Genomic DNA, 57,671 nt, shown 5'->3' with positions numbered 1-57,671 from the left:
CGCCTCCAGCGCGGCGCGGTCGCGGCGCGCGCCGGGCGGCAGCAGGCCGAGCCCGTTCCACCAGGCCAGCAGGCGCCGGCGCGACAGGGCTTCGAGCGCCGCGTATTCGTCCCAGGCGCCCTGCATGCCGGCGGCCTCGCCGGCGACCACGGCCTGCATCCGGGCTTCCAGCGTGTCGGCCAAGGGCGCCACCACGCCGAGCGCCGCGCGCAGCCGCGCCTCACCCTTCAGCACCGCGACCTGCACCGGGCCCGGCGCGGCGAGGAGGGCATCCAGCGCCGCCAGCCCCTCGGCGGTGGCGATGGGTTCGACCCCGCGGCGGGCGAGGCGGGCGGCGGTGGCCGCATCGGCGACGCGGCCGACCTCGCCCCAGAAGCCCCAGTTGATCACCCGCGCCGGCACGCCGGCCGCCGCCAGACGCAGCCCCAGCGCGTCCTTGAAGGCGCAGCCGGCGACGTAATTGGCCTGGCCGGCATTGGCGGCGAAGGTATTGACCGAGGAGAACAGCAGGAAGTGGTCGAGCGGATCCTCGGCCACCGCCGCCGCCAGGGCCAGGCTGCCCTCGGCCTTGACCGCCAGCGCCGCCTCGAAATCCTCGGGCGCCATGCGCTCCAGGCTGGCGTCGCGCATGTCGATCGCCGAATGGATGGCGATGCGGACCGGGCCGAAGCAGTGGCGGCCGGCGGCGATGGCGGCGGCCAGCGCGCCGGGGGCGGCGGCATCGGCAGCCTGGTAGAACAGCTCGGCGCCGGCGGCCCGCAGCGCGGCCAGGGCCTCGGCCACCGCAGGATGGTCGGCCGGGCGGCGGCCGATCAGCGTCAGCCGCGCGCCATGCCGCGTCGCCAGCCGCTGCGCCAGGGCGCGGCCGATGCCGCCGGCGCCGCCCAGGATCACCGCATGGGCGCCCTGCGGCCAGGCATGCGCGGTCGCGGGAAACGCCAGCGGATGCAGCGCGCGCGCCTGCCGCCGGCCCTCCCGCCACAGGATGTCGCGGGCCAGGGCATCGCCGGGCTCGGCCAGGGCGGCGGGGGCATCCGACCAGGCGCCCAGCCAGGCGCTGGCCAGCGACCATTCCGGCCATTCCCGCGCCGCCGTCCGCAGCAGGCCGAAGGCCGCGGCGCACCAGGGGGTGGGGGCGCCGCCGGGCCCACCCAGCGCCAGCAGCAGCAGCCGGCGCGGCGGGCCGCCGGCCCGGCGCAGCGCCTGCAGCAGGCGGAACAGGGCGCGCGGCGTCTCGGGCGCCTCGGCGCAGGCCAGCACCAACGGCGCGCCGTCCCGCGGGGGCTGCCACTCGGCGGGGCCGGCGAGGCGGGCGCCGGGCAGGGCAGCGGCGGCCTCGGGCGTCGCTGCCAGGATTGTCGCGGGCAGGCCACCGGGCAGCGGCGCGCCGGCAGCGGGGGCGTCGATCCAGCCGGGGGTCAGCAGCCAGTCGCCGAGCGGCGGCGCCTCCGCAACCATGGCCTCAGGCTGGCGGTCCATGCGCCCGGCCAGCCCACGCAGCCGCAGCACCACGCGGCCGGCCTCGTCGCGCAGCAGCGCGTCGAAGACGGCGGCGTCGCGCTGGGAGGCCGGGGTCAGCCGCCGCGCCTCCATCACACCGCGGCGCGGCAGCGGGCCGAGGATGTCGACCGCTTCCAGGGCCATGGGCAGCAGGCGGCGGGCGTCGGCATGGCGGAAGACCAGCATGGCCGCGCCCTGCAGCACCGCGTCCAGCAGCCCGGCCGGCGGATCGCTGCCGGGGATCGCCTCGGCCAGCGTCAGGGTGCCGCGCACCCGGTCCTCGCCGAGCTCCAGCGCCTCGATGGCGCGGAAGGCCGGGCCATACGCCAGGCCGAGCGCCGCGAGCCGCGCATAGACCGCCGCGCCGTCCAGGGTTTCGGCCTCGTCCAGCACCAGCGGCGCGTCGTCGGCCAGATCGGTGGTCGTGACGACGCGGCCGCGCGACAGCACGCGGCCCGTCGCCGCCAGCGTGAAGGCCACCGCGCCCTCGGAGTCCGGGCGCAGGCAGAGCTCGGCCTGCAGCCGGCCCTCCTCGGCCGCGGCGGGGGCCAGCCAGGCGAGGTCGCGCAGATGCAGCGCCGTCGTGTCGCGGCCGAGCTGGCGCAGCGCCGCGGCGACCAGCGGCAGGCTGCCGACGCCGGGCAGGATCGCCCGGCCGCCGACCCGGTGCTGGCCCAGCAGCGGATGCGTCTCGGGCAGGTCAATGCGCCAGCGCGCCTCGGCATCGAGCGTCGGCAGGCTGGGGCCGAGCAGGCCGCTGGCGGCGGGCGGGCGCGGCGCGACCTCCGGCAGCCAGCAGCGCTCGCGGGCGAAGGGATAGCGCGGCAGGCGCAGCCGCTGGCGGCGTTGCCCGGCGAAATGCCGGGCCCAGTCGACCCGGCCGCCGGCGATCCAGTGGCGGGCGAGCGCGTCGGGCGCCGTGCTGGCACTTTCCTCCTCGCGCGCGAAGCCGGCCGTGCCCTGCAGGACTCTTTCCGAATTCCGCGCCGCCAGGAAATCCCGCAGACCCGCGCGCAGTCCAGCGAGGTCAGCGGCCGGGATGGCCAGGCGATGCTCCAGCGCCTCGCGCCCCTGGGCCAGGGTCCAGGCGAGGTCGGCGAGATCCGGGCTGGCCTGTTCCAGGAAAGCCGCGAGCCCGGCAGCGATCTCGCGCAGCGCCTCGGCGGTGCGGCCGGAGAGGACGACCAGGAATGGCCCGGTGGCCGGCGTGGTCGCGGCGGCGGCGGGCGCTTCCTCCGCCAGCAGATGCGCATTGGCACCGCCGGCACCGAAGCTGCTGACGCCGCCGCGGCGCGGTGCGGCGCCCGGCCAGGGCCGCAACGATTGCGCGACCTCGAAGGGACCGGCAGCAAAGTCGATCGCCGGATTGGCCGGGCTGGCCTTCAGCGAGGGCGCCACCTGCCCATGCCGCAGCTGCAGCAGCAGCTTGGCCAGTCCGGCGATGCCGGCCGCCGATTCCAGATGGCCAATATTCGACTTGGCCGAGCCCAGCAGCAGGATTCCGGAGCCGCGTCCGGCGGCGCGCAGCCCATCGGCCAGGCCGGCGATCTCCACTGGATCGCCCAGTGCCGTCGCCGTGCCATGGCATTCGACATAGCCGAGGCTGTCGGCGGCGATCCCGGCGCGGGCAATGGCGCGCTGCACCACCGCCGCCTGGGCGCGCGGATTGGGCACGGTATAGCCGGCCGTCCTGCCGCCGGCATTGATCGCCGAGCCCAGGATGACGCCATGGATGGCATCGCCGTCGCGCAGCGCCGCGGCCAGCGGCTTCAGCACGGCGACGCCGACGCCCTCGCCCTGGACGAAGCCGTCCGCCGCGGCGCCGAAAACATGGCAGTCCGGGCCACCGGCGAGGACGCCGGTGCGCGCCAGCTCCCTCGGCTGCACCGGATGCAGCACCAGGTTGACGCCGCCGGCGAGCGCCACGCCGCATTCGCCACGGCGCAGGCTCTCGCAGGCCAGGTGCAGCGCGGTCAGGCTGGCCGAGCAGCCGGTGTCCACGGCGAGGCTCGGCCCGCCGAAATCGAAGGCATGGCTGACGCGGTTGGCGACCGACCAGTGGTTGCCCTGCACCACCATCCCCGCCTCGGCGGCGGCGAGGCCCAGCAGGCGCCAGGGCATGTTCATCACGCCCATGAAGACGCCGACATCGCGGCCATCGGCCGAGGCCTTCAGGCTGGCGCGGTGGTGTCCGGCATCCTCCAGCGCATGCCAGGCGGCCTGCAGCACCAGCCGCGCCTGCGGGTCGATCATCCGCGCCTCGCGTGGGGCGATGCCGAACAGCAGCGGGTCGAAGCGGTCGGCACCTTCGATGAAGCCGCCCCAGCGCGAGGCCTTCTCGTCGGGATTGTCGCGCCAGTCCCAGCGCTCGGCGGGGATTTCCGAGATCCCGCTGCGGCCCTCGCGCAGCAGGTCCCAGAAGGAGTCGAGATCCGGCGCGCCAGGCAGCCGCACCGACAGGCCGATCACCGCGATGCGCGGATCCTCCACGGCAGGCGCAGCAGGCGTAGGGGTGGGGGTCGCGGCCGGCGCCAGGCTTTGCAGATGCGCCGCCAGCTGGCGCAGCGAGCCATGCTCGAACAGCGCCGTGCTGCGCAGCCCGGGATATCTCTGGCGCAGCCCGGCGGTCAGCGTGCCGACCAGCAGGGAGTCGATGCCGAAGCGGTCCCAGCCGGCATCGGGATCGAGTTTTTCCGCCTTCTCCTGCAGGGCTTCGGCGAAATAGGCGCGCAGCGTGTCCAGCATCGAGGCGCCGGTCGGCGGCGCGACGGCGGCGGCGGCCACGGGCGCGTCCAGCCAATGGCGCTCGGGCGCGAAAGGATAGGAGGGCAGCGGCACGCGGCGGCGCGGCGTCGGGAACACCCCGCGCCAGTCGATGGTCTCGCCGGCGCACCAGCGGCGGAGCGTGTCGTCGCCGGGCAGGGCGGCCGGCGCGCGCAGCAGGCGCGCGGCCTCGGCGTGGTGTTCCGCCATGATGGCGCGGCGATGGGGAAAAGCCTGGCGGCCGGTCGCCAGGGTCCAGGCGATATCGGCCAGAGGCGGGGCGTCGGGGGCTTCCAGCGCCGTGGCCAGGGCCTGCGCCGCGCGGTCCAGCGCGGCCTCGTCGCGGGCGCTGAGCAGGATCGGCCAGGAGCCGCCCGAGGGCGCGGCCGGCGCGGCCGCCGGCGCCTGTTCCAGCACCATGTGCACATTGGTGCCGCCGAAGCCGAAGGCGCTGACACCAGCGCGGCGCGGCCCGGGGATGGCGGGCCAGTCGCAGGCCTCGGCGGCCACGGCGAAGCCCGGGCCCTGCAGATCGATCTCGGGGTTCGGGGTGGTGAAGAACAGGCTGGGCGGGATGCGGCCGTGCTGGACAGACAGGATGGTTTTGATCAGCCCGGCGATGCCGCCGGCGGCGTTCAGATGGCCGATATTGCCCTTCACCGAGCCGATGCGGCAGGGCGGCGCCGCGTCGCGCCCGCCGGCGGCGGCATGCGCCTGGGACAGCGCGCGGATCTCCACCGGATCGCCCAGCGCCGTGCCGGTGCCATGGCATTCGACCAGGCCGAGGCTGGCGGGCGCGACCTCGGCCATGGCCAGGGCCTCGAGGATGGCGCGGCGCTGCCCGGCGACCGAGGGCGCCAGGTAGTCGGCCTTCTGCGCGCCGTCATTGTTGGCGGCGCTGCCGCGGATCACCGCGAGGATGCTGTCGCCATCGGCCATCGCCCGCGACAGCAGCTTCAGCACCACCAGCCCCAGCCCGTTGCCCGGCACCGCGCCATCGGCCGCGGCGTCGAAGGCGCGCAGCCGGCCGGTCGCCGAGAGCATCAGGCCCGAAGCCTGGCGATACCCCCCCTGCGGCAGGGTGATCGAGCAGCCGCCGGCCAGCGCCATGTCGCATTGGCCGGAGAGCAGCGCCTCGGCCGCCTGGTGCACCGCCAGCAGCGCGCCGGAGCAGGCGCTCTGCACCATCATCGCCGGGCCGGTCAGGTCCAGCCGCCAGGCGATGCGGCTGGCGGCATAATCCTTGTCGCGGCTGGTCAGGTCGAAGAAGCCGTCGCCCAGGTCGCCGGACGCCGCGCCATCGGCATAGGTGCTGGCGGTCATGGAGAGATAGGTGCCGACCACCGCGTCATGGCTGCCGGGGCCGTAGCCGGCATGGTCCAGCGCCTGCCAGGCGCATTCCAGCAGCAGCCGCTGCTGCGGGTCGAGCCGCGCGGCCCGCCGCGCCGGGAAGCCGAAGAAGCCGGCATCGAAGCGGTCGATGTTGTCCAGCACGCCAAAGGCCGGCACCAGCCGCGGATCGGCCGGATCGAAGCCGGCGGCGCGCAGGGAGGCAGGATCGGCGCGGCGGATGCTCTCCCGCCCGTCCAGCAGGTTGCGCCAATAGACGGAAAGATCGGGCGCGCCGGGGAAGCGGCCGGCCATGCCGATGATGGCGATGCTGTCGGGCGGCGGGCTCATGCGCGGTCTCCGACAAGCGCCAGGGCGCGGGCGGCGCGGCGGCGGGCGGCGCGGGCCGCCAGGGGGTCGGTCTGCGGTTCGGTCTCCGGTTCCGGCGCCGGTGCGGCGGGCATCCTGCCGGCCAGCTGCCGCGCCAGGGCGGCGACCGAGGGGAATTCGAACAGGTCGGTGACCGCGCAGGGTCCGATCTCGCGGCTGATGCGCGCCGCCGCGCGGACCGCCGAGAAGGAGGTGACGCCGTGCTCGAACAGGTTGGCCTCCTCCGGCAGGGTCGGGTCGTCCAGCTCGGCCCGCCAGATCGCCAGCAGCCGCGACGCCAGACTGGCGGTATTCCGTTGCACTTCCAAGCCCTGCTGCGACGCGGCTTTGCCTGAAGCCGGCCCCGGCGCGGCGGGGGCATCGCCCGCCGCGGCCAGCCGTTCCAGCGCGGCGCGGTCGACCTTGTCATTGGCGTTGCGCGGCAGGGCCGGCAGCAGGCGCAGGCTGGCCGGGACCATGTAGGCCGGCAGCCGCGCCGCCAGCGCCGCCCGCAGCGCGGCCGGGTCGGCGGGCGCGGCCGCGACGCAGAAGGCGTGCAGCCGGCGCTGCCCGGCGGCATCGGCTGGCGCGACGGCGACCGCCTGCAGGATGCCGGGCAGGGCGGCCAGCGCCGCCTCGACCTCGCCCAGCTCGACGCGATGGCCGCCGAGCTTCACCTGGCCGTCGCGCCGGCCGAGGAACTCGATCAGCCCCTCCTCGCGCCAGCGGCCGAGATCGCCGGTGCGGTAGAGCCGCTCGCCGCTGGCGGGGTCGGTGACGAAGCGCTCGGCGGTGCGGGCCGGGTCGCGCCAGTAGCCCTGGGCCAGGCCGGCGCCGCCGATGAACAGCTCGCCGGGGACACCGTCGGGGCAGTCGCGCAGGGCCTCGTCGAGGATGCGGAAGGACTGGCCGCGCAGCGCCCGGCCATAGGGGATCGAGCCCCAGCCAGGGCGCAGGGCCGGCTCGATCGGGTGCTGGATCGACCAGATGGCGGCCTCCGTGGCGCCGCCCAGGCTGATCAGCGAGGCATGGGAGTTCAGCGCGCGGAAGCGCGGCGGCAGGGCGGGCGGGATCCAGTCGCCGCTGAGCATCACCAGCCGCAGGCTGGCGAGGCTGTCGGCCGTCGGCGCCCCCTCCAGCAGCAGCTGGAGAAACATCGGCACCGAGTTCCAGACGGTGACGCCATGCCGCTGCACCATCATCGCCAGATGCGCCGGATCGGCAACCGAGCGTGGCGCCGGCAGCACCAGCGCGGCGCCGGCGCCGAGTGTGCCGAAGATGTCCCAGACGGAGAGGTCGAAGCTGAGCGCCGACAGCCCCAGCACGCGGTCGGCCGGCGTCAGGGCAAAGCGCTGGTTGATGTCGCGCAGCGTCACCCCGGCGGCGGCATGGTCGAGCATCACCCCCTTCGGCTCGCCGGTGGAGCCGGAGGTGAAGATCACATAGGCCAGCGCGTCGGGTGCCACCCGTGGCGGCGGCGCGGCGGCCGGCAGTGGCGCCAGGCGGTCGAGCAGGAGGCGCGCGCTGCCCGCCGGCCATTCGGCCAGCAGCGCCGCCTCGGTCGCGCTGTCGGTCAGCAGGGTGGTGGCCTCGCCGCGTGCCAGCAGCTGGCGCAGCCGGGCCGGCGGCAGCGCTGGGTCGAGCGGCAGATAGGCCCGCCCGGCCAGCGAGGCGCCCAGCACCGCCGCCACCTGCGCCGCCCCTTTCGGCAGGATGACGGCGACCAGCCGGTCCTGCGGCTCGGGCGGCAGGGCCGCGGCCACCGCCAGCGCCTGGCCGAGCAGCGCGCCATAGCTCAGCGCGGCCTCGGGCGTGATGACGGCGATGGCCTCCGGCCGGGCCAGGGCCTGGCGCAGGAAGGGCTCGTGCAGCAGCTCGGGCGGCGCGGTGTCGGCCGGCAGCAGCGGCGGCGGGACTCTGCGCGCAGCCTCCTCGCCGGCGATCCAGCCGCGCAGCTCCTGGCTCCAGGCCGCGGCATCGCCGGCCAGCCGCTCCAGCGCGGCGGCGAAGGCGGAAAACATCGTGGCGATCAGCCCGTCCGGGAACAGCCCGTCCAGCGCGTCCCAGCAGGCGACCAGCCCGGCCTCGGCATCCTCATGGATGTGGCAATCCAGCCAGACCTGCGGCGTGCGGGTGATGCCATGGCTGAGCCGCCCCAGCGCCGCCAGCCCGTTCTCCCGGTGCTGCAGCATCGAGGTGAAGACCACCGGCATCAGCCGCGGTTTTTTGTCGGTTCGCGCCAGGTCGCGCAGCACGGCCAGCCCGCTCTGTCCGGCATGCGCCAGCAGCAGCGCCAGCCGGTCGCGTACGGCGCGCTGTGCCCGGGCGGCGAAGCCCTCGGCGGCGGTGAGGTCGAGGTCGAGCAGCAGCGTCGTGGTGAAGTCGCCCAGCACTGCCTGGATGCCGGGCAGCGCATCGCCGCGCTGCATCAGCGTCAGGTTCAGCGTGAAGCTCTTTTCAACGGCCCAATGGGAAAGAACCTCGGCGAAAGCGGCAAGGACGGCATTGGCGGGCGTCACCCCCGCGGCCGCGGCCTGGGCGCGGAAGCGGGCCCAGGCGGCGGGCGACAGGCGGGTCGCGTGGCGATGCGCGGCGGGGACGGCGCCGGCTTCGGGCATCCGCGCGCCGGGCAGCGCCGGGGCGGGCGGCAGGGCGGGGCCGGCCTGCCGCCAGAATTCCAGCGCCGCCGCGTCGGGCACCGGCTGCGCCTGCAGCACCCAGTCGCGGAAGCTGGCCGGTGGCGGCGCCGGCAGCGCCTCGCCGCGCAGCAGCGCCGACCATTCGGACAGCAGCAGGAACAGGCTGGGCACGTCGACGATCAGCAGGTCGACCGCCAGATGCAGCCGCTGGCCCTCGGGCCCTTCGCTGAGCGCCACGCGGAACAGCGGCCAGCGCGCCGGATCGAAGCGCAGCGCAGCGAACTCCGCGCGCAGGGCGGCGAGCGGCCGCGTCGCGCCCGGCCGCTCGAGGCGGCAGGGCGGCACCTCGGGCAGCACGCGCTGGCGGCCATCGGGCAGGAAGACGGCGCGCAGCATCGGGTGGCGGGCGACCAGCGTGTTGAGCGCCGCCTCCAGCGCGGCGGGATCCCAGGGGCGGGTGGCCTCGATCTCCCAATAGCCATGGCAGGGGCCGCCGAGCGGCATGCTGTCGCTGCGCCCGACCCAATAGGCCTGTTGCAGCGCGGTCAGCGGGAAGGGGTCGTGCTGGCCGGCGGGGTCCGGCCGCAGCGTCGCGGCGGGGCCGGCGGCAGCCAGGGCGGCTTCCAGCGTGGCGAGATCGGCGCCGCCCAGCAGCAGCGGCAGCGGCAGCCCAGCGCCGAGCTCGCGTGCCAGGCGCTGGCGCAGCTCCAGCGCCAGCAGGCTGTCGAGGCCGAGCGCCACCGGCAGGCTGTCGTCGCGCAGCGTCCCGGGCGGCAGGCGCAGCACCTCGGCCAGCAGGCGGCGCAGCGGGCGGTCGCCATCTGGCGCCGGGGTTGCGCGATCCTGGAGACCGGCGCGGTCGAAGACCTGGCCGGGCAGCAGCAGCGGCGCGGCCCGTGCCGTGGGCAGGGCCAGCGGCACGCCGATGGAAAACAGCTCGGCGGCGGCGAGCAGGGCGTCGCGGCCGGGCCGGCCCTGCAGCAGCCCGGCGGCGGTCGCGGCCAGCAGGGCCTGCGTCCCGGCCTCGCGCCGCAGGGCCTGGCCGCGGCGCAGCAGTGGCGAGGCGCGGCCGGCCGCGGCGGCCTCGAGCTGGGCGAGCGCGGCGTCCCGGCTCTCGGCCAGCAGCGCGGCGCGCCAGGGCAGCGGCGCGGCGGCGCCGGCCAGGGCAGCGGCGAAGGCGGGCAGGCTGACCGCCGGGTGCCGGCGCAGCCAGGCGGCCAGGCTGGCCAGGCGCTGCTGCAGCGCTGGCTCGCTGCCGGCGGTGACCAGCAGCAGAAGCGGCCCGTCGCTGTCGAGGGCGGGCCGTGGCGGCGCCTCCTCGACCAGCAGCATGCCATTGGCGCCATTCAGGGCGAAGACATTGACCAGGGCGCGGCGCGGCTGGCCCGCGGCAGCCTCCCAGGGCCGCGCGGCGCCGCCGGCCAGGAAGCCGGCCCCGGCGAGCTCCGGCATCGGCGCGGCGCCCTGCAGCCCGGCGGTGGGGGCCAGCCGGCCGTGGCGCAGCTGCAGCACCGCCTTCAGCAGCCCGGCCATGCCGGCCGCGGCCAGGCCATGGCCGATCGCCGGCTTCAGCGAGCCGAGCGCCGGCCGCGCGGCGCGGTCGGCGAAGACCGCGGCGGCGGCGGCGATCTCGGTGCCGTCGCCGGCGGCGGTGCCGGTGCCATGCGCCTCCAGCCAGCCGATGGCGGCGGGCGGCAGCGCCGCCTCCGCCAGCACGGCGCGGGCGAGGCGCGCCTGGCCCTCGGCGCTTGGCGTGCTGATGCCGAGCCCGCCGCCGCCATCATGCCCCATCCGCGCCGCGCGCAGCAGCGCATGCGGCGGCTGGCCCTCCGCCAGCGCGTCCGGCAGGCGGCGCAGCACGACGACGCCGACGCCCTCGCCCAGCAGCATGCCGTCGGCGCCCTCCGCCAGCGCGGCGCAGCGCCCGCCGGCCGAGAGCAGCCCGGCGGCCTCGGCCAGCGCCGCCATCTGCGGTGTCGTCATCACCGCGACGGCGCCGACCACCGCCAGATCGACCTCGCCGTTGCGCAGCGCCGCCAGCGCCGCCGCCAGCGCCGCGACCGCCGAGGCGCAGGCGGCATCCACCGTCACCGCCGGTCCCTGCAGGCGGAAGACATGCGCCAGCCGCGCTGCCAGGCTGGCGCCGAGCTGGCCGACCAGCGAGACGCGGTCCGGCGGCGTGCCGGCCAGCGCCTGCTTCAGCGGCCAGTCGCCGGTGCCGGCGCCGATCCAGACGCCGGCGCGGGCGCGCAGCGCGGCCGGCGCGTCGGCCAGGCCGGCATCGGCCAGCGCCTGCCAGGCGGTCTCCAGCAGCAGGCGCTGCTGCGGGTCCATCGCCGCCGCCTCGCGCGGCGAGAGGCCGAAGAGCGCGGCGTCGAACGCCTCGATATCGGCCAGGAAGCCGCCGAGGCCGAGCCGGGCCGGATCCAGCCCCGGCGCCAGGGCGGCGAGCTCGGCCCTGGTCCAGCGGCCGGGCGGCACCGGGCCGATGGCGCTGCGGCCGGATTCCAGCAGCGCCCAGAAGGCGTCCAAATCGTCGGCGCCCGGAAAGCGCCCGGCCATGCCGATGATGGCGACGTCCTCCGCCGCGCGGCGCCCGGACGGGGCGGCGGCGGGTGGCACGGCGGCGGGCAGCGTGGCGATGGGCGGCGGGGCGACGGGTGCCGGACGGGCCTCCGGGGCGCCCAGGTGGCGGGCCAGGGCGGCGGGTGTCGGGCAGTCGCCGAAGAGGTACAGCGGCAGGCGGCGGCCGAGCGCGGCGCCGGCGATGTCGGCGACGCGCAGCGCGGTGACGGAATCGATGCCGAGCTCGGCGAAGCCGGCCTCGGCGCCGATCTCCTCCGCTGGCAGGCCGAGCACCTCCGCCACCGCCTGGCGCAGGATGGCCAGCGGTTCGCCCGCCTCCGACGCCGGCCGCGGGTCGGGCATCGGCGTCGCAACCAATGGCCCTGCCGCCGGGACGGCGGGCGCGGCCGGGGCTGGCGGCGTGGCGCTGGCGGCCAGATGCGCGGCCAGTGCCGCCGGCGTCGGATGGTCGCCGAAGAGATGCACCGGCAGCCGCCGGCCCAGCCGCCGCCGCAGCCCCTCGGCGACACCGGCGGCGACGATGGAATCCACCCCCATCTCGATGAAGCGCCCGGCCGGGTCGATCTCGGCCTCGGGCAGCTCCACCGCCTCGGCGACCGCGGCGATCACGGCGGGCAGCAGCGGGTCCGGCGCGGGGGCGGCCTCGGCGGCGGGGACGGGCATCGGAAGCTCCGTGAGAAGCGGGGCGGGGGGACGCTCGGCGGAGGGAAGCGCGGCGGCACCGCGGCGGGCCAGCAGGGCGCCGCCGGGTCGGGCCAGGCGGTCGAAGCCGGCCTGGCGCCAGGCCTCGGCCGCACCGGAGTGGGGGGGCTGCCAGGCGGCCGGATGCAGGCCCAGCACCGCCTGCTGCCAGTCGCGCAGCGCGCCGGGCGGATCGGCCAGCAGCAGCCCGCCGGGGGCCAGCAGGCGGGCGGCCTCGGCCGGGTCGGGCAGGCCGTCCAGCGCCAGCAGCAGGTCGAAGCCCTCGACCGGCGCCGCCTCGGGCGGCAGCAGCGGCAGCCCCGGAAGCTGCGCGGCCAGGGCCGCGCGCATGGCCGGGCTGCGATCGCCGGCGGCGAGCTCGACGGGCAGCCCCTCCAGGGCGGCCGCCAGCGCCGCCGTGGCCGGGCCGTCGCCCGCCTGCCAGTGCAGCAGCCGCAGCGGCCGCCCGGCCTGCCGGACCAGGTCGCGCAGCAGGTCGAACAGCGCGGCGCGGCGGGCGCGGGCGGCCGGCAGGCCGAGGCGCAGGGCGGCCAGCCGGGCCGGGTCGCCGCCCGGCACCAGGATTTCTTCGCCCGTCAGCTGCCCGGCCAGCACGGCGGGCCAGGCGGCCAGGCAGGGGGCGGCGGCCTCGGCCCAGTCCCGCGCGGCGGCGGGGATGGGCGCGGGGCTGTCCTCGACGGCGTGCAGCAGGCCGTCGGCATCGCGCCGCAGCACGCCTTGGCGCAGCAGCAGACCGGGCAGGGCGGCGGTGGCGGCGGCCAGGCTGGGCAGCACCGGCCCCAGGCGGCGGCGCCAGTCGGCCTCCGCCTCGCCGGCGGCGCCCGGCAGCAGCCCGGCGGCGGCCAGGCCGCGGCCCAGCCCGGCGGCGGCATGGCGGTCGGCCCAGGTCTCCAGCGGGTCCGCCTCGGTCGGCGCCAGCCGGCCGGTCCAGTCGGTCCAGGGATCGGCGGTCGTGGCCAGGCTGGCCTCCCAGCGCGGGTCCAGCCGGGCGGCGACCAGCCGCGGCACCGCCTGGGCCGGCAGACGGCTCCAGGCCTGCAGCCCGGCCTCGGCGGGGAAGGGCAGCAGGCCGGTGGCCTCGGTGATGCGGGCCAGCCGGCCGGGCTGCGCCACCCGCCCGGCATCGCCCCACAGCCCCCATTGCACCACGCAAGCCGGAATGCCCTGCGCCGCCATCCATTCGCAGAGCGCCTCCTGCGCGGCGCAGCCGGCGAGGTAGCCGGCCTGGCCGGCATTGCCGCGCAGCGTCAGCGCCGAGGAGAACAGCTGGAAGCGCCGCGGCGCATCGGCCCGGGTGGCGGCGAACAGCGCCAGGGTGCCGGCCAGCTTCGGCGCCAGGGCGCGGGCGAAGCTCTCCGGCGTGGTCTCCGCCAGCCGCTGGTCGGCCAGCTGCATCGCCGCCTGGATGACGCCGCGCACCGGGCCCCACGCGCGGAACCCCGCCAGGGCCTGGCAGAGCGCTGCCTCGTCGGTGATGTCGACCGCCAGATAAGCCGCCTGCGGCGCCCCCGCCTGGCGCAGCGACTGCAGGAAGGCCTCGATCCCCGGCGGCACGGCGCGGCGGCCGAGCAGCAGCAGCGAGGCCCGCTCGGTGGCCGCCAGCCGCAGCGCCAGCCGCCGGCCGAGCCCGCCGGCGCCGCCGGCGATCACCTGCACCCCGCCGGCGCCGGGATCGGCGGCGGGCACGGCCTCCGCCAGGGGCAGCAGCCGCGGCACGAAGACGGCGCCGGCCCGCAGCGCCGCCTCGCCCAGCGGGTCCTCCACCGGGGCGGCGGCCAGGCCAGCGAGATCCGCCTCGGCGACCTGCTCCGGCAGGTCGATGGTGACGACCTGCAGCCGGTCCGGCGCCTCCTGCCGTGCCACCTTGCCGAGCGCCGCCACCAGCGCGGCGATCGGCTGCGCCACCCGCTCGCCGGGCAGCACGGCGTGGCGGCCGCGGGTCACCAGCCGCAGCCGGCAGGGCGGCGCGTCGCCGGCGGTCAGGCGCCGCAGCAGGCCGAGCAAAGGCAGCAGGGCGCCGGCCACAAAGTCGCCGGCCGCCTCCGGCGTCGCGGCATGGTCGAGCGCGCCCAGCCAGACGATCTCCGCGGCCGACGGCAGAATCTCCGGGATCTGCGGCAGGAACCGCGCGGCGGGCAGCCGGGCGGCCAGGGCCTCACCCCGGGCGCCGCCGCCCAGCACCAGCACGGGGCCCGGCGGCAGCGGCGCCAGATCGGCGGCCTGCCAGGCCAGCTGCCGCAGCGGCAGCGCCTCGGCGGCGGGTGGCGCCGTCTCGGGCAGGAAGCGCAGCCCCTCGGCGACCGCCCAGGCGGCGCCCGCGGCATCGAGCAGGGTGAGATCGGCGACGAAGCCGCGCGGCCCGGCGCGCAGCCGGTCGCGCGGCACCAGGGCGGTCAGGCGCGGCGGACAGCTTTCCGCCAGCGGATCGCGCAGCCAGAGCCGGTCGGCCGCCGCCGGCAGCAGCGGCCGGTCGCCGCTGGCCAGCCCGGCCGACAGCGCCGCCAGCAGGCAGGCCTGCAGCCCGCCATCCAGCATCGCTTCCGTCTGGGCCTCCGGCTGGTCGCCGGCGAGCTCGGCGAGCCAGCCGCCGGGACCCTGGCGCAGCGCGGCGACCGGCCGCAGCGCCGGGCCATAGGCATGGCCGAGCCCGGCCAGGGCGGCATAGGCGGCTTCCGCCTCGAAGCAGAGCGAGGGCGCGGCGAAGGGTGCCGTGGCGGCGGGCGGGGCGGCGGCGGGCTCGGCCAGGGCCAGCAGCGCACCCTCGGCATCGCGCAGCGCCAGCCCCGCTGAACCGGCATCGAGGCGCAGCGCCAGCGCCGCCTCCGGCGGGGCGGGACGGCGGAATTCCAGCGCCGCCAGGCCGGCGGGCGCCGCCTCGGCCAGGCGCCGGGCCATGGCGGCGGCGGGCAGCAGGGCGCGGCCGCCGATCACATGCGCGGCGGCCAGCGGCAGGGTGCCGCGCGCTGGCGGCAATGGCGGCAGGGCCAGCGGGTGGCGGTGCGGCTCGAAGGGATAGGCGGGCAGTCCGGCCGGCGCCGGCACCGCCGGCAGCACGCCGCGCCAGTCCACTGCCGCGCCCGCCTGCCACAGCCGGCCGAGCAGCGCCGGCAGATCGGCCGTCGGATCGACGACCAGGGTCAGCGCCTCCCCGGGCAGCGGCGGCGCGACACCCGGCGGCGGGGCGGCGCTGTCCTGCAGCCGTGGCAGCGGCGGATCCCCGTCGCCGCGGCGCGCCTCGGCGCTGGCGGCCAGGGCGTCCAGGCCGGAGGCCGGCGCGGCCAGCCACGCCGCTGCCGCGGCCTCGGGCAGCAACCCGGCGGCGACCAGGCTGGCGGCCTCGAACCAGGCGGCGCCGAGCCCGGCATGCCGCTCCGGCAGCTGCCATTTCTGGTGCAGCCGGCGCAGCGCGACGATGCCGGCCAGCAGCGCCAGCCGCCGCGCCGGCGTGCCCGGCGCCGCCTCGCGATCGGGCGCCGCGCCGGCCTGGCGCCAGGCGGCCAGATAGGTCTGGAAGGTCAGGTTGCTGCCGGCCAGTTCGCGCGCCCGGGAGAGCAGCGCCTCGGCCTCGGCGGAATCCTCTTCGACCAGGGCGTCGCGCAGCGCGGCGAGATAGCCGGCCGAGATCGGCGGCGGCGGCTGCCAGGCGCCGCTCTCCAGCGCCAGCACCCCGGTCAGCCCGGCGGCGAGGCGCTGCGCCAGCGGCAGGCAGGCGGCATCGGCCTCGAGGCGCAGCGGCCGCCGCGGCGCGACCGCCTGCAGCAGCGCCCGCGCCAGGGGTTCGACCGCCCCGGCCGGCCCGCCGCCCGCCACCAGGCGCAGCACGAAGCCGGGCGGCGCCGTCGCTGCCTGCGGGGCCGGCTCGGCGGCCAGGGCCTGGCGCAGCGCCGCCGGGTCGCCGGCCGGCAGCGCCTGGCGCCAGCGCAGCGCCGCGCGGCCCCGGGCGAGATGCGCGGCGACCTGCGGCAGCAGCGGCAATTCTCCGGCCGCGGCGTCGCGCCAGCGCTGCCACAGCGCCGCGAAGGCGGCGCGGCTCTGCGCCGAGAGCAGCAGCGGCGCGGCCGGGGCGGCCGGCGGCGCGGCCGGCGGCGGCGCCTCCTCCAGGATGGCATGCGCCATGGCGCCGCCGAAGCCGAAGGCGCTGACGCCGGCGCGTCGCGGCCGGCCCTCCGCGGCTTCCCAGGGCGCCGCCGCCAGCACCGGGCGGAACGGGCCGCGCGCGAAATCGATCAGCGGATTGACGCGGGTCAGGTTCAGCGTCGGCGCCAACCGCCGCGCCTGCAGCATCAGCAGGACCTTGGCCACCCCTGCGAGGCCGGCGACCGGCTCGAGATGGCCGATATTGGTCTTGGCCGAGCCGATGCCGCAGCCGCCCTCCGGCGCGCCGTCATCGCAGAAGGCCTGGCGCAGCGCCTCGACCTCGATCGGGTCGCCGAGCGCGGTGCCGGTGCCATGCGCCTCGAGGTAGGAGAGGCTGGCGAGGCTGACCCCGGCGCTGGCCGCCGCCGCCGCGACCAGCCGGCGCTGCGCCGCGACGGAGGGCGCCGTGACGCTGTGACCGCCGCCGACATGGCCGGTGGCGCTGCCGCGCAGCACCGCCTGGATGCGGGCGCCGCTGCCCTCCGCCTCGGCCAGCCGCCGCAGCACCAGGACCACGACGCCCTCGCCCGGGACATACCCGTCGGCCTCGGCGTCGAAGGTGGCGCAGCGGCCGCGCGGGCTGAGCATGCGCGCCTGGGAGAAGCCGATATGCCGCCAGGGCGTCAGCAGCAGCGAGACGGCGCCGACCACCGCCACGTCGCATTCTCTGGCGACCAGCGCCCGCCGCGCCAGGTGCAGCGCCACCAGCCCGGAGGCGCAGGCGGCATCCAGCGTGACGCTCTCGCCCGAGAAGCCCAGCTGGTGCGACACCCGGTTGGCCAGCAGCGCCGCGCTGCTGCCCAGGCTGGACTGCCCGTCCGGCGCGACGCCGCCGGCGCCGAGGCCACGGGCGAAATCCTGCGCCATGACGCCGGCATAGAAGGCGGTGCGGCAGGCCGGCGCGCGCAGCGCGGCGGGGTCGAGCCCGGCATCCTCCAGCGCATGCACCGTCGCCTGCAGCAGCAGCCGCTGCTGCGGGTCCATCAGCCGCGCCTCCTTCGGCGACAGGCCGAAATAGCCATGGTCGAAGGCATCGACCGGCCCGTCCAGGAAGCCGCCCCAGCGGCTGTGGCTGGCGAAGTCGGGCAGAGCGGCGGCGCCGTCCGGCCCGCGCCCGCCATGGTGGCGGCGCCAGTCCCAGCGGTCGGCGGGGATTTCCGTGATGGCGCTGCGGCCGGCGAAGAGCAGCTCGGCGAAGCCGGCGCGGTCGTCAGCGCCCGGCAGGCGGCAGGCCATGCCGAGGATGGCGGCGGCGCCCTCCGTCACGGCGTGGCGCCCTGCCAGCCGAAGGCGCTGCGGAAGGCATTGGCCTCGACGCCACGCGCCGTGGCCTCGTCCAGCCGATAGGTGTCGCGCAGCAGGCCCAGCTCGCCGGGCAGGGTATTGCCGACCAGCGCCGGGTCGTCGGTCGAGAGGCTGACGCGGATCCCGGCGGCGACCAGGGCGGCGACCGGCACCGCCGCCAGGCTGCGCACCGCGCCGAAGGCCAGGTTGGAGCGCGGCGCGACATCGACGCCGATGCCGCTGGCGGCGATCTGCCGCAGCAGCGCCGGATCGGCCGCCGCGGCGATGCCGTGATGCAGCCGGTCGGGGGCCAGCGCCTCCAGGGTCTGCGCCACCCGCTCGGGGCCGCCGAACTCGCCGGCATGGGCGGCGGTGCGCAGGCCGAGCCGCCGCGCCTCGGCGAAGACCGGCGCGAAGGGCAGGATGGTGTCGGCGCGCTCCTCGCCGGCCAGGTCGATGCCGACCACCGCCGGATGCGCCGCCGCCTGCAGGCAGTCCAGCGTGGCATAGCCGGCCGCCGCCCCGGCATTGCGCGGGATGGCGAAGAGCAGCCGCAACTGCCGCCCCGTCGCCGCCTCGCCGGCCTCCAGCGCGTCGCGCAGCGCCGGCCAGAGCGCGGCGAAGGGCAGGCCGAGCTCGGCATGCACCACCGGCATGATCGAGGCCTCGGCATAGGCGATGTCCTCCGCCACCAGCCGGTCGAACAAAGCGAGGGTGGCGTCGAACCAGTCCTGCGGGCCGCGCAGCCGCGCCAGGACATGCTCGAAGGCGCGCTGGCTGTCGGCCCAGCAGGCGATGTGCAGGTCGGCCTCGGCCAGCGGCGGCAGGCCGTGCCGCGCGCCCAGCCGGTTCAGCGTGGCGCGGCCGATCGCGCCTTCCAGGTGCAGATGCAGCTCGGCCCGCGACGATGCGCCGGGGCTGGCGAGGCTCTCAGGCCCGGTGGCGTCCGCGACAGCCATCTGCACCCCATGCAATCCCCGGGTCATGCCACGGGCGGTATCCCGGCCCTCCTGGCTGCGGCGACTATGGCGGAGCTTCCAGCCGGGCGCCAGCACCGCCGCAAGCGGAATGGTTGCAGATCGCCCGTCATGGCTTCCGCCAGTTGCAGGAAGACGTTGCGCCCCGGGAAAGCCCTCTGTAGCGTCGCGCCCCATCCGACCGATCCGCCGGGGCCCATGTCGTCACGCCGTCTGCTGGGGCTGCTGGCCCTTCTCTTTTGCCTGGCCGGCGGCATCGCCATCGGCCATTTCGTGCCGCTGCCCTGGCTGGGCCGGCTGGCGGGGGCCGTCGCGCCCGGCGCCGTGACGCCCGATGCCGGCACCGCGCCGCCGCCGGTGGTGGCGCCGGTCGCCGACCGCGCCGAGCAATCCCCCGCCGCGGTGGAGACCACGCGGGTGCGCCGCGGTCCGGTGGAGACGGCGCTGACCGCCATCGGCACCTTGCGCGCCCGGCAGAGCGTGCCGATCGCCTCGCTGACCGGTGGCACCATCATCGCCTCGAATTTCACCGAGGGGACCGAGGTCGCCGCCGGCGTGCCGCTGGTCGAGTTCGACAAGCGCATCGCCCAGGCGCAGCTCGACGCCGCCAATGGCCAGCTCGCCATCGCCCAGGTGCGCTTCTCGCGCGGGCAGCAGCTCTCGGTCGCCGGGGTCCGCTCGCGCCAGGCGCAGGATGACGACCAGGCCTCGCTGGAGCAGGCGCAGAGCGAGCTGGCGGTGCGCCGCACCACGCTCGACCAGCTGACGCTCCGCGCGCCCTTCCGCGGTGTCGTTGGCCAGAAGCTCTTCGGCATCGGCGAATACGCGCCGGCCGGGAAGACGCTGCTCTGGCTGGAGGATCGCAGCGTGCTGCGGCTCGACTTCCGCCTGCCCGAGCGCTTCCTGCCGGCGGTCGCCGTCGGGCAGGGCTTCCAGCTCTCGGTCGATGCGGTGCCGGGGCGGCAGTTCCAGGGCCGCATCGTGCTGATCGACACCCGCCCCGACCTGAACGAGCGCAACATCCAGCTGCGCGGCGAGATCGACAATGCCGCGCGGCAGCTGACCTCCGGCCTGTTCGGCCGCGTCCGGCTGGTGATCGCGCAGCGCCCGGCGGCGATCATCGTGCCGCCCGCCGCGGTGCAGTACACCCTGACCGGCGCCTCGGTCTTCCGCATCGCCGAGGGCCGCGCCCGCCGCGTGCCGGTCACCGTCGGCGTGCAGATGGCCGACCGGGTGGAAATCCTGGACGGCCTGGCCGAGGGCGACGAGGTGGTCACCATCGGCCAGTTCAACCTCGACGAGGGCCGCCGCGTCATCGTCAGCGCGCCTTCCGCCACCCCCCCGGCCGGGACCGCCAAGTGAAGTCCGTCTCCGACCTCTTCATCCGGCGGCCGGTCTTCACCATCGTCGTCAACCTGGTGATCGCGCTGATCGGCCTGCTCGGCCTGTCGCGCCTGCCGATCCGCGAGCTGCCGCGCTTCGACCTGCCCTATGTCTCGATCGCCACCGTCTATGCCGGCGCCACGCCGGACCTGGTGGAGCGCACCATCACCGCGCCGATCGAGCAGGCGGTCGCCGCCATCGGCGGCATCGACACCGTGGTCTCCACCAGCCGGGAGGGGCTGAGCGAGATCCAGATCGGCTTCAAGATCGGCACCAACCCGCTGGATGCGGTGACCCAGGTGCGCGACAAGGTCGGCACGCTGCGCGCCATCCTGCCACGCGAGGCGCTGTCGCCGACGGTCGCGCAGCTCAGCCTCGACGCCGTGCCGGTGATCTACCTGTCGCTGGCCGATCCGCGGCGCAGCGCGACCGAGATCACCGAGGTGGTCGGCCGCGTGGTGCGCCCGGCCCTGGCCTCGGTCGATGGCGTCGCCGCGGTGCAGGTGCTGGGCGAGCGGCGCTATGCCGTCCGCGTCTGGCTCGATCCCTATCTGCTGGCGGCGCATGGCGTCACCGCCTCCGAGGTGAACGACGCCATCCTGGCGCAGAACCTCGCCGTCCCCTCCGGCACGCTGGAGCAGGACGGCCGCCGCAGCCTGGTCTATGCCGATACCTCGCTGGTCCGCCCCGAGCAGTTCGAGGAGGTGGTGGTCCGCCGCGGCGATGCCGATGCCCTGGTGCGGCTGCGCGACGTGGCCCGCGTCGAGGTCGGCCCCGAGAGCGAGAACAACTCGATCTGGATCGACGGCCGCACCGCCCTGGCGGTCGGCGTGCTGCCGCAATCCTCGGCCAATCCGCTGGAGGTGGCGCGCGCCACCGAGGCGCTGCTGCCGGCGCTGCGCCGGCTGGTGCCGGCGGGGATGGAGGTGAATGTCGTCTTCGACAGCTCGCAGACCATCCGCATCGCGGTGGCCGAGGTGGCGGAGACCATCCTGGTCGCCGTCGTGCTGGTCACCCTGGTGATCCTGCTGTTCCTCGGCTCGCTGCGCTCTTCCTTCATCGTGCTGGTGACCATCCCGCTGTCGCTGATCGGCATGCTCGGCTTCATGTATGTCATGGGCTACAGCATCAACACCTTCACCCTGCTGGCGATGGTGCTGTCGATCGGCCTGGTGGTGGACGATGCCATCGTCGATGTCGAAAATGTCCAGCGCCATATCGACGAGGGGCGCGACGCCGTCTCGGCCGCCTTCATCGGCTCGCGCGAGATCGGCTTCGCCATCGTCGCGACGACCCTGACGCTCGCCGCCGTCTACCTGCCGATCGGGCTGGTGCCGGGGATGCTGGGCAGCCTGTTCCGCGAATTCGCCTTCACCCTCGCTGCCGGCGTGATCCTCTCCGGCTTCGTCTCGCGCACCCTCTCGCCGATGATGTGCTCCCGCCTGCTGCGCGCCAAGCGGCCGGGCGGCTGGGCGCAGCGGCTGGACCGCGGCTTCGCCCATGCCTCCGGCCTCTATGGCCGGCTGCTGCGGCGGCTGATCCGCTGGCGGCTGCTGGTGGTGCTGCTGGCCTTCGGCGGCTTCGTGCTCGGCATCGGCGCCATGACGAAGCTGCCCGGCGAATTCGCCCCCGCCGACGATGCCGGCTACCTGCTGGTCAAGTACACCGCGCCGCAGGACGCCACCAACGACTACATGGCCAGGCTCGCCGCGCGGGTGCAGGCGGTGTTCGAGACGGTGCCCGAGCGCCGCGGCAGCATGATCATGAACGGGCTGACCGCGCCGAACGAGGCCATCGCCCTGCTGCTGCTGCGGCCCTGGGCGGAGCGCGAGGCGACGGCGCAGGCGATCGGCGCCCGCATCCTGCCCGCCCTGACGCAGATCGCCGGCGGCCGCTTCAACATCCTCGACCCCAATCCGCTGGCCGGCGGCAGCGTGCCGCCGGTGCAGGTGGTGGTGAAGAGCACCGGCAGCTACGAGGATCTCTCCCGCGCCATGGCGCCGCTGGCCGCCTATGCCCGCGCCCATCCCGGGCTGGTGGCGCCGACCGTCGATCTCGACCTCAACACGCGGCGCATCGATGTCGCCATGGACCGGCCGCTGGCCGCCTCGCTCGGCATCGACATCGCCCGCATCGGCCAGTCGATCAACGTCTTCCTGGGCGGCCAGCAGGCCGGCTTCCTCGGCTATGGCGGCGAGCAGTACAAGGTGATGCTGCAGGTCGAGGAGGCGCTGCGCCGCGACGCCGACATCCTGGGCAACATCTATGTCCGCGCCGCCGACAACAGCCTGGTGCCGCTGGCCCAGGTGGCGCGCCCGCGCGAGACGGTCGGCGCCAGCGCCCTGCCGCGCTTCCAGCAGCTGCGCTCGGCGCGGATCAGCGCCTCGATCGCGCCCGGCGCCTCGCTCGGCCCGGTGCTGGCTGATCTTGAGGCCGAGGCGGCGCGCGTGCTGCCGCCCGGCACCCAGCTGGATTTCGACGGACCCTCGCGCGCGCTGAAGCAGGCGGATGCCACCGTGCTGCTGGTCATGCTGCTGGCGCTGGTCTTCATCTACCTGGTGCTCTCGGCGCAGTTCGAGAGCTTCCGCGACCCGGTCATCGTCCTCTCGGTGGTGCCGGTCGCCATCGTCGGCGCCGGGCTCGGGCTGATCGCCGTCGGCGGCTCGCTCAACGCCTACAGCTTCATCGGCCTGGTGACGCTGGTCGGGCTGGTCGCCAAGAACGGCATCCTGATCACCGAATTCGCCAACCAGCTGCGCGACGAGGGCCGCAGCATCGAGGAGGCGGTGGTCGAGGCCGCTGCCACCCGGCTGCGGCCGATCCTGATGACCACGGTGGCCACCATGCTGGGCGCCGTGCCGCTGCTGCTGACCGTGGGGCCCGGCGCCCGCTCGCGCGAGGATCTGGGCGCGGTGATGGTGGGCGGCATGGGGCTCGGCCTGGTCGTCTCGCTGCTGCTGGTGCCGGCCTGCTACCTGCTGCTGTCGAAGCGCGAGCGGCATCGGCTGGTGGAGACGCCGGAAACCGCCGTGGAAGGCGCCGGCTGAGCGGAACGTGAGCCCGGCGGGGCATGGACTTGTTCGCCGGGCGACCTCATCTCCGTCTCTCGACCGCCACCACGATCAGGGACCGCGCGATATGGCCTTCTTCTCGGGACTGCTGGGCAATGCCGGCGACTACGACCGGGACCAGGCCGCGGCGGAGTTCGCGCGGCTGCTCGGCCCCGGCGAGGCGGTCGAGCAGGCCTTCAAGCTGATTCGCGACGTCATCCTGCTGACCAGCCGCCGCATCATCCTGGTCGACAAGCAGGGGCTGACCGGGCGCAAGACCGAATACCTCTCGATCCCCTATCGCAGCATCACCCGCTTCTCGGTGGAGAGCGCCGGCCATCTCGACCTCGATGCCGAGCTGAAGATCTGGGTCAGCGGCGCCGCCGAGCCGATCCAGCGCACCTTCAACGCCAAGGTCGATGTCTATGCCCTGCAGGCGATCATCGCCGCGAAGATCCCTTAACGCTTCACCAGCCCGTGCATCGCCCGGCAGAAGGCCTCCATCGCCGCCGGGTGCGACAGGCTGAGGCGGAGGTGGTTCGGGTAGCGGAAGCCGGTCATGGCGCGCACCATCACGCCCTGGGCCAGCAGGCGGCGATGCGCGATGGTGTCGCTCATCGGCAGGCGGACCATCAGGAAATTGCCGGCATTGGCCAGGACCGGCAGGCCGAGGCCGCGCATCTCGGCGGCCACATGGCGGCGGGCCTCGTCCATCAGCGCATTGGTGGCGGCGCGGTGCGCCTGGTCGCCGGCGGCGGCGAGGGCCGCGATCTGCGCCGCGCCGCCGACCGAATAGACCACCGCGGTGCGGCGGACGATGTCGGTCATCTCGGGTGCGCCGATCATGTAGCCGATGCGCAGCCCGGCCAGCCCCCACATCTTCGAGAAGGTGCGGAACACCACCAGGTTCGGGTGCCGGCGCATCAGCGCCACCGCATCCGGGAAGGCCGGGTCGTCGACGAATTCGGCATAGGCCTCGTCGACCACGACCACCTGCCGCCCGGCGACCGCGTCGAGGAAGCGCGCCAGCCGCGCGCCATCCCACCATGTCCCGGTCGGATTGTTCGGGTTGCACAGGAAGAGAATCTTGCTGCGGTCGTCGGCACGGGCGGCGGCCAGCATGGCCGCGTCGTCGAATTCGTGGTCGCGCAGCGGCACCAGCCGCGCCTCGATGCCGGAGAATTCGGCGACCCATTCATAGACGGCGAAGGTGCGGTCGGCGGTGACGATGGCGTCGCCCGGCTGGCAGAAAGCCTTGATGACGAAGGCGATCACCTCGTTGGCGCCATTGCCGATCAGGACCTGCGCCGGCTCGACGCCATGCAGCTCGGCCAGCCGGCGCCTGAGAAAGAAACCGTCGCCGCTGGGATAGAGGGCGTGCTGCGCCGGCGCCATGCCGGCCAGCGCCGCCACCGCCGCCGGCGGCGGGCCCAGCGGGTTCTCGTTGTTGTTCAGCCGGTGCAGCTGGTCGATGCGGTAGAGGCGCTTCAGCTCCTCGTCCGGCGGGCTGGGCACATAGGCGGTGAAGCGCCGCACATGCTCCGGCACCAGCCGGGTCAGCGGCGGGGGGGCGGGCTGGCTCACCGCCGGTCCCTCGGATGCTGCAGCACCAGCACGTCGCCGCGCCCGGCCGCCGGCACCAGGTAGCGCGGCTGGAAGCCGGCGCCGAGCAGGGCCGGGATGAAGCAGGCGTCGAGCGGCCGGCCGAGATCGAGCCGCGCGGTCAGCCGGGCGATGCCGTCGCCGGCCAGCAGCGCCACATGCGCCGCCACATTGGCCGCCGCATCGGCGCCGGCCAGCACCGGCCGCAGCACCGCCTCGCCGGCGGCGCGGTCGAAGCCGGCCGCCAGCACCGAGGCGCCGGGCGGCGGCGGCGGCGCCTCGCGGATCTCGCGCGCCAGGGCGAGCCGGTCATAGCCCTCCTCCAGGAAGGGGCGCAGCGCCGGATCGGCCCAGGCGATGGCGCCGCTATCCTCCTCCAGGCTGCGGAACACCGCCGCCGGCCCGCCGAGCAGGCCGCCCAGCGGCTCGAACCAGCCATCGGGCAGCATGGCGCTGTCCAGGCCGAAGACGCCGGTGGTCTGCCGGCTGCGCGCCAGCTCGCCCAGGAAGGCCTCGACCAGCGCCTCGGCCACCGGCGCGGCGGGGCCGGCGGAGAAGATCCAGGGGCCGTGGAACTCGGCGATGCGGCCCTCGCCCTGCTGCCAGAGCAGCCCGCCGGCCAGCCGCCCGTCCGGCGCCAGCGCCAGGATGCCGGCTGCCGCGCCCTCGCGCGCCATCTCGGCCAGGCGGTCCGGCCGGCGGGCCAGCGGCGGCAGGCTGGCTTCGGGGTGCAGCGCCGTCAGCAGCCGCGCCAGGTGGCGCAGCTCGGCCGGGCTGCCGGGGCGGGCGGCCAGCGCGGTGCCGGGCTCGGGCGGCACCGGGATTGGCGCCAGCGGCGGCAGGGGCGGGTAGGGGCGGTCCTTCTCCAGCCGGATGCGCACCGGCTCGCCGGGTTCCAGCGACAGGTCGAAGCGGTCGACCGAGCGCGAGGCGATCAGCAGCGCCAGCTCCTCGAGCTCGCCGCCCTCGAGGTCGAGCCCATGCGTCAGGTTGAAGGCGGCGGGGTCGAAGCCGGGCTCGGCGAAGGCGATGTCCAGCCGCGCCGCATGCGGCAGGCGGTGCAGCGCGAAATCCACCTGGGTGCCGGGCGCCCGGGCGACGACATGGGCGAAGGTCTCCTCCGCCGCGCGGGCCAGGGCGCGGGCGCCGGCGGCATCCAGCCGCGCGCCGGTCAGCGCCGCCTGCTCGATGGTGGTGGCCACCAGCTCGGCCTGCTCGGGCTGCGCCTCGATGCCCAGGGTGAGGGTGGTCATGGCCGCCTCCTGCCGTCTGCCATCTGCCGTCTGTGGGCGCGAAGCTAGAGCCGCCGCAGCGCCAGCGCCAGCCAATGCCCCGGCAGCGGCTGCCATTGCGCGATCCGCCAGGCGGCGAGCGGCCCGGCCTCGGGCGGGACGAAGCGCAGCCGCGGCGGATCGAGCGCGAAGGCGAAGCGCTCCAGCCCCAGCCCGATGCCATGGCCCGTGGCCTTCACGAAGCTTTCTTTCAATGTCCAGATCTGCAGGAAGGCCGAGGGCTGCTCGGGCGGCGGCAGGGCGCGCAGCATCGCCGCCTCCTCGGGCGCGAAGAAACGGTCGGCGAGGCCCGGCGTCAGGGCCGGGCGCGACAGCGCCTCGACATCCAGGCCGACATCATCGGTCGCGGCGACGGCGCAGGCCACCAGGCTGCGGCAATGCGACAGCGAGAAGCGCAGCCAGGCACGGTCCAGCGCCGGCTCGACCTCCGGCTTGCCGGCGGGGCCGGTGACGAAGCGCCAGGCCGCCGGCGGCAGCCCGCCCTGATCGGCCAGCATCTGCCGCTTCAGCGCATGGGCGGCGGTATAGGCGCGACGGTCGGACTCGAAGTGGAAACGCGCCGCGCGGTCCCGCTCCTCTGGCGACAGCAGCGCCTGCCAGCGCGCCAGCGTCGCCGCATCGGCGATGTCGGGCCGCAGCCAGCCCAGCCGCACCGCGCCAAGGCTCAGCATGGCGCCGGGCACCGGGGCAGGGCCTTTTGGGCGCCGCGGCTTTCCGATAGCCTGGAGACGACGGCGCGCAGCGGGGTGACGGGCATGGGGGCGACTATCATGGCCGCGGGGCAGACGGCAAACCCGCAGGAGGCGGCGCGCACCGTCATGCTCTTCGCCGGCCAGGGCTCGCAATACTACCAGATGGGCCGCGAGCTGTACGCTGCCGACGCGGTGTTCCGCGCCAGCCTGGCGCGCTGCGACCAGGCCGCCGGCCCGGTCGAGGGCCGCAGCCTCAGCGAGATCATCTATGGCCGGCCGATGGCCAAGAGCGCCGGGTTCGACCGCCAGATCGAGAGTGCGCCGGCGCTGCTGGCGATCGGCTGGAGCCTGGCGCAGAGCCTCTTCGCCCGCGGCATCAGCCCCGACCTGCTGCTGGGCTATAGCCTGGGCGAGACCATCGCCGCCACGGTGGCCGGCGTGCTCACCCTGGAAGAAGCCTTCTCCCTGATCTTCGAGAATGCCCGCAGCTTCGAGGCGCTGCTGGCCCCGGCTTCGATGCTGGCGGTCCTCGCCCCGGCGGCGCGGGTCATGGCGCTGCCCGCCGTCGCTTCGGCGCGCGCCGAGCTCGCCGCCGTCAACAGCCCGCAGCATTGCGTGCTGACCCTGCCGCAGGCGGGGCTGCCGGCGCTGATGGCGGCGCTGGAGGAAGAAGGGCTGGTGATCGCGCCGCTGCCGGTGCGCTACGGCTTCCATGCCTCGCTGCTCGACCCTGCGGAGGGCGCGGTGCGCGCGGCGGCGGCGCGGCGGCCGTTCCGCGCGCCGGCCTTCCCGCTGTTCTCCTGCGCCACCGCGGCGCCGCTGGCGGTGCCGGATGCCGATCACCTCTGGCAGGTGGCGCGCGGCCCGATCCGCTTCGAGGCGGCAATCCGCGCGCTGGCGTCCGAGGGCCGGCCGCTGCGCTTCGTCGAGGCCGGGCCCACCGGGACGCTGGCCGCCTTCGCCCGCCAGGTGCTGGGGCCGCAGACCCTGGCGCTGCCGGCCATCAACCAGTTCGGCCATGACCTGCGCAGCATGGCCCTCGTCGAGGAGCGCTTCCGGTGAGCACGCTGATCCATCTCTTCCCCGGCCAGGGCTCGCAGCAGCGCGGCATGGGGCGCGAGCTCTTCCCCCGCTTCCCGCGGCTGGTCGAGGAAGCCTCGGCGATCCTGGGCTACGACCTCGCCGCGCTCTGCCTGGAGGATGACGGCCAGCGGCTGGGCCGCACCGAATTCACCCAGCCGGCGCTCTACACGGTGGAGGCGCTGGGCCATCTGGCGCGGGTCGAGGACAGCGGCCGCGCCCCGGATTTCGTCGCCGGCCACAGCCTGGGCGAATATGCCGCGCTGTTCGCCGCCGAGGCCTTCGACTTTGCCACCGGCCTGCGCCTGGTGCAGCAGCGCGGCGCGCTGATGGGGGCGGTCAGCGGCGGCGGCATGATGGCGGCGCTCGGCCTGCCGCTGGCGCGGCTGCGCGACTTGCTGGCCGCCGATCCCGCCCTGGCGGAGATCGACCTGGCCAACCAGAACGCGCCGCTGCAGACCGTGCTGGCCGGACCGGTCGCGGCGCTGGAGGCGGCGGGACGCGCCATCGAGGCGGCCGGCGGCCGTGCCATCCCGCTGAATGTGCGCACCGCCTTCCATTCGCGCCACATGGCCCCGGTGCGCGCCGCCTTCTCGGCCTGGCTGGACGGCATCGCCTTCACCCCGCTGATGCTGCCGGTGATCGCCAATGCCACCGCCCTGCCGCATCGTGACGGCGAGGTGGCGCTGCGCCTGGCGGCGCAGATCGACCAGCCGGTGCGCTGGGTGGAATCCATCCAGTACCTGCTGGACGAGCCCGATCCCGACTTCCTCGAGATCGGCCCCGGCCAGGTGCTGACGCGACTGCTGGCGGAGATCCGCAAGGCGCCGGTGCCGGCGAATATCGCCCGGCGGTTCTGAGGGGGCCGGCCGCGCGCCACCGGCCTTGTCAGCCGGTCGCCTGGCTGCGCAGATGGCGGGCGTCACCGGCCCCGAGGAGCCCGCCATGAAGCTGCCGCCTTTGCCTTTCACCGCCGTCCACTGGGACGCCCTGCCGGCCACCGAGCACAAGGGCGAGACCGGCACGGCGCTGTGGCGCACGCTGAACAATGGCGATGTGCGGATGCGGGTGGTGGAGTATTCGCCCGGCTACCTGGCCGACCACTGGTGCGACCGCGGCCATGTCATCTACGTGCTGGAAGGCGAGCTGCAGACCGAGCTGAAGGACGGCCGCCGCTTCACCTTCCCGGCCGGCCATGGCTACACCGTCTCGGATTTCGGCGATCCGGCGCACCGCTCCTCGACCGTGACGGGGGCGAAGCTGTTCATCGTCGACTGAGCCGCCCGGCGGTCAGCCTGGGCGGAAGCCGAAGCTGGCCAGGTGGCAGGCCGTGCCGCCCGGCGGCAGCAGGCGCATCGACGGCTTCTCGGTGATCTCGCCCTCGAAGCCGACCGGGTCGCCATGCCCGGTCCAGGCTTCCAGGCAGAGGAAGCTTGCGCCGGGCGGCGACCACAGCGCCAGATGCGGCATGCCGCGCATCCGCAGGCTGATGGTGCCCCCGTCGCCATTGTCGAAGCGCAGGCTGCGGCTGGCGAGGTCGAGGAAGCAGACCGCCTCCTGCGCCAGCAGCGCCGGTGTCACCGGCAGCACCCGCCCCGCCAGCGGGACCACCCGGCGCTGGTCGGAGAACAGGCCGCCCGGCGCGATCACCGGCACCTCCGGCGCTTCCGCCCGGTCGAAGCGGATCCGCCGCCCGGCCGCCCCGGGCTCCGAGCGGAAGCCGGGATGCAGGCCCAGCGCATAGGGCAGCGGCACCTCGCCCGGATTGTGCAGGCGGAAGCGGGCCGAGAAGCCGCGCGGCCGCAGCCGGTAGCGGATCGCCAGGTCGAAGGCGAAGGGGAACTGCGCCCGGCTGGCGGCGCTGTCCCGCAGCCGCAGCGTCGCGCTGGCCGCATCCTGCTGCTGCAGCTCGAAGCGGGCGGCGGCGGCGAAGCCGTGCACCCCCATCGGGTAGTCGCGCCCGTCATGCCGGATCCGCGCCCCCCGGCACCAGCCCACCACCGGGAAGAGCACCGGCGAGACCTGCGGCCAATAAGCGGGATCGCCATCCCACAGCAGCTCCTGCCCGCCGACGCGCCAGCGCCGCGGCTCGGCGCCGAGCGGCGCGATCTCCAGCAGCGCCGCGTCGCGGCGCAGGGTGATGGTGCTGTCCGGCATGGTCTGGCCTCCCGCCGCGGTTGAAGCCGGGAGGGCGACGCCTGGCAAGGCCGGCCGGCACCGCGCCGGCTCAATCGGCCCGCACACTGGCCTCCCGGATGACGCGCTCCCAGCGTGCCGTCTCGCTGGCCATCAGCGTGCTGAGCGCCGGGCCGGTCATCTCGGGCGCGACCTGCATCCCCTGGCTCTCGAGGAAGCGTCGGGTCTCGGGCTGGTCGACGGCGCTGGCGAAGGCCGCGCGGAGCCTGTCGCGCAGCGGTTCCGGGGTGGCCGCGGCCACGGCCAGGCCGAAGAACACCGAGGCGTCGTAGCCGGGCAGGCCCTGCTCGGCGACGGTCGGCAGATCCGGCAGCACCGCCGAGCGTTCCAGCGTCGTCACGCCGATCCCGCGCGCCCGCCCGGCCTGGAGATGCGGCAGGGCGGTGAGGACATCGGTGAAGACCATCCCGATATGCCCGGCCAGCAGGTCGTTCAGCGCCGGCCCGGTGCCGCGATAGGGGATGTGCTCGATGCTGGTGCCGGCCATGCGGTTGAACAGCGCCCCGGCCAGATGCGAGGAGGCGCCATTGCCGGAGGAGCCGAAGGACAGCTTCTCCTGCCGCGCCAGGGCGATCAGCTCGGGCACGCTGCGGGCCGGGATCTGCGCGTTCACCGCCAGCACGTTGGGAATCCGCCCCAGCGGCGCGATCGGCGCGAAGTCCCTGACCGGGTCATAGGCTTGGCCCGGATAGAGCATCCGGTTGATGGCCAGCGGCCCCGAGGTGCCGAACAGGATGGTCTGCCCGTCCGGCGCGCTGCGGGCGACGAATTCGGCGCCGATATTGCCGCCCGCGCCGGGGCGGTTCTCGACCAGCACCATCTGGCCCAGCGGCTCGCCCAGCCCGAGCGCCAGGCGGCGGGCGATCAGGTCGGTCGGGCCGCCCGGCGCGAAGGGGACGATCAGCAGCACCGGCTTGCCCCCCGGCTGCGCCAGGGCAGGGCGGGCGAGCAGCCCGGTGGCCACGAGGCCGAGGGCGGTGCGACGGGTTGCGTTCATGACAGGGCTCCTTCCTCGGCGCCGGGATCGTCGAGCAGGCTGCGCAGCTCGGCCGGTTCCGCCTGCAGCGGGTCGCGCGGCAGGACCCGGTGCTGCAGCACCAGCCGCGCCAGGATCAGCCGCCGCGGCGTGCCGAGCTGCGCCGCCTCCCAGGCCAGCGCCGCCGCCGAGGTCAGGTGATACAGCGCCGAGGCCGCCTGGCGGGCCAGCGCGGGGTCGCCCTGTGCCGCCTCGGCCAGGGCGATGGCGCGGTCGAGCGCGGGCAGCGCCTCCGGCAGGGCGGCGCCATTGCCGAGCAGGCCATGCAGATGCGCCCGCAGCACCGGCAGCGAGCCTTCCCGCGCGGCGGCGCGCAGCACGTCCAGCGCCACGATGTTGCTGGTGCCTTCCCAGATGCTGCCGAGATGGCTGTCGCGCAGCAGCCGCGCGTCGGACCATTCCTCGATGTAGCCGCAGCCGCCGCGCACCTCCATGGCGTCGCCGGTGACGCGCCGCGCGTCGCGGCAGGCGCGGAACTTCAGCAGCGGCGTCAGGATGCGCAGCAGCGCATAGGCGCCCTCCTCGCCGGCATCGGCGCGGCGCAGCGCCTCGGCGGTCTGCAGCACCATGCTGCGCGCCTGCTCGGTGGGCACCAGCATTTTCGCCAGCTGCCGCTGCATCAAGGGCATCTCGACCAGGCGCCTGCCGAAGGCGGTGCGGCGATGCGCGATGAACAGCGCCTCGGTGGTGGCGCGCCGCATCATCCCCGCGGCGCGCACGCCGTTCGACAGGCGGGAATTGTTCACCATGTCGGCCATCTGGCGGAAGCCGGCCTCGGGCGCGCCGACCAGCCAGGCGAGGGCGCCGTTCATCGTCACCTCGCCCGAGGCCATCGACCGCGTGCCCAGCTTCTCTTTCAGCCGCACGATGCGGTGGTGGTTCGGCGTACCGTCCGGCAGGACGCGCGGCAGCAGGAAGAGGGAGACACCCTTCAGCCCGGGCGGGCCGCCCTCGCGCCGCGCCAGCACCATGGCCAGCCCGGCATCGGGGTTGGAGCAGAACCACTTGTCGCCCTGCAGGGACCAGGTGCCGTCCTCGCGCGGCGTCGCCGTCACCACCGTCGCCGCGATGTCGGAGCCCGCCCCCTGCTCGGTCATGAACATCGCGCCCTGGTGCAGCGCGTCCAGGTCCTGGCTGGCCAGCGCCGGCAGGTAGCGCGCCACCAGCGCCGGATCGCCGAATTTCCGCAGCGTCCGGGTCAGGCTGTCGGTCATGCTGACCGGGCAGCACAGGCCGAACTCGGCCTGTACGAAGAGATAGGTCAGCAGGTACTTGGCCGCCGGCGGCATCGGCGCCGCCCAGCCCAGCACGCCGCCGCGATGCGACAGCGCGGCCAGCCCGAACTCGCCGAAGGCCAGCCGCTCCATGCTGCGATAGGCCGGATGGTAGTCGATCGACTGCCGGTCCTCGCCGCGGCGGCTGCGGGGCCGCAGGACGGGCGGGTTGCGGTCGGCCTGTGCCGCCAGGGCGTCGAGCTCGCCGCCCGCCAGGGCACCCAGCCGGTCGAGATGCGGCGCCAGATGCGCGGCCAGTCCGGCGGGAAGGTAGAGGCGGGCCAGGCGGGCCAGCTCGGGGTCGGCGCGCCAGAGGTTCAGTCCCTGGCTGTCGGGGATCGCGGCCGCGCCCGAGGGCGGGCCGGGCGGTCGGACATGCATCGGCGGTTCCTCCTGGAGCGTTTTTTCGACCCGGAAGCTCCGCGCCGGCGGCCCGTCTGCCAATCGATTTGTTTGCCGGGGGTGTTGAGCTAGGCTCAAGGCGATGAGCTACCGACGTCTCCCCTCCCTCGCATCCCTGCGCAGCTTCGAGGCCGCCGCCCGGCACCTCAGCGTCACCCGCGCGGCGGCCGAGCTGGCGGTGACGCCGGGCGCCGTCAGCCGCGGCGTCCGCCAGCTGGAGGCGGAACTCGGCCTCGCGCTGTTCCTGCGCGGCGCCACCGGCCTGACGCTGACGCCGGCCGGGGCGGCGCTCGCCGCCGCCGCCCGCGAGGGCTTCGACCGCATTGCCGCCGGGGTCGGCAGCCTGCGCCTGCTGGCGCCGCGCCGCCTGACGCTTGGGGTCTATGCCCTCTTCGCCAGCCGCTGGCTGATCCCGCGCTGGCACCGGCTGCGCGAGCGCCATCCGGCGCTGGACATCGAGCTGCAGACCAGCACCGATCCGCTGGCCCTGGTGCCGGGCGCCTTCGATGCGGTCATCGCGGTCAGCGATGCCAGGCCCCGTCCGGGCCTGGCGTTGCAGCCGCTGGTGCCGATCGCGATGATGCCGGTCTGCTCGCCGGCGATGGCCCGCGGCTTCGACTGGCGGCGCGCGACGCTGCTGCATTCGCGCCAGCGCCCGGACGACTGGGCCCGCTGGCTGGCCGCGGCCGGTGTGGCGGGCGTCGATCCCCGCGCCGGCCTGTCCTTCGAGAGCATCGCCCTGGCCGTCGATGCCGCCGCCGAGGGGCTGGGCGTGGCGCTGGCGATCCAGGCGCTGGTCCGCGCCGATCTCGCCGCCGGCCGGGTGGTCGCCCTGCATCCCTTCATCCGACCGACCAGCCGGGCCTTCACGCTGCTGCACGCGCCCGGCCGCCAGGCCGATGCCGGCCTCGCCGCGCTGCGCGACTGGCTGGTCGAGGAGGCGCGGGCGGAGGCAGGCTGAGCCGGCGCGATGCCCTGCCTGCGCGCCGGCCCGGCCGCGCTCACGGCCAGACGGGCAGGCCTTCCAGCCCGGCGGTCTCCGTCAGGCCGCAGATCAGGTTGGCATTCTGCACCGCCTGGCCGGCCGCGCCCTTGCCGAGATTGTCGACCACGCCCATCGCGATCACCAGGTTGCGTGCCGGATCGGCCGCATAGCTGACGAAGGCGAGGTTCGAGCCGCTCGCCCATTTGGTCTGCGGCGGCCGGTCGGTCACGCGGACGAAGGCCCGCCCGGCGTAGAAGCGCCGCGCGGCGTCGAGGCATTGTTCCGTGCTGGCGCGGCCGCGGGCGTAGATGGTGGCCAGCACGCCACGCGTCATCGGCACCAGATGCGGCGTGAACACCAGCCCGGCCGCGCTGCCGCCGCTCAGCCGCTCGATCGTCCGGGCCATCTCCGGCATGTGGACATGCGTGAGCAGGCCGTAGGGCACCAGGTTCTCGTTGCTCTCGGCATAGCCGAAGCGGCTGTCGCCGCCGCCCCGGCCGGCGCCGGAGATGCCGGTCTTGGCGTCAACGATGATGTCGCCCGGCACGATCAGCCGCTCGGCCAGGAGGGGCGCCAAGGCGGTCAGCACCGCCGCGGGGAAGCAGCCCGGATTGGCGACGCGGCTCTGGCCCTCGATGCGGTCCGGCCAGACATCGGCCAGGCCATAGGTCCAGCCCTCGGCGTCGCGATGGTCGCCGCCGATATCGACGATCTTCACCGCGCGCGGCACCCGCGCCAGCGCCGCCGCCGAACTGCCGGTGGGCAGCGAGGCGAACAGCAGATCGAGCTGCGGCAGTTGCGCGGGGTCCCATTTCTCGATCACCAGCCCGGCCAGCCGGGCGGGCAGGCCGGGGAAGCGGTCGCCCAGCCGGCTGCCGGCGCTGCCCTCGCCGGCGGCATAGACCAGATCGAAAGACGGGTGGCCGGCGATCAGGCGCAACGCCTCGCCGCCGCCAAAGCCACTGATTCCGACGATGCCGACGCGCATGCTCATGGCGAATTCCTTCCAGGGGATCGGGCAAAGAAAAACCCCCGGAGCCGGGGGCTGCGGGGGTTCGGGGATACGGGCTGATGCCGCCTCGGGGAGGGACCGCTAGGGCGCGGATCTCACCGGTCGAGGAGCGGGTCTGCACGCAGCCATGGAAGCCGCCGCCGGGAAGCAGCGACGGCGTCGGTCGGCGGTGCGGAGACCAAGGTTGCCCATGTGGCGCAGGCTACGGGCGGGTCTGAACCTCTGTCAACGAGGGTTTGGGGCAGCGGGCGGCCGGCCCTGTGTCATGCCGGATGCCGAGCGCAACCGATTTCCGGCTCGCCAGAAGCCAGGCCGGGTCCAAGCTGGCGCCGGAGGCGGCGATCCGCCGCGTATGACCCCCGCTCACCAGGAGTCCGACATGGCAGACAGCCAGAACTTCGATCCCCGTGCGCATCGCCTGGTGGCCGAGCAACGCTGGTTCGAGGATTTCCGCATCGGCGAGCGCTTCTGCCTGCCCAGCCGGACGATGACCGAGGCCGTCTTCCTCGCCTTCCAGGCAGCCAGCGGCGACAATCATCCGGTCCACTACAACCGCGAATACTGCCGGGCACGCGGCATGCCGGACCTGCTGGCGCACGGCTACCAGGTGGCGATCCAGACGGCGGCGGGGGCGGGGCTGTTCCCGCACCTGGTCGAGGAGTCGCTGAAGGCCTTCCTGGAGCAGTCCAGCCGCTTCCTGCATCCGGTCTTCGCCGGCGACACGCTCTATCCAGTGCTGGAGGTCGACGAGCTGACGCCGAACCGCAGCACGGGCGTGCTGGGTCTTCGCAGCACGGTGCACAATGGCGCCGGCGTGCTGGTCCTGGACGGCCGTCACCGCTACCTGCTGCGCCGCCGCCAGGCGGCAGGGGAGGGCGCACCGGTCCTCACGCCGTAGCGCAGGCCGCTGAGCACCTCGCGCAGGCGGTGCCCGCGCGGCCCCGCGACATCGGGCAGCGGCGCCTGGGGCGTCAATGAGCCCTTTGGCACCGCCGAGGGCGGGGTTGCCGGCCTTGCCGGTCGAGCGCGGCAGCGAACGCGCGCGACCCAGGCCCGGCAAAGGGGCCAGCAACAACCGAGAAACGTCATGGCTGAGAAAGGACACCGCCATCGGCGGCCGATTGGGTCCCTGCTGGCTCTCCCTGTCCCGGCGGTCGCCAGTACGGTGGGCTCAAAGACGTGATGGCCACCGCGAGCCGGTCCTGCGCATCCCCCCGGCGACCAGAAGCCATAACATTTGGTCATCAAGTCAATGCCAGCGGTCAGTTCCCAGGAAGGGTCGGCCTGCGCCACGGTCGGGCAACCGCATCCCCTGCAGGAACCCGCCCATGCTCAGGACCATGTTGTCGTGTCTGGCTGCCACGCTGCTCGCCACGGGCGCCTGGGCGCAGGGCTCGGGCTCGCCCACGCTGGACGCCATCCGGGCGCGGGGCACGCTGGCCTGCGGCGTGTCCGGCACCAATCCGGGCTTCGCCTTCGCCGACAGCCGCGGCGAGATCCAGGGCAGCGAGGCGGATTTCTGCCGCGCCGTGGCCGCCGCCACGCTGGGCGACGCCAGGAAGGTCAGGTTCGTCACGCTGACCTCCACCAACCGCTTCACCGCCCTGCAATCGGGCGAGATCGACCTGCTGGTGCGCACGGCGACCTGGTCCCTGGGGCGCGAGGCCAGCCTCGGCCTGCTCTTCGCGGGCATCACCTTCTACGACGGCACCGCCTTCATGGTGCACAGCGCGTCGGGCGTCCGCTCCGCCAGCGATCTGAACGGCGCGACCATCTGCATCCTGCCGGGGACGACGACCGAGCTCGCCGTCACCGACTACTTCCGGCGCAACAACATGCGCTTCACCCCCGTCCTGATCGACAACGTGACCGAGCTGCGCGCCGTCTTCCGCAACGGGCGCTGCGACAGCTATTCCACCGACGCCTCCGCGCTGGCCTCCTTCCGCTTCGGCGAGGGCCAGGCGGCGGAGAGCTACACGCTGCTGCCCGAGGTGATCAGCAAGGAGCCGCTCGGCCCGCTGGTGCGCAAGGGCGACGACAAGTGGTTCGACATCGTCCGCTGGACGCATTTCGCGATGCTGGCCGCGGAGGAGCTGGAACTGACCCGTGCGAATGTCGAGGCCTCCCTGGCCAGCGCGAACCCCGACATCCGGCGCCTGCTCGGCGTGGATGGCGATCTCGGGCGCAGCATGGGGCTGGACAACCGCTGGGCCTTCCACGTGATCCTGCAGGTCGGCAGCTACGCCGAGGTGTGGGACCGCACCATCGCCCCGCTGGGGGTGCCCCGTGGCCACAACCGCCTCTGGACCCAGGGCGGGCTGCACTACGCGCCGCCTGTCCGCTGACCTCGCCCGCCGCCTCGTGGCCCTCTTCACGCGCTGATCCGAGAGAACCCATGCACGACCTGACCCGCTGCGTTCAGCACCCCGAGGTGTCCCAGGAGGGTTTCCGCAGCCTGGCGGTGCCGACCTACCGCGCCTCCACCATCATCTACCAGGACGGGGAAAGCTTCGCGGCGCGCAGCCAGCGCGGTTTCGACGGCTACACCTACGGGCTGCACGGCACGCCGACCACGCGCACCCTGGAAGCGCAGCTGACGGCGCTGCACAATGGTGTCCGCACTGTGCTGGTGCCGTCCGGCCAGATGGCGGTGGCCCTGGTGTTCCTGACCTTCCTGCTGCCCGGCGACCACGTCCTGGTGCCGGACAGCGCCTATGGCCCGGTCCGCAACGTCTGCCGCGACTACCTGGCGCCGCGCGGCATCGACTACACCCTCTACGACCCGCTGATCGGCGCCGGGATCGCCGGGCTGATCCAGGACCGCACCCGGCTGGTCTGGGTCGAATCCCCCGGCTCCGGCACCATGGAGGTGCAGGATATCCCCGCCATCGTCGGCGCGGCCAAGGCCCGTGGCGTTCTGGTCGGCTGCGACAACACCTGGTGCACGCCGCTGCTGTTCAAGCCGCTGGACCATGGCTGCGACTTCGCGGCGGAAGCGCTGACCAAATATGTCGGCGGCCATTCCGACCTGCTGCTCGGCTCCATCACCGTCAAGGACATGGATCTGCGCCAGCGCATGAAGGAGGTGCTGCGCAGCCTCGGCATCGGCGTCTCCCCGGACGAGGTGGCGCTGGCGCTGCGGGGCATCGAGACCATGGGCCTCCGCCTGGCACATGTCGGCCGGGTCTCCGAATCCTTCGCCCGGCGCCTGCAGCAGCATCCGCTGGTCGACCGGGTGCTGCATCCCTGCCTGCCATCCTGCCCGGGCCACGCCTTCTGGGCGCGCGACATCAAGGGTTCGGGCGGGGTGTTCAGCATCGTGCTGAAGCCGGGCGCCGAGACCGGGCTCAACCCGGCGCTGACGGCGATGCAGGTCTTCGCCATCGGCGCCTCCTGGGGCGGCACGCGCAGCCTGATCGCGCCCATGTTGGTGAAGGGCGAGCGGACGGTGAATCCCTGGACCCATGCCGGGACGGTCCTGCGCATCAGTATCGGCCTGGAGCAGGAGGACGACCTCTGGGCCGATCTGGAAGGCCTGCTCGCCGCGCTCGTTCCCCTGGGCGCCGAAATCCCCGCCTGAGCCCGCTGCCGGCCGTGGCAGGGTGACCGGCGGACCTAGCGCGCCCGCCCGGCCAGCGGGCGCGGCTGCGGCCCGGCCTGGCCGGGCCCGCGGTCGCGCGCCGCCAGCAGGGCGGCGACGAAATCCTTGACCAGCATCGACTTCTGCGTGTCCGGGCGGAACAACAGGTAGGTCTTGAAGTAGACCTCGGGTTCGAAGGGCCGCATCACCAGGCCGCGTTCGGCGAAGCCCTCCGCGGCAACGGCCTGGGCCAGGCCGATGCCGATGCCCTCCAGGGCGAGGGCGCAGACGGTCGCGGCGAAGGGCGTCTCCACGACGATCTTCGGCCGCGAACCGGCCGCGTCGAGCACCGCGTTGAAGCGCGCCCGGGCGCGGTCCTCGGCCGAGAGGGCGATGAACGGCACGCCGTCCAGGTCGGCCGGGCGGATCACCGGCTTGGCCGCCAGCGGATGGCCCGGCGGCATGACGCAGCAGGCGCGGCCGCTGGAGAAGACCCGATGCTCCACGCCGGCAAGGTCGACCTCGTCCGCGGCCAGCCCGATGCTGAAGTTGCCGTTCACCACCAGCTCGCGCACCTGCGCCGACATGGCGATCTGGAAGGTGATGGCGATGTCGGGATGCCGGTCGCGGAAGATCCGGATGGCGCGCGGCACCACCGTGTTGCCGTAGGCGGCGAGGCTGGCGATGCGGATGGTGCCGGAGCCGAAGTCGCGGATGCGGGCCGCCGCGGTGCGCAGTCGGTCGAGGCCGATAAAGCTGGAGCGGACATCGGCGAAGAACAGCTGGCCTTCCGGCGTGGGAACCAGGCGGTTGCGCACCCGGTCGAACAGGGAGAAGCCGACCGCCGTCTCGAGGTCCGCAATGGCGCGGCTGACGGCGGGCTGGGTGACCTGCAGCAGCTCCGCCGCCCGCGACGCTGATCCGCTGATCATGACAGCGTTGAAGACCTCGAGCTGGCGATGGTTCACCCGTTCAACTCCGCTCCGCCCTGTCCGGCTGGGCCGCGTCCGTGGCGAGAAGGGGCGCGACCGTGGACGCTGGCGCACCCTCCGGCCTGGCAGCTTACGGGATCGCCGTCCGCCATGCACGACCACGGCTTGCGAAGCCTCGGCCGGCAGGGCGGCAGGCGCTTCGGCCCCGGCGACTGCGCCGTTCCAGCCCGACGCTCGCCATGCAGCACGCCGGCGATCACCCGTTGCTCGCCACGGCAGGCTGGAACAGGGGCAACCATGACCCGCCGAGGCACCAAGGGCGCCGAAGACACCGACCTGTTCGCGGAGGTCCGAGCGAGCGAGCCTGCGGCTCGTTACGTGCCGTTGGCAGGCCGGCCAGATCGCTCGCCATCATCCTGCCGGTGCCCGCCGCCGTCGGAACCACTCCGCGCTGCCTTCCTCTGCGCCCTCGAGACGGTCACGGAGATCCGCTTCGACCGTGACAGAATCCGCACAGCCCGCGCCGCTTGGTCCCGTCCGGCCGTCTACGAGTATCCCGGCGCGGATCCAAGGAAGCCAGCATGCCGCGGCCGTGCCTGTCCTCCGCCAGCCTGACGGCCCGCTCGCTGTCGTGCGAGGCGGCGCGGCCGGCCTATGACCGCGCGGCGCTGCGGCCGGCGATCCTGCATCTCGGTCTCGGCGCCTTCTTTCGCGCGCATGGCGCGCTCTTCACCGAGGATGTGCTGAACCGGCAGGGCGGCGACTGGGGCATTTTCGGCGTCTCGCTGCAACGGCCGGAGCAGCGCGACCGGCTGGCGCCGCAGGACGGCCTCTACACCGCGCTGGAACGCGGCCCGGGGGCGAGCGGGCGCGCCTCGTCGGCGTCTTGCTGGGCGTGCTGGTGGCGCCAGAGGATCCGGCCGCGGTGCTCGACCGGCGGGCGGCCGGCCTGCCGATCCCGGCCCATGCCCTGGCCATCGCCGCCTGGGCGCGCCATCTGGACGGCGTCGACGAGGCCGGCGCGCCGATCGCGCTGCGTGACCCGATGGCGGCCGCGCTGCGCGCCAGGCTCGATGCCGCCGGCGACGACCCGGCCGACCGCATCGCGGCGCTGCTGACGCTGACAGCGATCTTCGGCGAGGATCTGGCGGACACGCTACGCTTCGCCGCCGCCGTGACCGGGACCTATCGCCCGCCGCTTCGCGCATCGCGTCAAATTCGCCCATCTGCGCAATGTGGCCAAGGAGCCGGATGGTTCCTTCATGGAAGCCGACCATCTCGGCGGCGATGTCGACATGGTCGCCGTGGTCGAGGCGCTGCTGGTCGAGCAGCAGCGCCGCCGGGAGGCCGGCCAGGCCGAGTGGCGCATTCCCTTCCGGCCCGACCATGGTCACGAATTGCTCGATGATGTTGGCAAGCCGACCTTCCCGGGCTATCCCGCGATCGGCCGCATGCGCGGCCTGGCGGAGCTGCGCGGGGTGATGGCGGCGCTGGCCTCGGTGAAGGGCCTGCCGCTCTGACGCGCTGAGGGCGGCGTCCCCGCCGGCCCCTCGAGGTTCCCCGCGTGCCGCGATGAGGGTGACGTGCGGCGCAGGGCCGGACGAGAGCGGGACAGTAGCGGCGTGACGACAAGGCCATGCTGACGGTGATGGGCGGCTTCGTGCTGCTCGGGATGGTCGCGCTGATCGGCGGGATCTCCGGCGGTGTGGTGCCGGCGCTGCGCGTCTTCATCCTGCTCTGGGGCGTCATGCTCACCGCCAACACCTGGCTCAGCGTGACCCAGGCCGATCGCGGCCTCGCCGTGCCGTGGCAGGAACGCGCCCTCGGCTTCGCGGTGCCGGCGCTGATCGCCTGGCTGCTGATGCTGTGGATCGGCCGCCCGCCGCGCCCGCCGCCGCCGCCGGCCGAGGAGGATGATTATGACGGCTATCACCGCTGACCGCCCGGCTTCCCAGCCGCGGCATTGACGCGCAGGATGGCCGCCCGGCCCGCCTGGCGGGCAGCGACACAGGAAGAGACCCGATGCAGAAGCGACCCCTCGGCCGCACCGGCCTGGAGATTGCCCCCCTGGTCTTCGGCGGCAATGTCTTCGGCTGGACGGTCGACGAGAAGACCAGCTTCGATCTGCTGGACGGCTTCGTCGATGCCGGCTTCGACGCCATCGACACCGCCGATGTCTATTCCGCCTGGGCGCCCGGCAACAAGGGCGGCGAGTCGGAGACCATCATCGGCAACTGGCTGAAGAAGAATCCCGGCAAGCGCGAGAAGGTGCTGATCCTGACCAAGGTCGGCTCCGACATGGGGCAGGGGCATCGCGACCTCTCGGCCGGCTGGATCACCCGTGCCGTCGAGGATTCGCTGCGGCGCCTGCAGGTCGAGGTGATCGACCTCTACCAGTCGCACTGGCCCGATCCGCGCACCGGCTACGAGGAGACGCTGCGCGCCTATGAGGGCCTGCTGAAGGCCGGCAAGGTGCGCGCCATCGGCTGCTCCAACCTGGACGCGGTGCAGCTTGAGGAATCCCTCAAGGTGGCGGCTGACAAGAAGCTGCCGCGCTACGAGACGCTGCAGCCGCACTACAACCTCTATGACCGCGGCAGCTTCGACGGCCCGCTGCGCGACCTGGCGATCCGCGAGGGGCTTGGCGTCATCACCTATTTCAGCCTGGCCTCCGGCTTCCTGTCGGGCAAGTACCGCTCGGCCGCCGACTTCTCCAAGAGCAAGCGTGGCAGCGGCATGGAGAAGTACATGAACCCGCGCGGCGAGCGGATCCTGGCGGCGCTCGACGCGGTGGCCGGGCGGACCTCCGCCACCCCGGCCGAGGTCGCGCTGGCCTGGCTGATCGCGCGCGAGGGCGTCACCGCGCCGATCGCCAGCGCCACCAGCCTGGCGCAGCTCGACAGCCTGGCGAAGGCGGCGCGGCTGTCGCTCGCGGCGGCGGACATCGCTGAGCTGGACGCCGCCAGCGCCTGAGGCGACACTCGCTTCTGTCACCCCAGCACGAAAAAGGGCGCCAGGCTGAACCAGCCTGGCGCCCCGCATTGTCGTCGGCGGGCGTCAGTCGCCCTGCCGCCTGCTGTCGTTCAGCGCGCCGGCCCCGTGGAGAGGCCAGCGACCCAGCGATCGGCAACGGACGCCGACGTCGAGCAATGAGACACTGGATCACCTCCTTTCAGTTTGTTTCGGATGCCCGGGAGGTGGGAGGCCGATAGCGCCTTCACAAGGGGGTTCCGGCCGCCGGGAGCTGGCTGGCGGCGAAACGCCGCTTGCCGCCCTGCACATGCGCCTCGGCCGCCGCCCGGGCCGCCACCGGGTCACCCGCGCGGATGGCGTCGAGGATGGCGGCATGCTCGGCATTGCTCTCGCGCATCTTCTCCGGCTGCACCAGCGCGCGGCGGCGGAACAGGTTCAGCTCCTTGCCCAGGTCGTCATAGATCCGCTGCGCCCGCGGTCCGGCGCCGAGCGCCAGCAGCGCCGCGTGGAAGTCGAGGTTCAGCGCGTAGTAGCCGGGCGCGTCATCGGCCGCCGCCGCGGCGTCCATCTGCGCCACCAGCGCCGACAGCCGCGGCAGCGTGCCGGCCGGCGGCGCCGCCGCCAACCGCTCGCAGGCCTGGCCGGTCAGCAGGGCGCGCAGGTCGTAGAGCTCCAGCGCCTCCTCGGCGCTCAGGCTGCGCACATAGCTGCCCTGGTTCACCACGGTGACCACCAGCCCCTGCCGCTCCAGCCCGCGCACCGCCTCGCGCACCGGGCCGCGGCTGATGCCGAGGCGGGCGGCCAGCGCCTGCTCGTTCAGCCGGCTGCCGGAGGGGATCGCACCGCTGACGATCAGCCGCTCGATCTCCTGGGCGGCGACCGAGGTCAGCGACCGGGTGCGCAGCAGCAGCAGTTCGGCGGGAAGGTCCGGGGGCTGGTCAGGGGCCATGCGCCCAGCATGAAACACGGGATTGTCGATCGTCAACAGTTTGCACTGCTGTCGAAACATGCTAGCGAATCCGCCGAGCAGGAGGACCGCCCCTAATGAATGACAGCCCCTTCGCCACCCCGGCCGCCGAGGCCGCCGCCGCGCCCCGCGCCTCCAGCGCACTGGCCGGGATCACCGTCCTCGATCTCACCCGGGTCCGTTCGGGCCCCACCTGCGTCCGCCAGCTGGCCGACTGGGGCGCCGAGGTGATCAAGATCGAGATGCCCGAGGGGCTCGATGCCGGCGACCCGATGGGCGGCCCGCGCGAGGGGCCGGACTTCCAGAACCTGCACCGCAACAAGCGCGGCATGACGCTGAACCTGAAGGACCCGGAGGGGCTGAAGCTGTTCCTCCGCCTGGTCGAGAAGGCGGATGTCGTGGTCGAGAACTTCCGCCCCGACGTGAAGGACCGCCTCGGCATCAACTATGCCGCGCTGGAGAAGGTGAATCCCGGCATCATCCTGGCCTCGATCTCCGGCTTCGGCCAGGACGGGCCCTATGCCAAGCGCCCGGGCTTCGACCAGATCGCGCAGGGCATGGGCGGGCTGATGTCGATCACCGGCCTGCCCGGCCAGGGGCCGGTGCGCGTCGGCATCCCGATCGCCGATCTCTGCGCCGGCATCTTCTGCTCGCAGGGCATCATGATCGCGCTGCTCGAGCGGCAGAAGAGCGGCCGCGGCCAGTGGGTGCACACCAGCCTGCTGGAGGCGCAGCTGTTCATGCTGGACTTCCAGGCCGCCCGCTGGCTGATGGCCGGCGAGGTGCCGAAGCAGGCCGGCAACAACCACCCGACCAGCATCCCGACCGGCGTCTTCCCGACCAGCGACGGCCATATCAACATCGCCGCCTCCGGCCAGCGGATCTGGGAGCGCACCGCCCAGGTGCTCGGCCGCGCCGACTGGCTGAGCAACCCGGACTATGCCTCCGGCAGCGCCCGCAGCAAGAACCGCGACGCGCTGAACGCCGAGATCGGCGCCGTCACCGCGACGCGCAGCAGCGCCGAATGGGTGGAAGCGCTGAACGAGGCCGGCGTGCCGTGTGGCCCGATCAACGCGATCGACCAGGCCTTCGAGGACGTGCAGTCGAAGCATCTCGGCATCGCCCGCACCCTCGAGCGCGACGGCAGGCCGGTGCAGTATGTCGGCCAGCCGGTGCAGCTGTCGCGCACGCCGAGCGCGGTGGTCAGCCATCCGCCGGCGATCGGCGAGCACACCGACGCCATCCTCAAGGGGGTGGGGTTCAGCGAGGCGGAGATCGCCGAGCTGAAGTCGAAGAAGGTCGTCTGATCCGGAAAGCGAAGCATGGGGGGAGGTATCCCCCCATGCCCCCTTCTATTTTTATCAGAAAGACATCAGCGCAGGCCCTGCAGCAGGGTCGGGATCAGCTCGGACACCGTCGGGTGGATCGGCACGGCCCAGCGCAACACCTGCTGCGGCACCCCGGCATGCATCGCATCCAGCAGGCCATGGATCGCCTCGTCGCCCTCCACCCCCAGGATGGCGGCGCCCAGGATGCGGCCGCTGCCCGCCTCGGCCACCACCTTCATGAAGCCGGCTGTCTCACCCTTCTCCACCGCGCGGCCGACGCGTGACATCGGCCGCGTCGCGACCTGCACGTCGAGGCCGCTGGCCCGCGCCGCCGCCTCGGTCATCCCCACCCGCCCCAGCGGCGGATCGATGTAGAGCGCATAGCCCTGCACCCGGTCGCTGACCCGGCGGTCCTCGCCATCCAGCAGATTGGCGGCGACGATCTCGAAATCATTGTAGGCGGTGTGGGTGAAGGCGCCGCGCCCGTTGCAGTCGCCCAGCGCATAGACGCCGGGGACATTGGTCTGCAGCCGCTCGTCGACGGTGATATAGCCGCGCCCGTCCACCGCGATCCCCGCCAGGGCCAGGCCGAGCTCGTCGGTGTTCGGCTGCCGGCCCACCGCCACCAGCAGATCCGACCCGTTGACGCTCTGACCGTCGCCGAAGCGCAGCGTGACGCCGGCGGCGTCGGCGGCCGCCGCGATCTCCCCGGCGCCACAACGGACGGCAATCCCCTCGGCCTCGAGGATCGAGCGGATCGCCGCGGAGACATCGTCATCCTCGCGCGGCAGCAGCTTCGGGCCGCGTTCCAGCACCGTCACCTCGGCGCCGAAGCGGCGATAGGCCTGGGCGAATTCCAGCCCGATATAACTGCCCCCCACCACCAGCAGATGCCGCGGCAGATGGGTGATCTGCAGGATGCTGCTGCTGGTCAGGTGCGGCACCGACGCGAAGGCCGGCGGCACCACCGCCCGCGCGCCGACATTCAGGAAGATCCGCGGGGCGGTCAGCACCTCCTCGCCGACCTGCAGCGTGAAGGGGGCGGTGAAGCGGGCATGGCCCTGCACCAGCCGCAGCCGGTCGACGCCCGCCAGCCAGCGCTGCAGATTGCCCCGCGCATCGGTGGCCACCTTCTGGGCGCGGGCGGTGATCCGCGGCATTTCCGCCGTGACGGCGCCGCCGATGGCGACGCCCCAATCGGCCGCCCGCCGCGCCACATGGGCCGCGCGGGCACTGGCCACCAGCGCCTTGGTCGGCATGCAGCCGCGGTTGACGCAGGTGCCGCCGAGCAGGCTGCGCTCCACCAGGGCCACGCTCTGGCCTGCCTCGGCCAGGCGGACGGCCAGCGAGGGACCGGCCTGGCCGGCCCCCACCACGATGGCATCGAAAGCGGTCATGCGTGAGGTCCCCTCGGCAAGGCCCGCAGGATCGGCGCGGCCGCCTGCCCGATCAAGGCCCGACGGTCTGGCCCGGCCGGCCCGGAAGCTTGACCCTGTCCGGCACGCCGGCCAGCCCGCCGCCGGGACCGGCCGATTTCCTGGCGGCCCGCCTGGTCATGGTCCTGGCGCCGAAAGCGGCGGCGTCCTTCCGTTTTCCGGCAGCGGGCAGCGCCGGGGAGGGCCAGACGGCGCCGATCGCCAGGCCCTGGCGCCCGCCCGGAGGTTGCGGGAACGGGCCGATCCCTCACCAGCTTGTTTAGTGATGCGATGCAGCCTTCGCGCGATGCATCGGGTTGCGCCGGTGCCCCCGACGATCACGCGGCGGCAAAGGTGCTGTCTCCGTCCCAGGTGGCGCGGGATCGGCAGAGGCACTCCTCGGGGGCATTAGAGATTATTCGATGATACTCTCCGCGCTGCATCCGCCGACCCTGTTCCTCGTCACCGCCGTCGTCATCGCCTTCTCCGGCCTCGTGCTGGTGGCGGCGCGGGGGCGGGATTCCGACTCCGCCTCGCTGGGACTCTGGGGCCTGGCCATGCTGCTGGGCGCGGCCGGCATCACCCTGCTGGCGGCCCTGCCGATGCCGGGTGGCGCGGCGCAGCTCGCCGGCAATGTCGTCATCCTCGCCGGCACCGCCTGCGCCTGGACCGCTGCCCGGCTGTTCGGCGGACGGCGCCCGCTGCTCGCGCCGGCCCTGGCCGGTCCCGGGCTCTGGCTGGCGGCGGCGCTGCTGCTGGGCGAGCGGCATCCGGCGGCGCTGCTGTTCCTGGCCTGCGTCAGCGGGGCGCTCTACACCCTGGCCACCGCCTGGGAGCTCTGGCGCCTCGAGCCGGTGCCTGGCCGCAGCCGCCAGGGCGCCATCCTGCTGCTGGTGCTGCATGCCAGCTTCTATCTGGGGCGGGCGCTCGCCCTGCTGCTGACGCCGGAGGCGGTCTGGCTGAGCGGGCGCGAGATCAAGCTGATCATGATGCTGGAGGCGCTGCTGCACACCCTGGGCATGGCCTTCATGGTGCTGGCCCTGTCGCGCGAGCGGACGCAGCACCGCTCGGTCGCGCGGCTGCGCGAGCTGGCGCTGCTCGATGGCCTGACCGGCATCGGCAACCGCCGCCGCTTCGACATGGCGCTGGCGCGCGAGACCGAGATTGCCCGGCGCGACGAGATGCCGCTGGCCCTGCTGATGATCGATGTCGATCACTTCAAGGCCTATAACGACGTCTATGGCCACCAGGCGGGCGATGACGGCCTGCGCGTCATCGCCGAGGCCATCCAGGGCGCGGCGCGGCGCCCTGGCGACCTGGCCGTGCGCTATGGCGGTGAGGAATTCGCGGTGCTGCTGCCGCGCGCCGAGGAGGAGGGCGCCCTGGTGGTGGCCGAGCTGATCCAGGCGCGCCTGCGCGAACTGGCGCTGGAGCATGCCGGCAGCGCGCAGGGCGTGGTCACCGTCAGCATCGGCATCGCCTCGCTGCCGCCGGTGATGCTGTGCGGCAAGGGCGAGGGGCTGGTCGCCGCGGCCGACAATGCCCTCTATGCGGCGAAGGCGGCAGGCCGCAACCGCAGCTGGATGGCCAGCCAGCTCGGCGCCGCCCTGCGCCCGCCAGCGCCGGCGGGCAGGCGGGCCGCGGGGATGGTCAGGCTGGTGCGCCGGGCCGGCTGAGGCTCAGCGCCGCAGCTCCAGGATGTCGAAGTCGGAGTCGCGCGTCGGCGCGGCCGCCGGCATTTCCAGCCGCAGCCGCTGCGGCCCCAGCGGCACGAGATAGCCGACCTGGTTGCTGCCCGGCTCGGCACCGTAGCGCGGCGGCTGCCCGGCGCCGGCCACCGCCGCCCCGGCATAGCCCAGCCGCGCGCTGCCGGTGTCGAACAGCGTCCCCGCCAGCCGCTGCGAGCCGGTGAGCTTCTGCAGGCGCAGGCCGGCGGCGTCATCGGTGATGCGGCAGCGGAAATCGCCATAGATGGTCAGCGGCAGGATGCCGCCCAGCCGGATCAGCCGGCACCGCCAGTCGCCGGCCAGCGCCGCGGCCGGCTGCGCCGTGGCCTCGCCGTCCAGGACCTGCTCCAGCACCGCGACATCGGCCGGGTCGCCGCCGCTGCGGGCCACGCCGATGGCCGCTTGGCGCGCGCTCTCGAAGCCGGCAAGGCGTGCCTGGTCGATCGGCGTCAGCCCCTGGGGAAAGCGCCCGTCGGCCAAGGCCGGCGCCGCGGCGAGGGCCAGGCCGACGAGCAGGCCGCAGACGGCCTTCACGCCGGCGCGTCCCGGCCCGGAAAGACCTCGTCGAGAAACTCGCGCAGCACCGCGTTGAAGGCGGCGGGCCGCTCGAAATAGGCGGAATGACCGGTCTCGGCGAAATCGTGATGCCGGGCGCGGGGCATCATCGCAGCCAGGGCCGGCGCGACCGGCGAGGGGAAGACGATGTCCTCGGCGCCGGTCAGCCAGAGCGTCGGCACCGCGATCCCGGCCAGGCTTTCGGCGGCCAGGCAGCGGCTGCGCATCATCCGGCCGCGCAGCGCCTCCTTGTCCAGCGTGGCGCTGAGCTCGTCGAGGGCGCGGTAGAGGAAATGCGCCGCCGGCTGCTCGCGGGCGCCGCGGGCGCCGAGCGCCGGATGCACCCCGGCCGCGCGGGCTGCGGCCTGCGCCGGACCGGACTGTGCCTGCCAGCTGGCGAGGGCCGCCGCGGCCGGGCTCTGCGCCGGATCGACCGGGCCGCTGGTCGCCGCCAGCACCATGGCGCGCATGCCGCCGCCGGTCAGCGCATGGCCGAGCGCGGTCCATCCGCCCATCGACTGGCCGACGATGGCGAAGCTCTCGACGCCGAGATGCGCCAGCAGCGCGGCGAGGTCGCCGGCGTAATCCTCCGGGTCCGGCCCGCCGGCCGGCGCCTCGGACGGGAAGAAGCCGCGATGGCTGAAGCTGATGCAGGCATAGCGATCGCTGAAAGCGGCCACCTGCTGAAACCAGGACAGATGATTGCCGCCCAGGCCATGGGCGAAGACCAGGGCCGGGCCCTCGCCGGTGACCTCGTAGTAGATCCGGCAGTCCGGCCGCTGCAGGAAGCCCTTGCGGCGGGCGACGGGGCCGGGGGGCAGGGGATCGGGCATCGGCGGCTCCTTGTGCGCGGAGCGGCGAGCCTGCGGCGCTTCGCCGGCGCTGTCGAGCCCGCCAGGGCCCGCCCGGCAGCAACCCTGCCGCCAGGCGGGCCGGGCCGGTCAGGCGGCGGGCGTCAGCACGTGGATGACACGGTCAGCGACCATCTCCTTGGTCTTCTCGCCATAGGCCTTCATGTGCGGCGCGGCGGCATGCGCGGCCAGCGCGGCGGGGCTGGCCCATTTCTCGACGACGACGAAGCTGTCGGCGCCGAACTGCGCGTTGCCGAGGCCCTCGGCATCCACCGCCGGGCCGTATTCGAGGCAGCCATCCTCGGCCAGCACGGCGGGCATGTTGGCGCGGAACTCGCGCAGCACCGCCTCGCGCTGGCCCGGCTTGGCGGTGATGATGGCGATGACATGGATCATGGCGCGGTCTTCCTTCCCGTGATGCGCCGAGGCTAGGCCGCGCCCCGGCTTGTGCCAAGCCGCCCCGCCGCCCAGACTGCACGCCCGCGGAGGAACGACATGCCGAAGATCGTCGACTACTACGTCTCGCTGAACTCACCCTGGACGCATCTGGGCGCCGCCCGGCTGGAGGCCATGGTCGCGCGCCACGGCGCCGCGCTGCGCATCTTCCCGGTGGATTTCGGCACCATCTTCGCCGGCTCCGGCGGGCTGCCGCTGCCGAAACGCTCGCCGCAGCGCCAGGCCTACCGGATGATGGAGCTGCGCCGCTGGCGCGACCGGCTGGGCATCCCGATCCAGCTGCAGCCGAAATTCTTCCCGGCGCGCGAGGCGCTGCCGGCGCATCTGGTCATCGCCGTGCGCGAGACGCTGGGCCAGGCGCCGGCCGTCGCCCTGGCGCATGCCATCCTCAAGGCGCTGTGGCAGGAGGAGCGCGACACCGGCGACGCCGCCGTGCTGGCCGAGCTGGCGACCGGCCTCGGCCTCGACGCCGCCGCGCTGCTGCCGCTGGCGGAAGAGCCGCGCTGGGCCGAGCGCCGCGCCGCCGACAGCACCGAGGCCCTCGCGCGCGGCGTCTTCGGCGCGCCGAGCTACGTGCTGGGCGAGGAGATCTTCTGGGGCCAGGACCGGCTGGACTTCCTCGACGCCGCGCTCGCCGGCTGAGCCGGCGCCCCGCGCAACCGCCCCGCCGCGCCGAGCGTTGACGCAGCCATAGTCCGGGGCTGCGGGGATTTCTGTCGAGTGACGATGAAGGCGCGCGTGAGGGCGGCGGCACGGATGGTGCTGCGCCCCTGGCCGATGCTGGCGGTGACCGCCGGCGCGGGTCTGCTGGTGCTGGGCTTCGCCGGTTGGGCGCTGCTGCGCATCCCGGTGCCGCCGGTGGTGACCGCCGCCGGCGCCCCCGCCTCGCTGGTGCTGGAGGCGCGCGATGGTGCCGGCTTTGCCGCGCGCGGCACGCTGCGCGGCGAGCCGGTGCAGGCGGCGAGCCTGCCGCAACCGCTGGCGACTGCGGTGATCGCCATCGAGGACCGCCGCTTCCTGGAACATGGCGGCATCGACCTGCGCGGCATCGCGCGCGCCGCCTGGCGCAACGCCACCGGCGACCGCCGGCCGGAAGGCGCCAGCACCATCACCCAGCAGCTGGCGCGCATGAACTGGCTGAGCCAGGAGCGCAGCCTGACCCGCAAGGTGCAGGAGGCGCTGCTCTCGGTCTGGCTGGAGCGGCAGCTCTCGAAGGAAGAAATCCTCGCCCGCTACCTGAACGCCGCCTATTTCGGCGCCGGGGCGGTGGGGGTGGACGCTGCCGCGCGCCGCTATTTCGGCAAGCCGGCCGGCGAGGTCTCGCTGGCCGAGGCCGCGCTGCTGGCCGGGCTGTTGCGCGCCCCCTCTGCCCTGTCGCCAATCCGCAACCGCGAGGGCGCCGAGACCCGCGCCGGGCTGGTGCTGGGCGCGTTGCAGGAGACCGGCGGCGCCACGCCGGAGGCGGTGGCCGCCGCCCGCGCCGCCCCGGTGGCGCTGCAGGCGCCGCCCGAGATGCTGCCCGGCCGCGGCTATTTCGCCGACTGGGCCGAGGCCGAGGCGCGCCGCCTGGTCGGGCCGGCCGGGATCGACCTGATGGTGCGCACCACCCTCGACCCGCGGCTGCAGGACCTGGCCGAGCGGGTGATCGCGACGCGCCTCGACCGCGACGGTGCCCGGCTGAAGGCCGGCCAGGCGGCGCTGCTGGCGCTGGCCCCCGATGGCGCGGTGCTGGCGGCGGTGGGGGGGCGCGACTATGCCGCCAGCCAGTTCAGCCGCATCACCCAGGCGCGCCGCCAGCCCGGCTCGCTGTTCAAGCTGTTCGTCTATGCCGCCGCGCTGGAGGCCGGCTTCCGCCCCGACCAGGTGGTGCAGGACCAGCCGATCACCATCGGCGACTGGTCGCCGGGCAATGCCAATGGCCGGTTCCGCGGTCCGGTCACCCTGCGCGACGCCTTCGCGCATTCCATCAACACGGTGGCGGTGCAGCTGCAGGAGGCTGCCGGGCGTCCGCAGGTCGCCGCCATCGCGCATCGTCTCGGTGTCACCGGCGAGATCGGACTGAACCCCAGCATGGCGCTGGGCACCAGCGGCGCGACCCTGGCGGAGATGACCGCGGCCTATGGCAGCGTCGGCTTCGGGCAGCGCATCGAGCCCTGGCTGGTGCAGGAGGTACGCGCCCGCGACCGCGCCCTCTATACCCGCCCGACGGCGCGCGAGGGCACGCCGCCGCTGCCGGCCGCCGTGCAGCAGGGATTGCTGGACATGATGCTGGCGGCGGTGCGCGACGGCACCGGCCGCGCCGCACGGCTGGACCGGCCGGTGGCGGGCAAGACCGGCACCACCCAGGACAGCCGCGACGCCTGGTTCATCGGCATGACCGCCGATGCGGTGGTTGGCGTCTGGGTCGGCAATGACGACAACAGCCCGATGGCCGATGTCTCCGGCGGCGGGCTGCCGGCCGCGATCTGGCACGATTTCATGGCCGAGGCCGACAAGCTGCGCACCGCCGCCGCCCCCTCGGCCGCCACCGCCCCGCCGGAGGCGGCGGCGACCCCGGCCGAGCGGATCGAGGGCGTGCCCGGCCTGGTCGATACCGGCACGCTGGTGATCGAGGGCCGGCTGGTGCGGCTGTCCGGCGTCGCCGGCTCGGCCGGGGATTTCCTGCAGCCCATGGCGCAATGGATCGCCGGGCGGCCGGCGCAATGCCGGGCCGAGGCCGATGCCAGCTGGCGCTGCCGCGTCGAGGGCCGCGACCTCTCCGAGCTGGTGCTGTCCAATGGCGGCGGCCGCGCCACCGCCGAGGCGGCGCCGGAGCTGAAGCGGGCCGAGGCGGCGGCGCGCCGGCAGCGGCTGGGCGTCTGGGAGAATGCCCGCTGAGGCAACGCCGCGCCGGTGCCGTGCATTGAAGAAGCAGACTGAAAACCCCGCATATGAAAAACCGTCCATCTTGCGGCCGGGCGAGAGGCTTCCGACATGTCCTCCATGATCAATGCCAAGCATCTGCTCGACCGCTTCCTCGGCCCCGGCGGGGCCGCGTCGGCGCTGGAGAAATTCTCGGGCGGCGGCGCCGGGGCCTCGCCCGCCGCCTCGCCCTGGCTGAACCCGGCCGGTGCGGCCGGCGGCGGCATGGCGGAGGCGGCGAAGCGCGCCCTGGGTGGCCAGGGCGGCGTCGGCAGCCTGGCGATGGGCGGCGCCGCCGGCAGCCTGCTGGGCCTGCTGGTCGGCGGCAAGAAGAAGGGCCGGCTCGGCGGCGCGCTGAGCCATGGCGGCGCCGCCATGCTGGGCGCCCTGGCCTCGCGCGCCTATGAGAACTGGCAGCAGGGCAAGGCGCCATCCCAGGCGCCGGTGGCCGCGCCGCAGGAGGCCGAGCGTGTGCCGCAGAAATTCCTGCCGGCCGCGGCGGCGGGCTCGGACGGCCAGCCTTTCGAGCTGTCGCTGATCCGCGCCATGATCGCCGCCGCCAAGGCCGACGGCCATATCGACGAGGCGGAGCGCCGCCTGATCTTCGAGCGCGTCGGCCAGATGGGGCTGGACGCCGAGGGCAAGGCCTTCGTCTTCGACGCGCTGGCGGGGAATGCCGGCGTCTCCGAGATCGCGGCGCTGGCGGCGACGCCAGAGCAGGCATCGGAGATCTACCTCGCCTCGCGCCTGGCGGTGGACACCACCCAGCCTGAGGAGCGCGCCTGGCTGGAGGCGCTGGCCGGCAGGCTGCGGCTGCCGGAGGGCCTGGCCGCCCATCTGGACCGCCAGGTCGAGGCCGCCTGATCCGTCGGGCGCCCCCCTTCAGGACTGGCGCAGCAGCCGGATGAATCCGGCATGCCAGCGCCAGTAGCCGTCCTGCAGCACCGCCAGCCGGTCGCGCAGCGCCCCATGCGCGGCGGGCAGGCGGTGGAAGGGGATCGAGGGGTAGAGGTGGTGCTCGGTGTGGTAGCTCATGTTCCACATCAGCAGCCGCACCGCCGCATTGGTCAGGGTGGTGCGCGTGTTGGTCAGCCCGTTGGCGTCATGCGTGCAGAGCGTGTGCTCGGTCAGCAGGTAGAGCCGCAGCACCGGCTGGCCGAGCAGCTGCGGCCCGATCCAGAAGACCAGCGGCGCCCACCAGCCGACCAGCAGCATCGACAGGCCGGCGCAGCCCAGCACGAAGACCGTCATCGCCCGCATCGACCGGATGATCTTCGGCGCCGCCCGCGCCGGGATGTAGGGATGGGCTGACAGGTCGCCGCGCCAGGCGTCGCGCAGCGTCAGCAGCCGGGTGCGCCAATAGGGCAGGGCGATCACCCGCCACAGATAGGCATCCAGGCTGGAGGGCGGCGCCATGATCAGCTCCGGGTCCTTCTCCGGGTCTTGGGTGTGGCGGTGATGCGCCAGGTGGAAGGCCATGTAGAAATGCCAGTTGAGCAGCGACGGGCAGGCGGCCAGCCAGCCGACCACGGCATTGGCGCGCCGGCTGGCGAAGGCGGTCAGGTGCATGGTCTCGTGGATCGGGGCGAAAAGGGCCGCCTGCGTCACCCCCAGCAGCAGCATCGCCGGCAGCAGCGTCCAGGGCCCGCTGGCCGCGACCAGCCAGCCGGCGCCGAGGATCAGCGCCAGATGCAGGCCGAGGCGGAGCGCGCCGTGCAGGTCGGAGCGCTGCGACAGCGCCTTCAGCTCGGCGCCGGAGAGCAGGCGGGGCGGGGCTTGGCTCATGCGCGGCTCCTGGCGAGTGCTGACCCCAGTCTCCCGAACCGGGCAGGTCAGCGTCCAGCCTGAATCCGCGGCAATCGGCGGCCGCAGAACCGGGGATGCCCAAATCGCGCGCAAAGATTGCGCAGAAGCAAGGCGAGCGCCGGTTTCCGCCGAGGCCGAAAGCCGTTAACGCAGAAGAATGTCCGAGACATTGCCGGCGCGGCCTGCCCTGCGGCGCCCCCTCATCCTGGCGGCCGTCTGCGCCGCCATGTTCATGATCGCCGTCGAGGCCACCATCGTCTCGACCGCCATGCCGCAGATCGCGGCACAGCTGGGCGACCTGCACCTCTATTCCTGGGTCTTCGCCGGCTTCCTGCTCAGCCAGACGGCGATGACCATGGTCTTTGGCAAGCTGGCCGACCTGTTCGGCCGCAAGCCGGTGCTGCTGGCCGGGATCGCCATCTTCCTGGTGGGATCGGCGCTCTGCGGCATGGCCTGGTCGATCCCGGCGCTGATCGGCTTCCGCCTGCTGCAGGGCGTCGGCGCCGGCGCCATCCAGCCGGTCTGCCTGACCGTGGTGGGCGACCTCTACCCGGGCGCCGAGCGCGCCAAGGTGCAGGGCTACCTGGCCAGCGTCTGGGGTTTTTCCTCGGTTGTCGGGCCGCTGGCCGGCGGGCTGATCATCCAGCACATGAGCTGGGCCTGGATCTTCTGGATCAACATCCCGGTCGGGCTGGTCTCGGCGGCGCTGTTCGTCACCTTCCTGCACGAGCGCGTGGCCACCGCCCAGCGCCATGTCGACATCGCCGGCGCCACCCTCTTCGCCATCGGCATCGCCGCGCTGATGGTGGCCGTCACCGAGCTCGGCAACGGCGCCCTGGCGCCGATGCTGCTGGCGGCCGCGATCTTCGCCGTCGCGGCGGCCGCTTTCATCGTCCAGCAGCGCCGGGCGCGCGACCCGATCATCTCCTTCGCGCTGTGGCGGCGGCGGCCGATCGCGACCGCCAACCTGGCGACGCTGCTGAGCGGCATGAGCGTCATCGGCCTCTCCACCTTCCTGCCGATGTATGTGCAGGGGGTGATGGGCCGCTCGGCGCTGGTCGCCGGCTTCGCGCTGACGGTGATGGTGCTGGGCTGGCCGATCGGCGCCACCGTCGCCAGCCGCGTCTTCCCGCGCTTCGGCCTGCGCCGCACGCTGCTGTTCGGCGCGGCGCTGCTGCCGCTCGGCGCCGTGCCCTTCCTGCTGCTGACGCCCGCCAGCTCGCCACTGCTGGCCGGCAGCGGCTCGCTGGTGATCGGACTGGGCATGGGCTTCCTGACCACCTCGGCCATCGTGCTGATCCAGAGCAGCGTCGGCTGGGCCGAGCGGGGCGCGGCCACCGCCTCCAGCGTCTTCTCGCGCAACCTGGGCAGCACGCTGGGCGCCACGGTGCTGGGCGGCGTGCTGAACCTTGGCCTCGCCGGCAGCGGCGTCTCCTTCGATCGCATCCGCGAGATGCTCGACCGGCCGGAGCTGGCGCGCGCCGAGCCGGCGGTGACCGCCGCCCTGTCCGGCGCGCTGCACTGGACCTTCTGGGGCATCTTCGTCATCGCCGTCGCCGCCCTGCTGGCGGCGACGCGGGTTCCCGCTCAGGCGTCGAGCGGCGCCCTGGCCTCGGCGCCGAAGTAAGCGCGTTCCAGCCGGTGCGGCAGGTCGGCCTCGCGGGCGCTGGCCTCGAGCACGATGCGGCCCTGGGCCAGGGCATAGACGCGGTCGGCGACCGAGAGCGCCTTCTCGATCAGCTGCTCGACCAGCAGCACGGCGGTGCCACGCTCGCGCAGGGTGCGCACCACGCCGAGCACCCGGTCGACCAGGACCGGCGACAGCCCGGCCGAGGGCTCGTCGAGCATCAGCAGCTTCGGCTGCCGCACCAGGCCCTGGGCCACGGCCAGCATCTGCTGCTGGCCGCCGGACAGCGCGCCGCCCTTCTCGGCGCGTTTCGCCGCGATCTCCGGGAAGAAGGCGAAGGCCTCCTCGACGCGGCGCATCCGGTCGGCGCGCGGCAGGTCGTAGCCGGCCAGCAGCAGGTTGTCGGCGACCGAGACCTGGGTGAAGACGCGGTGCCCCTCGATGACATGCACCAGCCCGAGCCGCGCCGCCTCGCGTGGCCCAAGGCCGCGCAGGTCGCGCCCGGCGAAGGCGGCGCTGCCGCCCGACCAGGGCAGCAGGCCGGAGAGCGCGCGCAGCAGGCTGGTTTTGCCGGCGCCGTTCGGGCCGAGCAGGGCGATGACCTCGCCGGCAGCGATCGTCATCTCGACGCCGTGCAGCACGCCGATCTTGCCGTAGCCGGCCTCGAGCCGGTCGACGACCAGCAGGGATTCAGGCGCCGAGATAGGCACTGACCACCTCCTTGTGGCTGCGGATATCGGCCGGGGTGCCGCTGGCCAGCACCTTGCCCAGGTTCAGCACGGTGATGTGGTTGCAGATGTCGAAGATCAGGTCGGCATGGTGCTCGACCAGCAGCACGCCGGTGCCCTGCCGCGCCACCGCCTGGATCAGCGCACCGAGCCGGCGGATCTCCTCGGCCGACAGCCCGGCGGCGGGCTCGTCGAGCAGCAGAAAGGCGGGGCGCAGCATCAGCGCGCGGGCGATCTCGACGAAGCGCAGCTCGCTGTGCTGCAGCCGGTCGGCGCGCGCTTCCGCCAGCCCCTCCAGCCCGACCGCGGCCAAGGCGAGCCGCGCCTGGTCGGCGATCCGCCGCTCTTCCGCCCGCGATTTCGGCAAGGCGAGCAGCGTGGCCAGGAAGGAGGAGGAACCCTGGATGCTGCCGCCGACCATGACGTTCTGCAGCACCGTCGCCTCGCCGATGATGCGCGGCGTCTGGAAGGTGCGGGCGATGCCGAGCCCGGCGCGCCGCTGCGGCAGGCCGGCCGGCAACGGCGCGCTGCCGAGCGCCATGCGGCCCTGCTGCGGCTCGTAATAGCCGCAGATGACGTTCAGCGTGGTGGTCTTGCCCGAGCCGTTCGGGCCGATCAGCCCGTGCACCTGGCCCGGCCGCACCTCGAGGTCGACGCCGTCGATGGCGCGCACCCCGCCAAAGCGCAGCTCGATGCCCGACAGGCCGAGCGGCGCCGCATCCGGCCGCGCCGGCAGCAGCGCCTCCAGCGCGGCGGCGCGCGGCAGGATGGCGCGATGTGCCGGCAGCGGGCGGCGCCCGGCGAAGTCGAGCAGGGAAGCGATGCCGCCCGGCATGGCCAGCACGATGACCAGCAGCAGGAAGGCGTAGAGGAAGGTCGACCAGGCGGCGAGCGGCGCCGCGATCTCGGGCAGCAGGGTCAGCAGGATGGTGCCCAGCATCGGCCCCAGGATCGAGCCGCGGCCGCCGATGAGGACGGCGATGAAGAACAGCAGCGACAGCTCGAAGGTGAAGGCGTCCGGAGTGATGTAGGTCTGCAGCCCGGCGAAGAGCCCGCCGGCGAAACCGGCGCAGGCACCGGCGAAGAGGAAGGTGCTGATGAGCAGGGCGGGCTTGGAGATGCCGCTGGCCTCGGCCGCGACCTCGGCGTCGCGCAGGGCGATCAGGCCTCGCCCGAAGCGGCTGCGCGCGATGTTCCCGGTCATCCAGGTGACGACCGCCGCCAGGCCGAGGCACAGGTAGAAGAACGACCAGGCGGTGTCGAAGGGGGCGGGCATGGCCGGGCCCGTGATGCCGATGCCACCCCCCGTCACATCCTGCCAGGCCAGCGCCACCTGGGTGACGATGGTGGCGAAGCCCAGCGTGGTCATGGCGAAGTAGAAGGTGCGCAGCCGCAGCGCCGGCAGCCCGACCACCAGGCCGAAGACCGCGCCGACGCAAGCCGCGACCGCCAGCGCCAGGAAGGCCGGGATCTCGGGCAGGACATTGCCGCTGGCCAGGACGCTGGCGGTATAGGCGCCGAGCGTCAGCAGCGAG

Annotated in this window: 38 protein-coding genes and 2 pseudogenes (2 of these 40 running past the window's edge); 21 read left to right on the top strand and 19 right to left on the bottom strand. The window is 74.3% G+C overall.

Features of this window, described 5'->3' with window-relative positions:
• The 3 genes in view from WFI16_RS09955 to WFI16_RS09945 are tightly spaced (each overlapping or abutting the next) and all read right to left on the bottom strand, a layout consistent with a single transcriptional unit that may run on beyond the window.
• Window positions 1-5,943 carry the 5' portion of an SDR family NAD(P)-dependent oxidoreductase gene (locus WFI16_RS09955; protein WP_419897673.1) on the bottom strand. The gene continues 3,162 nt to the left of window position 1, outside the view, so the window shows 5,943 of its 9,105 coding nt (coding positions 1-5,943); it begins with the start codon at window positions 5,941-5,943; the stop codon falls past the left edge of the window.
• The gene (locus WFI16_RS09950; RefSeq protein ID WP_419897672.1) at window positions 5,940-17,291 is read right to left on the bottom strand and encodes an amino acid adenylation domain-containing protein; all 11,352 of its coding nucleotides are present in this window, start codon (window positions 17,289-17,291) and stop codon (window positions 5,940-5,942) included. Before WFI16_RS09950 ends, WFI16_RS09955 begins: the two co-directional genes overlap by 4 nt.
• Window positions 17,288-18,268 (bottom strand): adenosine deaminase family protein, encoded by a 981-nt coding sequence (locus WFI16_RS09945; RefSeq protein WP_419897671.1) that lies wholly within the window; start codon window positions 18,266-18,268, stop codon window positions 17,288-17,290. The genes WFI16_RS09950 and WFI16_RS09945 overlap by 4 nt, the downstream gene beginning before the upstream one ends.
• A gap of 216 nt (window positions 18,269-18,484) precedes the next feature.
• On the opposite strand from WFI16_RS09945, the gene WFI16_RS09940 reads away from it, so the two are divergent.
• The 3 genes from WFI16_RS09940 to WFI16_RS09930 all read left to right on the top strand — a co-directional run bounded on the left by WFI16_RS09940 (window position 18,485) and on the right by WFI16_RS09930 (window position 23,182).
• Window positions 18,485-19,648 (top strand): efflux RND transporter periplasmic adaptor subunit, encoded by a 1,164-nt coding sequence (locus WFI16_RS09940; protein WP_419897670.1) that lies wholly within the window; start codon window positions 18,485-18,487, stop codon window positions 19,646-19,648.
• A complete protein-coding gene (locus WFI16_RS09935) occupies window positions 19,645-22,716 on the top strand; it encodes an efflux RND transporter permease subunit (RefSeq protein WP_419897669.1) in 3,072 nt (1,023 codons plus the stop codon). The genes WFI16_RS09940 and WFI16_RS09935 overlap by 4 nt, the downstream gene beginning before the upstream one ends.
• A gap of 91 nt (window positions 22,717-22,807) precedes the next feature.
• Window positions 22,808-23,182 carry a PH domain-containing protein gene (locus tag WFI16_RS09930; RefSeq protein WP_419897668.1) on the top strand — a complete coding sequence of 125 codons (375 nt, stop codon included), beginning with the start codon at window positions 22,808-22,810 and terminating at the stop codon, window positions 23,180-23,182.
• On the opposite strand, the gene WFI16_RS09925 is transcribed toward WFI16_RS09930, so the two are convergent.
• From WFI16_RS09925 to WFI16_RS09915, 3 genes are read right to left on the bottom strand one after another with little or no spacing between them, the layout of a single operon-like run.
• A complete protein-coding gene (locus WFI16_RS09925; protein WP_419897667.1) occupies window positions 23,179-24,303 on the bottom strand; it encodes a pyridoxal phosphate-dependent aminotransferase in 1,125 nt (374 codons plus the stop codon). The two genes, WFI16_RS09930 and WFI16_RS09925, sit on opposite strands and share 4 nt — an antisense overlap.
• Window positions 24,300-25,574 (bottom strand): hypothetical protein, encoded by a 1,275-nt coding sequence (locus WFI16_RS09920; protein WP_419897666.1) that lies wholly within the window; start codon window positions 25,572-25,574, stop codon window positions 24,300-24,302. Before WFI16_RS09920 ends, WFI16_RS09925 begins: the two co-directional genes overlap by 4 nt.
• Window positions 25,575-25,618: 44 nt before the next feature.
• The gene (locus WFI16_RS09915; protein WP_419897665.1) at window positions 25,619-26,284 is read right to left on the bottom strand and encodes a 4'-phosphopantetheinyl transferase family protein; all 666 of its coding nucleotides are present in this window, start codon (window positions 26,282-26,284) and stop codon (window positions 25,619-25,621) included.
• Between the two features lie 99 nt (window positions 26,285-26,383).
• Here WFI16_RS09915 and WFI16_RS09910 point away from each other — a divergent pair, with 99 nt between their 5' ends.
• The 3 genes from WFI16_RS09910 (at window position 26,384) to WFI16_RS09900 (ending at window position 28,663) form a co-directional block, all read left to right on the top strand.
• The gene (locus tag WFI16_RS09910) at window positions 26,384-27,367 is read left to right on the top strand and encodes an acyltransferase domain-containing protein (protein WP_419897664.1); all 984 of its coding nucleotides are present in this window, start codon (window positions 26,384-26,386) and stop codon (window positions 27,365-27,367) included.
• Window positions 27,364-28,245 carry an ACP S-malonyltransferase gene (gene fabD, locus WFI16_RS09905; protein ID WP_419897663.1) on the top strand — a complete coding sequence of 294 codons (882 nt, stop codon included), beginning with the start codon at window positions 27,364-27,366 and terminating at the stop codon, window positions 28,243-28,245. The genes WFI16_RS09910 and fabD overlap by 4 nt, the downstream gene beginning before the upstream one ends.
• Window positions 28,246-28,330: 85 nt before the next feature.
• Complete coding sequence (locus tag WFI16_RS09900) at window positions 28,331-28,663, top strand: DHCW motif cupin fold protein (protein ID WP_419897662.1); 333 nt, start codon at window positions 28,331-28,333, stop codon at window positions 28,661-28,663.
• A 12-nt stretch (window positions 28,664-28,675) separates the two neighbouring features.
• Here the strand turns inward: WFI16_RS09900 and WFI16_RS09895 are convergent, their stop codons facing one another.
• The 3 genes from WFI16_RS09895 to WFI16_RS09885 form a co-directional block, all read right to left on the bottom strand.
• Window positions 28,676-29,542, bottom strand: a complete 867-nt coding sequence (locus WFI16_RS09895) for an aldose epimerase family protein (RefSeq protein WP_419897661.1) — start codon at window positions 29,540-29,542, stop codon at window positions 28,676-28,678.
• 70 nt (window positions 29,543-29,612) lie between these two features.
• Complete coding sequence (locus WFI16_RS09890) at window positions 29,613-30,578, bottom strand: Bug family tripartite tricarboxylate transporter substrate binding protein (protein ID WP_419897660.1); 966 nt, start codon at window positions 30,576-30,578, stop codon at window positions 29,613-29,615.
• On the bottom strand, window positions 30,575-32,272 hold the full coding sequence (locus WFI16_RS09885; protein ID WP_419897659.1) for an acyl-CoA dehydrogenase family protein: 1,698 nt from the start codon (window positions 32,270-32,272) through the stop codon (window positions 30,575-30,577). Before WFI16_RS09885 ends, WFI16_RS09890 begins: the two co-directional genes overlap by 4 nt.
• 103 nt (window positions 32,273-32,375) lie before the next feature.
• Between WFI16_RS09885 and WFI16_RS09880 the strand changes: the two genes are divergently transcribed.
• Window positions 32,376-33,254 (top strand): LysR substrate-binding domain-containing protein, encoded by an 879-nt coding sequence (locus WFI16_RS09880; protein WP_419897658.1) that lies wholly within the window; start codon window positions 32,376-32,378, stop codon window positions 33,252-33,254.
• A gap of 40 nt (window positions 33,255-33,294) precedes the next feature.
• On the opposite strand, the gene argC is transcribed toward WFI16_RS09880, so the two are convergent.
• The gene (gene argC / locus WFI16_RS09875) at window positions 33,295-34,272 is read right to left on the bottom strand and encodes an N-acetyl-gamma-glutamyl-phosphate reductase (RefSeq protein ID WP_419897657.1); all 978 of its coding nucleotides are present in this window, start codon (window positions 34,270-34,272) and stop codon (window positions 33,295-33,297) included.
• Window positions 34,273-34,669: 397 nt separating this feature from the next.
• Here argC and WFI16_RS09870 point away from each other — a divergent pair, with 397 nt between their 5' ends.
• From WFI16_RS09870 to WFI16_RS09860, 3 genes are all read left to right on the top strand, one after another.
• The gene (locus WFI16_RS09870) at window positions 34,670-35,188 is read left to right on the top strand and encodes a MaoC family dehydratase (protein WP_419897656.1); all 519 of its coding nucleotides are present in this window, start codon (window positions 34,670-34,672) and stop codon (window positions 35,186-35,188) included.
• A gap of 430 nt (window positions 35,189-35,618) precedes the next feature.
• Window positions 35,619-36,635: an amino acid ABC transporter substrate-binding protein gene (locus WFI16_RS09865; RefSeq protein ID WP_419897655.1), complete on the top strand. Its 1,017-nt coding sequence runs from the start codon at window positions 35,619-35,621 to the stop codon at window positions 36,633-36,635.
• Between the two features lie 50 nt (window positions 36,636-36,685).
• On the top strand, window positions 36,686-37,870 hold the full coding sequence (locus WFI16_RS09860) for a trans-sulfuration enzyme family protein (RefSeq protein WP_419897654.1): 1,185 nt from the start codon (window positions 36,686-36,688) through the stop codon (window positions 37,868-37,870).
• A 35-nt stretch (window positions 37,871-37,905) separates the two neighbouring features.
• Here the strand turns inward: WFI16_RS09860 and WFI16_RS09855 are convergent, their stop codons facing one another.
• Window positions 37,906-38,838 carry a LysR substrate-binding domain-containing protein gene (locus WFI16_RS09855; protein WP_419897653.1) on the bottom strand — a complete coding sequence of 311 codons (933 nt, stop codon included), beginning with the start codon at window positions 38,836-38,838 and terminating at the stop codon, window positions 37,906-37,908.
• Between the two features lie 545 nt (window positions 38,839-39,383).
• Here WFI16_RS09855 and WFI16_RS26945 point away from each other — a divergent pair.
• The 5 genes and pseudogenes from WFI16_RS26945 to WFI16_RS09835 all read left to right on the top strand — a co-directional run.
• Window positions 39,384-39,599 (top strand): annotated as a pseudogene (locus WFI16_RS26945) (mannitol dehydrogenase family protein); the annotation flags it as partial.
• A 98-nt stretch (window positions 39,600-39,697) separates the two neighbouring features.
• Window positions 39,698-39,931 (top strand): annotated as a pseudogene (locus WFI16_RS26940) (hypothetical protein); the annotation flags it as partial.
• 58 nt (window positions 39,932-39,989) lie between these two features.
• Window positions 39,990-40,322: a mannonate dehydratase gene (locus WFI16_RS09845; RefSeq protein ID WP_419897781.1), complete on the top strand. Its 333-nt coding sequence runs from the start codon at window positions 39,990-39,992 to the stop codon at window positions 40,320-40,322.
• 116 nt (window positions 40,323-40,438) lie between these two features.
• Window positions 40,439-40,741, top strand: coding sequence for a hypothetical protein (locus tag WFI16_RS09840; protein ID WP_419897651.1), 303 nt, complete (start codon window positions 40,439-40,441; stop codon window positions 40,739-40,741).
• An 83-nt stretch (window positions 40,742-40,824) separates the two neighbouring features.
• Window positions 40,825-41,775 (top strand): aldo/keto reductase, encoded by a 951-nt coding sequence (locus WFI16_RS09835; RefSeq protein WP_419897650.1) that lies wholly within the window; start codon window positions 40,825-40,827, stop codon window positions 41,773-41,775.
• Window positions 41,776-42,019: 244 nt separating this feature from the next.
• Here the strand turns inward: WFI16_RS09835 and WFI16_RS09830 are convergent, their stop codons facing one another.
• Entirely contained in the window at window positions 42,020-42,724 is a 705-nt protein-coding gene (locus tag WFI16_RS09830) for a GntR family transcriptional regulator (protein ID WP_419897649.1), read from the bottom strand.
• Between the two features lie 95 nt (window positions 42,725-42,819).
• Between WFI16_RS09830 and WFI16_RS09825 the strand changes: the two genes are divergently transcribed.
• On the top strand, window positions 42,820-44,049 hold the full coding sequence (locus tag WFI16_RS09825; protein WP_419897648.1) for a CaiB/BaiF CoA transferase family protein: 1,230 nt from the start codon (window positions 42,820-42,822) through the stop codon (window positions 44,047-44,049).
• A gap of 65 nt (window positions 44,050-44,114) precedes the next feature.
• Here WFI16_RS09825 and WFI16_RS09820 read toward each other — a convergent pair whose 3' ends face one another.
• Entirely contained in the window at window positions 44,115-45,467 is a 1,353-nt protein-coding gene (locus WFI16_RS09820) for an FAD-containing oxidoreductase (RefSeq protein ID WP_419897647.1), read from the bottom strand.
• Between the two features lie 440 nt (window positions 45,468-45,907).
• On the opposite strand from WFI16_RS09820, the gene WFI16_RS09815 reads away from it, so the two are divergent.
• Complete coding sequence (locus WFI16_RS09815) at window positions 45,908-47,161, top strand: diguanylate cyclase (protein WP_419897646.1); 1,254 nt, start codon at window positions 45,908-45,910, stop codon at window positions 47,159-47,161.
• 3 nt (window positions 47,162-47,164) lie between these two features.
• On the opposite strand, the gene WFI16_RS09810 is transcribed toward WFI16_RS09815, so the two are convergent.
• The 3 genes from WFI16_RS09810 to WFI16_RS09800 form a co-directional block, all read right to left on the bottom strand.
• Window positions 47,165-47,746, bottom strand: coding sequence for a DUF4893 domain-containing protein (locus WFI16_RS09810; protein ID WP_419897645.1), 582 nt, complete (start codon window positions 47,744-47,746; stop codon window positions 47,165-47,167).
• Window positions 47,743-48,600 carry an alpha/beta fold hydrolase gene (locus WFI16_RS09805; protein WP_419897644.1) on the bottom strand — a complete coding sequence of 286 codons (858 nt, stop codon included), beginning with the start codon at window positions 48,598-48,600 and terminating at the stop codon, window positions 47,743-47,745. The genes WFI16_RS09810 and WFI16_RS09805 overlap by 4 nt, the downstream gene beginning before the upstream one ends.
• 108 nt (window positions 48,601-48,708) lie before the next feature.
• Entirely contained in the window at window positions 48,709-49,014 is a 306-nt protein-coding gene (locus WFI16_RS09800) for a putative quinol monooxygenase (RefSeq protein WP_419897643.1), read from the bottom strand.
• Between the two features lie 99 nt (window positions 49,015-49,113).
• Between WFI16_RS09800 and WFI16_RS09795 the strand changes: the two genes are divergently transcribed.
• The 3 genes from WFI16_RS09795 (at window position 49,114) to WFI16_RS09785 (ending at window position 52,839) form a co-directional block, all read left to right on the top strand.
• Window positions 49,114-49,716, top strand: a complete 603-nt coding sequence (locus WFI16_RS09795; protein ID WP_419897642.1) for a 2-hydroxychromene-2-carboxylate isomerase — start codon at window positions 49,114-49,116, stop codon at window positions 49,714-49,716.
• A 96-nt stretch (window positions 49,717-49,812) separates the two neighbouring features.
• Window positions 49,813-51,951, top strand: coding sequence for a transglycosylase domain-containing protein (locus WFI16_RS09790; protein WP_419897641.1), 2,139 nt, complete (start codon window positions 49,813-49,815; stop codon window positions 51,949-51,951).
• Window positions 51,952-52,047: 96 nt separating this feature from the next.
• Window positions 52,048-52,839: a tellurite resistance TerB family protein gene (locus tag WFI16_RS09785; RefSeq protein ID WP_419897640.1), complete on the top strand. Its 792-nt coding sequence runs from the start codon at window positions 52,048-52,050 to the stop codon at window positions 52,837-52,839.
• 18 nt (window positions 52,840-52,857) lie between these two features.
• Here WFI16_RS09785 and WFI16_RS09780 read toward each other — a convergent pair whose 3' ends face one another.
• Window positions 52,858-53,760, bottom strand: a complete 903-nt coding sequence (locus WFI16_RS09780) for a fatty acid desaturase (protein WP_419897639.1) — start codon at window positions 53,758-53,760, stop codon at window positions 52,858-52,860.
• A gap of 178 nt (window positions 53,761-53,938) precedes the next feature.
• Here WFI16_RS09780 and WFI16_RS09775 point away from each other — a divergent pair, with 178 nt between their 5' ends.
• On the top strand, window positions 53,939-55,408 hold the full coding sequence (locus WFI16_RS09775; RefSeq protein ID WP_419897638.1) for an MDR family MFS transporter: 1,470 nt from the start codon (window positions 53,939-53,941) through the stop codon (window positions 55,406-55,408).
• Here the strand turns inward: WFI16_RS09775 and WFI16_RS09770 are convergent.
• Entirely contained in the window at window positions 55,369-56,118 is a 750-nt protein-coding gene (locus WFI16_RS09770) for an ABC transporter ATP-binding protein (RefSeq protein WP_419897637.1), read from the bottom strand. The genes WFI16_RS09775 and WFI16_RS09770 overlap by 40 nt on opposite strands.
• Window positions 56,099-57,671, bottom strand: the 3' portion of a protein-coding gene (locus tag WFI16_RS09765; protein WP_419897636.1) for a branched-chain amino acid ABC transporter ATP-binding protein/permease. Its footprint extends 236 nt past the window's final position; the window shows 1,573 of its 1,809 coding nt (coding positions 237-1,809); its start codon lies beyond the right edge, outside the window; the stop codon is at window positions 56,099-56,101. Before WFI16_RS09765 ends, WFI16_RS09770 begins: the two co-directional genes overlap by 20 nt.

The organism is Roseomonas sp. USHLN139 (assembly GCF_037145735.1).
GTDB lineage: Bacteria > Pseudomonadota > Alphaproteobacteria > Acetobacterales > Acetobacteraceae > Pseudoroseomonas.
This window is presented reverse-complemented; position numbering and strand designations above follow the sequence as displayed.

What these genes read in the sequence shown, in the direction of transcription:
- WFI16_RS09945 (WP_419897671.1), bottom strand. Translation starts at nt 18,268, where the DNA reads ATGGCTGTCGCGGACGCCACCGGGCCTGAGAGCCTCGCCAGCCCCGGC.
- WFI16_RS09940 (WP_419897670.1), top strand. Translation starts at nt 18,485, where the DNA reads ATGTCGTCACGCCGTCTGCTGGGGCTGCTGGCCCTTCTCTTTTGCCTG.
- WFI16_RS09930 (WP_419897668.1), top strand. Translation starts at nt 22,808, where the DNA reads ATGGCCTTCTTCTCGGGACTGCTGGGCAATGCCGGCGACTACGACCGG.
- WFI16_RS09920 (WP_419897666.1), bottom strand. Translation starts at nt 25,574, where the DNA reads ATGACCACCCTCACCCTGGGCATCGAGGCGCAGCCCGAGCAGGCCGAG.
- WFI16_RS09915 (WP_419897665.1), bottom strand. Translation starts at nt 26,284, where the DNA reads ATGCTGAGCCTTGGCGCGGTGCGGCTGGGCTGGCTGCGGCCCGACATC.
- WFI16_RS09910 (WP_419897664.1), top strand. Translation starts at nt 26,384, where the DNA reads ATGGCCGCGGGGCAGACGGCAAACCCGCAGGAGGCGGCGCGCACCGTC.
- WFI16_RS09900 (WP_419897662.1), top strand. Translation starts at nt 28,331, where the DNA reads ATGAAGCTGCCGCCTTTGCCTTTCACCGCCGTCCACTGGGACGCCCTG.
- WFI16_RS09895 (WP_419897661.1), bottom strand. Translation starts at nt 29,542, where the DNA reads ATGCCGGACAGCACCATCACCCTGCGCCGCGACGCGGCGCTGCTGGAG.
- WFI16_RS09890 (WP_419897660.1), bottom strand. Translation starts at nt 30,578, where the DNA reads ATGAACGCAACCCGTCGCACCGCCCTCGGCCTCGTGGCCACCGGGCTG.
- WFI16_RS09885 (WP_419897659.1), bottom strand. Translation starts at nt 32,272, where the DNA reads ATGCATGTCCGACCGCCCGGCCCGCCCTCGGGCGCGGCCGCGATCCCC.
- WFI16_RS09880 (WP_419897658.1), top strand. Translation starts at nt 32,376, where the DNA reads ATGAGCTACCGACGTCTCCCCTCCCTCGCATCCCTGCGCAGCTTCGAG.
- argC (WP_419897657.1), bottom strand. Translation starts at nt 34,272, where the DNA reads ATGAGCATGCGCGTCGGCATCGTCGGAATCAGTGGCTTTGGCGGCGGC.
- WFI16_RS09870 (WP_419897656.1), top strand. Translation starts at nt 34,670, where the DNA reads ATGGCAGACAGCCAGAACTTCGATCCCCGTGCGCATCGCCTGGTGGCC.
- WFI16_RS09865 (WP_419897655.1), top strand. Translation starts at nt 35,619, where the DNA reads ATGCTCAGGACCATGTTGTCGTGTCTGGCTGCCACGCTGCTCGCCACG.
- WFI16_RS09860 (WP_419897654.1), top strand. Translation starts at nt 36,686, where the DNA reads ATGCACGACCTGACCCGCTGCGTTCAGCACCCCGAGGTGTCCCAGGAG.
- WFI16_RS09840 (WP_419897651.1), top strand. Translation starts at nt 40,439, where the DNA reads ATGCTGACGGTGATGGGCGGCTTCGTGCTGCTCGGGATGGTCGCGCTG.
- WFI16_RS09835 (WP_419897650.1), top strand. Translation starts at nt 40,825, where the DNA reads ATGCAGAAGCGACCCCTCGGCCGCACCGGCCTGGAGATTGCCCCCCTG.
- WFI16_RS09830 (WP_419897649.1), bottom strand. Translation starts at nt 42,724, where the DNA reads ATGGCCCCTGACCAGCCCCCGGACCTTCCCGCCGAACTGCTGCTGCTG.
- WFI16_RS09825 (WP_419897648.1), top strand. Translation starts at nt 42,820, where the DNA reads ATGAATGACAGCCCCTTCGCCACCCCGGCCGCCGAGGCCGCCGCCGCG.
- WFI16_RS09820 (WP_419897647.1), bottom strand. Translation starts at nt 45,467, where the DNA reads ATGACCGCTTTCGATGCCATCGTGGTGGGGGCCGGCCAGGCCGGTCCC.
- WFI16_RS09815 (WP_419897646.1), top strand. Translation starts at nt 45,908, where the DNA reads ATGATACTCTCCGCGCTGCATCCGCCGACCCTGTTCCTCGTCACCGCC.
- WFI16_RS09805 (WP_419897644.1), bottom strand. Translation starts at nt 48,600, where the DNA reads ATGCCCGATCCCCTGCCCCCCGGCCCCGTCGCCCGCCGCAAGGGCTTC.
- WFI16_RS09800 (WP_419897643.1), bottom strand. Translation starts at nt 49,014, where the DNA reads ATGATCCATGTCATCGCCATCATCACCGCCAAGCCGGGCCAGCGCGAG.
- WFI16_RS09795 (WP_419897642.1), top strand. Translation starts at nt 49,114, where the DNA reads ATGCCGAAGATCGTCGACTACTACGTCTCGCTGAACTCACCCTGGACG.
- WFI16_RS09785 (WP_419897640.1), top strand. Translation starts at nt 52,048, where the DNA reads ATGTCCTCCATGATCAATGCCAAGCATCTGCTCGACCGCTTCCTCGGC.
- WFI16_RS09780 (WP_419897639.1), bottom strand. Translation starts at nt 53,760, where the DNA reads ATGAGCCAAGCCCCGCCCCGCCTGCTCTCCGGCGCCGAGCTGAAGGCG.
- WFI16_RS09775 (WP_419897638.1), top strand. Translation starts at nt 53,939, where the DNA reads ATGTCCGAGACATTGCCGGCGCGGCCTGCCCTGCGGCGCCCCCTCATC.